This window comes from Pseudomonas syringae group sp. J254-4 (genome assembly GCF_032586855.1).
Classification (GTDB): domain Bacteria; phylum Pseudomonadota; class Gammaproteobacteria; order Pseudomonadales; family Pseudomonadaceae; genus Aquipseudomonas; species Aquipseudomonas amygdali.
In genome coordinates this window covers 1-57,671 of the sequence record NZ_JAWHOO010000001.1, presented here as the reverse complement: position 1 = coordinate 57,671, position 57,671 = coordinate 1, and the positions used below count along the sequence as shown (strand labels likewise).

Annotated in this window: 52 protein-coding genes and 1 pseudogene (1 of these 53 running past the window's edge); 24 read left to right on the top strand and 29 right to left on the bottom strand. The window is 58.1% G+C overall.

Annotated features, from left to right (window positions below; genetic code table 11):
• The 5 genes in view from RYB09_RS00265 to RYB09_RS00245 are tightly spaced (at most 54 nt apart) and all read right to left on the bottom strand, a layout consistent with a single transcriptional unit that may run on beyond the window.
• Positions 1-1,233: the 5' portion of a DUF2723 domain-containing protein gene (locus tag RYB09_RS00265; protein ID WP_316887100.1), read on the bottom strand. 195 nt of this gene lie to the left of the window's left edge; only the first 1,233 of its 1,428 coding nucleotides appear in the window; its start codon is at positions 1,231-1,233; the stop codon falls past the left edge of the window.
• A 54-nt stretch (positions 1,234-1,287) separates the two neighbouring features.
• Positions 1,288-2,256, bottom strand: coding sequence for a YbhN family protein (locus tag RYB09_RS00260; protein ID WP_122258191.1), 969 nt, complete (start codon positions 2,254-2,256; stop codon positions 1,288-1,290).
• Positions 2,253-2,993: an SDR family oxidoreductase gene (locus tag RYB09_RS00255; protein WP_122258192.1), complete on the bottom strand. Its 741-nt coding sequence runs from the start codon at positions 2,991-2,993 to the stop codon at positions 2,253-2,255. Before RYB09_RS00255 ends, RYB09_RS00260 begins: the two co-directional genes overlap by 4 nt.
• Positions 2,990-4,306, bottom strand: coding sequence for an FAD-binding oxidoreductase (locus tag RYB09_RS00250; protein ID WP_316887099.1), 1,317 nt, complete (start codon positions 4,304-4,306; stop codon positions 2,990-2,992). Before RYB09_RS00250 ends, RYB09_RS00255 begins: the two co-directional genes overlap by 4 nt.
• Complete coding sequence (locus RYB09_RS00245) at positions 4,303-5,754, bottom strand: UbiA family prenyltransferase (protein ID WP_316887098.1); 1,452 nt, start codon at positions 5,752-5,754, stop codon at positions 4,303-4,305. Before RYB09_RS00245 ends, RYB09_RS00250 begins: the two co-directional genes overlap by 4 nt.
• Positions 5,755-6,124: 370 nt before the next feature.
• Here RYB09_RS00245 and norR point away from each other — a divergent pair, with 370 nt between their 5' ends.
• Together norR and RYB09_RS00235 are read left to right on the top strand one after the other, a co-directional pair.
• Positions 6,125-7,675, top strand: coding sequence for a nitric oxide reductase transcriptional regulator NorR (gene norR / locus RYB09_RS00240; protein WP_316887097.1), 1,551 nt, complete (start codon positions 6,125-6,127; stop codon positions 7,673-7,675).
• Positions 7,676-7,791: 116 nt separating this feature from the next.
• Positions 7,792-8,016 (top strand): DUF6555 family protein, encoded by a 225-nt coding sequence (locus RYB09_RS00235; protein ID WP_004658504.1) that lies wholly within the window; start codon positions 7,792-7,794, stop codon positions 8,014-8,016.
• A 22-nt stretch (positions 8,017-8,038) separates the two neighbouring features.
• Here RYB09_RS00235 and RYB09_RS00230 read toward each other — a convergent pair whose 3' ends face one another.
• Entirely contained in the window at positions 8,039-9,457 is a 1,419-nt protein-coding gene (locus tag RYB09_RS00230; RefSeq protein WP_316887096.1) for an MFS transporter, read from the bottom strand.
• A 316-nt stretch (positions 9,458-9,773) separates the two neighbouring features.
• Here RYB09_RS00230 and RYB09_RS00225 point away from each other — a divergent pair, with 316 nt between their 5' ends.
• Both RYB09_RS00225 and RYB09_RS00220 read left to right on the top strand, forming a co-directional pair.
• Positions 9,774-11,081: an Nramp family divalent metal transporter gene (locus RYB09_RS00225; RefSeq protein WP_161796148.1), complete on the top strand. Its 1,308-nt coding sequence runs from the start codon at positions 9,774-9,776 to the stop codon at positions 11,079-11,081.
• Between the two features lie 61 nt (positions 11,082-11,142).
• The gene (locus RYB09_RS00220) at positions 11,143-12,594 is read left to right on the top strand and encodes an MFS transporter (RefSeq protein WP_058401134.1); all 1,452 of its coding nucleotides are present in this window, start codon (positions 11,143-11,145) and stop codon (positions 12,592-12,594) included.
• An 8-nt stretch (positions 12,595-12,602) separates the two neighbouring features.
• Here RYB09_RS00220 and RYB09_RS00215 read toward each other — a convergent pair whose 3' ends face one another.
• The 3 genes from RYB09_RS00215 to RYB09_RS00205 form a co-directional block, all read right to left on the bottom strand.
• Complete coding sequence (locus RYB09_RS00215) at positions 12,603-12,800, bottom strand: hypothetical protein (RefSeq protein ID WP_058401135.1); 198 nt, start codon at positions 12,798-12,800, stop codon at positions 12,603-12,605.
• 159 nt (positions 12,801-12,959) lie between these two features.
• Positions 12,960-13,163 carry a hypothetical protein gene (locus RYB09_RS00210; protein WP_002553810.1) on the bottom strand — a complete coding sequence of 68 codons (204 nt, stop codon included), beginning with the start codon at positions 13,161-13,163 and terminating at the stop codon, positions 12,960-12,962.
• Positions 13,164-13,226: 63 nt separating this feature from the next.
• Positions 13,227-13,715 carry a DUF3828 domain-containing protein gene (locus RYB09_RS00205; RefSeq protein ID WP_005733540.1) on the bottom strand — a complete coding sequence of 163 codons (489 nt, stop codon included), beginning with the start codon at positions 13,713-13,715 and terminating at the stop codon, positions 13,227-13,229.
• 198 nt (positions 13,716-13,913) lie between these two features.
• On the opposite strand from RYB09_RS00205, the gene RYB09_RS00200 reads away from it, so the two are divergent.
• Positions 13,914-14,498 carry a LysE family translocator gene (locus RYB09_RS00200; RefSeq protein ID WP_316887095.1) on the top strand — a complete coding sequence of 195 codons (585 nt, stop codon included), beginning with the start codon at positions 13,914-13,916 and terminating at the stop codon, positions 14,496-14,498.
• 9 nt (positions 14,499-14,507) lie between these two features.
• Here RYB09_RS00200 and RYB09_RS00195 read toward each other — a convergent pair whose 3' ends face one another.
• From RYB09_RS00195 to RYB09_RS00185, 3 genes are all read right to left on the bottom strand, one after another.
• Entirely contained in the window at positions 14,508-15,341 is an 834-nt protein-coding gene (locus tag RYB09_RS00195; RefSeq protein WP_058401137.1) for an AraC family transcriptional regulator, read from the bottom strand.
• A gap of 183 nt (positions 15,342-15,524) precedes the next feature.
• Positions 15,525-15,833 carry an RcnB family protein gene (locus RYB09_RS00190; protein WP_057404684.1) on the bottom strand — a complete coding sequence of 103 codons (309 nt, stop codon included), beginning with the start codon at positions 15,831-15,833 and terminating at the stop codon, positions 15,525-15,527.
• Between the two features lie 97 nt (positions 15,834-15,930).
• Positions 15,931-16,788, bottom strand: coding sequence for an SDR family oxidoreductase (locus RYB09_RS00185; protein WP_058401138.1), 858 nt, complete (start codon positions 16,786-16,788; stop codon positions 15,931-15,933).
• 88 nt (positions 16,789-16,876) lie between these two features.
• Here RYB09_RS00185 and RYB09_RS00180 point away from each other — a divergent pair, with 88 nt between their 5' ends.
• The 15 genes from RYB09_RS00180 to RYB09_RS00110 all read left to right on the top strand — a co-directional run bounded on the left by RYB09_RS00180 (position 16,877) and on the right by RYB09_RS00110 (position 34,674).
• Positions 16,877-17,305, top strand: coding sequence for a helix-turn-helix domain-containing protein (locus RYB09_RS00180; protein ID WP_316887094.1), 429 nt, complete (start codon positions 16,877-16,879; stop codon positions 17,303-17,305).
• Positions 17,306-17,443: 138 nt separating this feature from the next.
• The gene (gene mrdA, locus RYB09_RS00175; RefSeq protein ID WP_044322311.1) at positions 17,444-19,333 is read left to right on the top strand and encodes a penicillin-binding protein 2; all 1,890 of its coding nucleotides are present in this window, start codon (positions 17,444-17,446) and stop codon (positions 19,331-19,333) included.
• A 151-nt stretch (positions 19,334-19,484) separates the two neighbouring features.
• Positions 19,485-21,203, top strand: a complete 1,719-nt coding sequence (poxB, locus tag RYB09_RS00170; protein ID WP_122258200.1) for a ubiquinone-dependent pyruvate dehydrogenase — start codon at positions 19,485-19,487, stop codon at positions 21,201-21,203.
• A 432-nt stretch (positions 21,204-21,635) separates the two neighbouring features.
• Complete coding sequence (locus RYB09_RS00165) at positions 21,636-23,552, top strand: methyl-accepting chemotaxis protein (RefSeq protein ID WP_316887460.1); 1,917 nt, start codon at positions 21,636-21,638, stop codon at positions 23,550-23,552.
• A 646-nt stretch (positions 23,553-24,198) separates the two neighbouring features.
• Entirely contained in the window at positions 24,199-25,338 is a 1,140-nt protein-coding gene (locus RYB09_RS00160; RefSeq protein WP_316887093.1) for a hypothetical protein, read from the top strand.
• Between the two features lie 181 nt (positions 25,339-25,519).
• Positions 25,520-26,728 (top strand): glycerophosphodiester phosphodiesterase, encoded by a 1,209-nt coding sequence (locus RYB09_RS00155; RefSeq protein ID WP_316887092.1) that lies wholly within the window; start codon positions 25,520-25,522, stop codon positions 26,726-26,728.
• Between the two features lie 291 nt (positions 26,729-27,019).
• Positions 27,020-27,847 (top strand): energy transducer TonB, encoded by an 828-nt coding sequence (locus RYB09_RS00150; protein ID WP_058408434.1) that lies wholly within the window; start codon positions 27,020-27,022, stop codon positions 27,845-27,847.
• Positions 27,848-27,858: 11 nt separating this feature from the next.
• The gene (locus RYB09_RS00145; protein ID WP_058401143.1) at positions 27,859-28,545 is read left to right on the top strand and encodes a MotA/TolQ/ExbB proton channel family protein; all 687 of its coding nucleotides are present in this window, start codon (positions 27,859-27,861) and stop codon (positions 28,543-28,545) included.
• A 1-nt stretch (position 28,546) separates the two neighbouring features.
• A complete protein-coding gene (locus tag RYB09_RS00140) occupies positions 28,547-28,951 on the top strand; it encodes an ExbD/TolR family protein (protein ID WP_058401144.1) in 405 nt (134 codons plus the stop codon).
• A gap of 71 nt (positions 28,952-29,022) precedes the next feature.
• Positions 29,023-31,323: a TonB-dependent receptor gene (locus RYB09_RS00135; RefSeq protein WP_058401145.1), complete on the top strand. Its 2,301-nt coding sequence runs from the start codon at positions 29,023-29,025 to the stop codon at positions 31,321-31,323.
• Positions 31,324-31,362: 39 nt separating this feature from the next.
• Entirely contained in the window at positions 31,363-31,758 is a 396-nt protein-coding gene (locus RYB09_RS00130; protein WP_057430691.1) for a prepilin-type N-terminal cleavage/methylation domain-containing protein, read from the top strand.
• Positions 31,759-31,781: 23 nt separating this feature from the next.
• Positions 31,782-32,504, top strand: coding sequence for a general secretion pathway protein GspK (locus RYB09_RS00125; protein WP_058408433.1), 723 nt, complete (start codon positions 31,782-31,784; stop codon positions 32,502-32,504).
• Between the two features lie 558 nt (positions 32,505-33,062).
• Positions 33,063-33,380, top strand: coding sequence for a hypothetical protein (locus tag RYB09_RS00120; RefSeq protein ID WP_122258206.1), 318 nt, complete (start codon positions 33,063-33,065; stop codon positions 33,378-33,380).
• 224 nt (positions 33,381-33,604) lie between these two features.
• Entirely contained in the window at positions 33,605-34,123 is a 519-nt protein-coding gene (locus RYB09_RS00115) for a chalcone isomerase family protein (RefSeq protein WP_058401149.1), read from the top strand.
• 17 nt (positions 34,124-34,140) lie between these two features.
• Positions 34,141-34,674, top strand: coding sequence for a DUF3833 domain-containing protein (locus RYB09_RS00110; RefSeq protein ID WP_005783065.1), 534 nt, complete (start codon positions 34,141-34,143; stop codon positions 34,672-34,674).
• A 42-nt stretch (positions 34,675-34,716) separates the two neighbouring features.
• On the opposite strand, the gene moaA is transcribed toward RYB09_RS00110, so the two are convergent.
• The 9 genes from moaA to RYB09_RS00065 form a co-directional block, all read right to left on the bottom strand.
• A complete protein-coding gene (gene moaA / locus RYB09_RS00105; protein WP_058401150.1) occupies positions 34,717-35,715 on the bottom strand; it encodes a GTP 3',8-cyclase MoaA in 999 nt (332 codons plus the stop codon).
• 279 nt (positions 35,716-35,994) lie between these two features.
• Positions 35,995-37,341: a cation:proton antiporter gene (locus tag RYB09_RS00100; RefSeq protein ID WP_058401151.1), complete on the bottom strand. Its 1,347-nt coding sequence runs from the start codon at positions 37,339-37,341 to the stop codon at positions 35,995-35,997.
• Positions 37,342-37,490: 149 nt separating this feature from the next.
• Positions 37,491-38,543 (bottom strand): ABC transporter substrate-binding protein, encoded by a 1,053-nt coding sequence (locus RYB09_RS00095; RefSeq protein WP_316887091.1) that lies wholly within the window; start codon positions 38,541-38,543, stop codon positions 37,491-37,493.
• On the bottom strand, positions 38,540-39,724 hold the full coding sequence (locus RYB09_RS00090) for an FAD-dependent oxidoreductase (RefSeq protein ID WP_316887090.1): 1,185 nt from the start codon (positions 39,722-39,724) through the stop codon (positions 38,540-38,542). The genes RYB09_RS00095 and RYB09_RS00090 overlap by 4 nt, the downstream gene beginning before the upstream one ends.
• A complete protein-coding gene (locus tag RYB09_RS00085; protein WP_316887089.1) occupies positions 39,721-41,112 on the bottom strand; it encodes an FAD/NAD(P)-binding oxidoreductase in 1,392 nt (463 codons plus the stop codon). Before RYB09_RS00085 ends, RYB09_RS00090 begins: the two co-directional genes overlap by 4 nt.
• The gene (locus RYB09_RS00080) at positions 41,109-41,399 is read right to left on the bottom strand and encodes a (2Fe-2S)-binding protein (protein WP_002553787.1); all 291 of its coding nucleotides are present in this window, start codon (positions 41,397-41,399) and stop codon (positions 41,109-41,111) included. Before RYB09_RS00080 ends, RYB09_RS00085 begins: the two co-directional genes overlap by 4 nt.
• 17 nt (positions 41,400-41,416) lie before the next feature.
• Positions 41,417-42,211 carry an ABC transporter permease gene (locus tag RYB09_RS00075; protein ID WP_058408428.1) on the bottom strand — a complete coding sequence of 265 codons (795 nt, stop codon included), beginning with the start codon at positions 42,209-42,211 and terminating at the stop codon, positions 41,417-41,419.
• A gap of 3 nt (positions 42,212-42,214) precedes the next feature.
• Complete coding sequence (locus RYB09_RS00070; protein WP_122281167.1) at positions 42,215-43,087, bottom strand: ABC transporter permease; 873 nt, start codon at positions 43,085-43,087, stop codon at positions 42,215-42,217.
• Entirely contained in the window at positions 43,084-44,112 is a 1,029-nt protein-coding gene (locus tag RYB09_RS00065) for an ABC transporter ATP-binding protein (RefSeq protein WP_058408426.1), read from the bottom strand. The genes RYB09_RS00070 and RYB09_RS00065 overlap by 4 nt, the downstream gene beginning before the upstream one ends.
• Before the next feature lie 241 nt (positions 44,113-44,353).
• Here RYB09_RS00065 and RYB09_RS00060 point away from each other — a divergent pair, with 241 nt between their 5' ends.
• From RYB09_RS00060 to RYB09_RS00050, 3 genes are all read left to right on the top strand, one after another.
• Complete coding sequence (locus RYB09_RS00060; RefSeq protein WP_122281168.1) at positions 44,354-45,193, top strand: IclR family transcriptional regulator; 840 nt, start codon at positions 44,354-44,356, stop codon at positions 45,191-45,193.
• 202 nt (positions 45,194-45,395) lie between these two features.
• Positions 45,396-47,015, top strand: a complete 1,620-nt coding sequence (locus RYB09_RS00055) for a methyl-accepting chemotaxis protein (protein ID WP_316887458.1) — start codon at positions 45,396-45,398, stop codon at positions 47,013-47,015.
• Positions 47,016-47,325: 310 nt separating this feature from the next.
• Positions 47,326-48,948, top strand: a complete 1,623-nt coding sequence (locus tag RYB09_RS00050; RefSeq protein WP_316887088.1) for a methyl-accepting chemotaxis protein — start codon at positions 47,326-47,328, stop codon at positions 48,946-48,948.
• A 62-nt stretch (positions 48,949-49,010) separates the two neighbouring features.
• On the opposite strand, the gene RYB09_RS00045 is transcribed toward RYB09_RS00050, so the two are convergent.
• The 5 genes from RYB09_RS00045 to RYB09_RS00025 form a co-directional block, all read right to left on the bottom strand.
• A complete protein-coding gene (locus RYB09_RS00045) occupies positions 49,011-49,973 on the bottom strand; it encodes a class I SAM-dependent methyltransferase (RefSeq protein ID WP_005783041.1) in 963 nt (320 codons plus the stop codon).
• A 65-nt stretch (positions 49,974-50,038) separates the two neighbouring features.
• The gene (locus RYB09_RS00040) at positions 50,039-50,743 is read right to left on the bottom strand and encodes a YoaK family protein (RefSeq protein ID WP_058408423.1); all 705 of its coding nucleotides are present in this window, start codon (positions 50,741-50,743) and stop codon (positions 50,039-50,041) included.
• A 50-nt stretch (positions 50,744-50,793) separates the two neighbouring features.
• On the bottom strand, positions 50,794-51,021 hold the full coding sequence (locus RYB09_RS00035) for a hypothetical protein (protein WP_002553778.1): 228 nt from the start codon (positions 51,019-51,021) through the stop codon (positions 50,794-50,796).
• 130 nt (positions 51,022-51,151) lie between these two features.
• On the bottom strand, positions 51,152-51,493 hold the full coding sequence (locus RYB09_RS00030; protein WP_002553777.1) for an FKBP-type peptidyl-prolyl cis-trans isomerase: 342 nt from the start codon (positions 51,491-51,493) through the stop codon (positions 51,152-51,154).
• Positions 51,494-51,643: 150 nt separating this feature from the next.
• Positions 51,644-51,925, bottom strand: a complete 282-nt coding sequence (locus RYB09_RS00025; RefSeq protein WP_002553776.1) for a hypothetical protein — start codon at positions 51,923-51,925, stop codon at positions 51,644-51,646.
• A gap of 651 nt (positions 51,926-52,576) precedes the next feature.
• Here RYB09_RS00025 and RYB09_RS00020 point away from each other — a divergent pair.
• Positions 52,577-54,145: a TerC family protein gene (locus RYB09_RS00020; RefSeq protein ID WP_057403377.1), complete on the top strand. Its 1,569-nt coding sequence runs from the start codon at positions 52,577-52,579 to the stop codon at positions 54,143-54,145.
• 71 nt (positions 54,146-54,216) lie between these two features.
• Here RYB09_RS00020 and RYB09_RS00015 read toward each other — a convergent pair whose 3' ends face one another.
• From RYB09_RS00015 to RYB09_RS00005, 3 genes and pseudogenes are all read right to left on the bottom strand, one after another.
• A complete protein-coding gene (locus RYB09_RS00015) occupies positions 54,217-54,792 on the bottom strand; it encodes a GNAT family N-acetyltransferase (RefSeq protein WP_058401163.1) in 576 nt (191 codons plus the stop codon).
• A 56-nt stretch (positions 54,793-54,848) separates the two neighbouring features.
• Positions 54,849-55,592, bottom strand: a complete 744-nt coding sequence (locus RYB09_RS00010) for a permease (RefSeq protein WP_316887087.1) — start codon at positions 55,590-55,592, stop codon at positions 54,849-54,851.
• Positions 55,593-55,595: 3 nt separating this feature from the next.
• A pseudogene (locus RYB09_RS00005) lies at positions 55,596-57,671 on the bottom strand (hypothetical protein); the annotation flags it as partial.

The following is a 57,671-nucleotide window of genomic DNA, read 5'->3' as shown; positions in this document are numbered from 1 at the left end:
CATCGGTGTCCAGTCGGCGATGATCAACGCACCGTTGGGCACGACCTGTTCATAGGCGCGCACGAACTGCTCGGCAGAGCGGTCGCGCAGGTAAGGCACCATGAAATAACGGATATCGTCGCGGTAGGGCAGCTTCTCCTTATGCTCAGGAAAATGTATGACCCCGTTTGCGTAAAGTGAATACGCCAACAGAACCACTGTCGGCGAGGACAATACCGAGAGATTGAGCAAGGTGCTGCGTGTCACATTGTGTGGCAAAACCCGCCGCAGCTGAATCATGCCGATGATGCTCAGCATCGCCACGCCGGGTAGAAAAAAGGTGAAACGGTCGGTCACGTTATAGGAAATGGCAAAAACCAGATTCAACAGCGCCGCACTCCACAACAACCGCAGCCGACTCTCCTTGGGAAACAGCAGCAGCCCCGCCAACTGCGGCCCTATCAGTGACAGCAGCACCAGTATGGCTGCGTTCCTTTCCTCCAGGAGTTCGTCGAAACGCAACAGGCTGCCTTGCCACTCCGGCCCCGCAATGGTCGCGGACGCACCGGTCAGGTAACGTCGAGCAATATCCAGCAGGCCCAATCCGGTGTTCAGGTCATTGAACACCGCGACAGCCGCCGCTGCGAAGCCGAGCATGAAGCCGGGCAGGGTGATCAAAACGCGCGCTTTATACAGGTACAGCAGATACAGGTACAGCGGCAGCAGGACCACGAAGGTCAGTTGATGAGTCGAGGCCGCCATTCCAGTCAGCACGCCAATCATGAACAGCTTTTTCAGCGGCGTCAGACGGTTACTGTCATTGAACTGCAGCGTATAAGCCAGCAGTACGACCAGCGTGTGCAGCAGGTAAACCTCGGCTTTGGTCGACACCCAGAACACTCCGTGCGCCAATACCGTCGCTGCGCCAGCGAGTATGGCCTGACGTTGCCCGGCGCCGAGGCTTTGCGCCAGTCGATAGACGATCCATGCCAACGGCACGAGGAGTAACGAATTCAGCAGGCTGAGCGCGCGTGAGCCGAACAGTGTGAAGAATACCGAGTTGAGCAGTTGATAAAGCGGATGCTCCAGCGGTCCGAGCGACTGACTGAAATAATGGCCTTCGCGGGCGTTGGCCAGAAACATGCCATTGTCCATCCATTGCACCGGCCCGCTGGAGGCCAGAAAACTTGCGGCGATGGCGGCACCCAGCAGAAACAGGGGCATGGCAATCGAGGTGCGCGAATCGGGTGGCATTGAACAGCTCCTCCGTGAGGTGAACATAAGATGGCGGGTGCCTGTTTTACTGCCTCAAGGCTGACGCCCCGTTGGTGTTGCAGCGTTGAACCGGGAAAGCATCACGGCACCGATCGCCACCGCGAACCACAGGGTCGCCAGACGTATCAGCAGCGTGGCGGCAATCGCGTCAGCACCGGGCATGCCTTTGAACATCAGCAGCCCGACCATCACTGCTTCGGCACTGCCCAGGCCACCCGGCATGAAGCTCAACGCTCCGGCGAGCATTGCCAGTGCATAGGTGAACACGGCAAACGTCAGTGGGATCTGCGCGCCCATCCAGCCAAGCATCCAGTAAAACGCTAGTGCCTCGGCGCTCCAGGCAAGCAGACTGAGCAGGCTGGCGGTCAGCAACACTCTTCCGTGCAGGCATTGACAGGCGGCGAGCAGGATGTCGAACAGCTGCCGCCGCAGCCTGTGCAGTCGTGTGCTCTTCTCCGTCGGCAGCGCACCTCGCATGCGCTTCAGCAAATGACCCTGAGACAGCACCAGCAGCCCCGCCAGAACCAGCGCCAGGCCGATAAAAATCATGGGTTGCGCCTGCGGGTACCACGACAAACCGAACAGCGTCAGCAGCACGATGGCCAGCAGATCGGACAGGCGTTCGCTGAAAAATGCAGCAAAACTTTGTGGGTACGGTACGCCCAGCGGCCTCAGCAATACGCCACGCAGTGCTTCGCCGGCCTTGCCGGGCGTGGTTGTCAGGGCGAAGCCGGCCAGGTAGATCCGCAGGCTTTGCCGCCAGGAAAGCGGATGCCCCAGCACCTCAAGGTAAAGCTGCCAGCGTCCGAAGCGCAGCGCGTAGTTGATTGCCGACATCAGCAAGACCAAGCCAATGCCCTGCACCCCGACCTTGCCGGTTGCTGCGCTGACTGCCTGCCAGCCGCCCCACAGGGAAAATCCCAGATAGCCCAGTGCCGAGAAGACGACCGACAGCAGCACCGCCCGATAGCGCCAGCCTGACAGCAGCGGCATGTCGCTCAAAGGTCGAGCCTTTTGAATAATGGCTGTGGAATCGCGCGAATCACCCACATGATCCATGCCCAGAAGCCCGGCGCATAAAGGCTTGTAGACCGGCGTGCGATGCCCTTGACGATGCGCTCGGCAACAGCTGCCGGTTGCGCCACCAGCAAGGCAGGCAACGGCAGACCGTGGGTCATGGGCGTGTCGACAAAGCCTGGCTTGATGGTCACTACGTGTACGCCGAGCTTGAACATCCGCGCCTGCAACCCGTCGCAGAACGTCGAGACGGCAGCCTTGGCCGAGCCGTACAGGTAATTGGAAGGGCGTCCTCGATCACCTGCGACGGAGGAAAGCACCGCCAGCGTGCCGCAGCGCTGCACTTCGAAATGCCTGGCCAGCAGGGTCAGCAAGGCAATAACCGCTGCACCGTTGGTGATGAATTCCTGTATGGCCAGGCCTGCGTATTGTTCGCAGGCCTTCTGGTCGGGCAGGGTGCCGTGAGCCACCAGGACGATATCGATCTGCCCCAATGCAGCCAGACAGCCGGCCAGCATCGCCGGGTGCTCCGAAAAGTGCGTAACGTCCAGACGGTGTGTGTCGATACGTCCGGCACCGCGCGCCTTGAGATCGGCTGCATTGCTGTCGAGCTTCTCCATGTCGCGCGCCACCAGAAAAAAATCACAGCCCTGCGCGGCCCAGAGTCGGGCACAGGCGTGGGCGATGGCTGATGTCGCGCCGATGATCAGAATTTTTTTCATGGCATCACTCGTTTCCAGAAGCGGGACATCAAGGAGGGGTCACGCAGGGCTTCAAGTTGCTCCCAGGCTGGATAGGCCTGGCGGAAATCGCTCCCGGTCATGTGTGCATCTTTTGCCGGATATAGACGTCCACCCGCTTCACGGACAATGGCATCCAGGCGTGGGAACAGTGTTTCGGCCAGCTCGCGCGTCTGCGAAAAATCCAGTGCCAGCGAAGTACCCGGCATCGGGAAGGACAGCAGCCCCGGCGAAGCGATATCGCCGCAGCGCTTGAGTACCGCAAGGAATGAACCCCGGCCCGATGCAGCAATAGCATCGAGCAGCAGTTGCATGGCCTTGGGCGCGCAATGCTCGGGGATCACGCACTGGTATTGCTGAAACCCTTTGCGACCATAAAGACGATTCCAGTGCTGGATGCGATCCAGCGGGTAGAAGAACGCTTCGCACGCGCTGCGGTGGGCCTTGGCCTGTTGTGGATGGGCGTGCCAGTAGATCGAATTGAATGCACGCAAGGACAGATGGTTGACCAGTGAAAGCGGGGCAATGAACGGTATGCTCAGACGCTTGGGCGCATCGACCGTTAGCGACCCGTAACGAGCGTGGTCGCCGACGACGTACACGCCACGGCCGCTATTACTGCCTCGCGCCAGGCAATCAATCCAGGCCACGCTGTACTCGTGCTGCGCGTCCAGCTCGTGCGACAGGGTAAAAAATTCTGCCAGATTGGCGAAGCGCACCACCGTGCTGTTGATCTGACTGGTACGGATCGGCATCAATTGCAGCTCGACCCGACTGATAACGCCGGTCAAGCCCAGGCCGCCGATGCTGGCAGCGAAAAACAAAGGGTTTTCCACGGCCGAACAAACCATCGGCGGCTCGCCATGACGGATCAATTCGAAACGTATGACATGACAGCCGAAGGTGCCGCGCAGATGATGATTCTTGCCGTGCACATCGTTGGCAAGCGCGCCGCCTATCGTCACAAACTGCGTGCCCGGTGTGACCGGTAGAAACCAGCCGCGCGGGATTGCTGCCGCCAGCAGTTGTGACAGGGTCATGCCTGCTTCCAGTTGCACCACGCCGTTCTGCCAGTCTGCGGCAATGAAGCGATCCAGCTTGCGCATGTCCAGTACGTGACCACTGCTTGCCAGACAACTGTCGCCGTAGCTACGGCCGTTGCCGAACGGCAGGCTGGTGTGATGGTGCGCAAGTGTTTCTGAGATGTGCGCCGGCAAGCGATTTACCGCCTCACAGTCATGACCTTGCTGGGCAACCTGCGGGTAGCGCCCCCAGGAGTAGAGAGGCGCGCTCATGCGGCGATCCAGAACACCAGCAGGAACAGAAAACCGATCCCCTGGCTGATCCGGTCGCGGATTGCGAAAACTACCGGGTCCTCGTTCATCTGGCCGCGATGGGTGAGCATCCAGATCCGCGTGATCCAGAACAACAGCAACGGGCAGGCCAGCCAGATCACATGCGGATGCTGATACAGGGCAACCGTCGCGCCCTCATGGATGTAAAGCGCCAGGACCATTACCGCCAGATTGCCCGACGATGCACCCAGGGAGGCGATCATGTCCAGATCGCCCGGGTAGTAGCCGCGGCCGCGTGCCTTGACGGTCACATCGCACAGCCTCGCGTCGCGCAGTTCGGCATAGCGCTTGACCAGCGCGAGGCTGAGAAACAGAAACATTGAAAATGCCAGAATCCAGAACGTCAGCGGCAACTGAAACGCCGCTGCACCGGCCAGGATGCGCGTGGTGTAGAGCATCGCCAGAACAATGACGTCCACTGCCATGTGGCGCTTGAGGTAAAGCGAGTAGACCAGCGTCAGCAAGTAATAGGCAGCCAGCACCGCCGCAAATTGCCATGGCAACATGATTGCGGCCAGGGCGAAGGCTGCTGCGAGCAACAGCGGGATCACCAGCAGGCCGGACTCGATCGGCAACTGACCGCTGGCGAACGGGCGCTCGCGTTTGCTGCGATGGTGGCGGTCATCTGCCAGATCAAGCAGGTCATTGAGCAGGTAGACGCTTGATGCGCACAGCCCGAAACACAAAAATGCGAGCAATCCGTCGAGCAGCAATTGCATGCTCTGGACTTGGTGAGCGGCGAGCAGAGGCACAAAAAGCAGTGTGTTTTTCAGCCATTGGTGGAGGCGTAACGCCTTGCGCCACGCACTGCGTCGGGACGATGTGGATTTGATCACCTGTTCGACGTTTCCTTGTGCCCGCGCCGCGCGTTCCACACCTGCGAGCGGGCTGGCGACGATGGCCTTGCGTGAGACTTTCCAGATGCACAGGTCGTCCCGGGAATTACCGATGTAATCAAAACCGCCCTCACCATAATGGCTGACCAGCAAATCGCGTTTGCGATGGGCAGAAAGATTGGTTTTACCGTCCGAGGCCCAGACCTGATCAAACATTTGCAGGTGAGCTGCGATCTGGTTGGCAAGGGTTTCGTGAGAGGCCGTTGCCAGAATCACCCTGCGCCCGTGCTGCCGCTTGGCCTGGATATAAGCAATGACCGCAGCGTCGTAGGGCAGTAACGCAACGTCGATGTTGGTGCCCAGAGCCAGCCCTTGCTTTAGGAGCGCCTTGCCTTGTAACAGCCAGGTAAAAAGCCTGAATACCTGCAGTGGTCGGCCGCGGATAAAGGCCACCGCGGTTTCAAACAGCAAATCTGAACGCAGCAGCGTTCCATCGAGGTCGACAACCAGAGGTGTATCAACCTCAAGAGCTCTTCCTTGAGTGCCGGGCATGGACAGTTGCTCCTGTAAAAGTGAGCGCACTATGGAACAAAGCCGGACAATCGCCACATCAATAAAATTAAACGATATCCATCATTCAGCCGTGCCTGTGGCGTCAGAAAAATTAAGGGGCGGGCAACTATGACTGCATGAACGCTATTGATTCATTGATTGATCAACTCACGGAGTCTGGTGCGGAAACTGTAAAGTTAATGAGTCATTTCAAATAGCTGATTAACCCGGAGGACTCTATTCGCGCGTTGATACAAGGCGTTCGGCATAAGGTGGCAGAACGGGCGAGCCTGGACAAACATCGCGGTGACCACTTGTTCGGCATGGCGAGTCATAATGACGCCTTTGTTGACCGTCTGCCGGAGTCGTAATGACCCATCCCCTGTTGCGTGAGCTGATACCGTTGGTGTCCGACCTGTCCAGAGAACTGCCGGACGAAGAGCGTTATCGGCGTCTGCTGTGCTCGCTGCGCCACTGGTTGCCTTGCGACGCTACTGCACTGCTCAGGCTAGAGGGTGATGTGCTGATTCCGCTGGCGGTCGACGGCCTCAGTCCGGACACGCTCGGCCGTCGCTTCCGGGTCAGCGAGCATCCGCGCTTCGAGGCGTTGCTTGCGAGTGACGGGCCGCTGCGCTTTGCTGCCGATTGCGATTTACCGGACCCTTATGACGGGCTGGTCGACGGTCATGGTGCGCTGGAAGTGCATGATTGCCTGGGCTGCGTGCTGTCTGTTCAAGGGCGGCCCTGGGGGCTTATTACCCTGGATTCGCTGGACCCTTCCAGCTTTGGCAGCGTCGATCTGGATAACCTGCAGGCCTTTGCCAGTCTCGCAGCGGCAACGGTCATGGCGGGCGAGCGTATCAACCAGTTGGCGCGGGGCTTTGAAGATCAGCGTCAGTTGGCCGAGGTCTACAAGCGCGCTGCCGGTGGGCGAGCACCTCGCGAGCTGATTGGCCAGAGTGCGGTTCACCAGCGTATGCAGCAGGAGATTGAACTGGTCGGCAACAGCCCGCTGACGGTACTGGTCATGGGTGAAACCGGTGTCGGCAAGGAGTTGGTGGCCGAGTCCATCCATCTGCACTCGCCGCGGGCACACAAGCCGCTGATCAGCCTCAACTGCGCCGCGCTGCCTGAAATGCTGGTCGAGAGCGAATTGTTCGGGCATGTCAAAGGCGCTTTTTCCGGAGCGGTCAACGGGCGTAGCGGCAGGTTCGAGCTGGCGGATGGCGGCACGCTGTTCCTTGATGAGGTGGGTGAGCTGCCATTGTCGGTGCAGTCCAAGCTGTTGCGTGTGCTGCAAAGCGGTCAGTTGCAACGGGTCGGTTCTGATCAGGAACACCATGTGGATGTGCGCATCATCGCTGCCACCAATCGTGATCTGGCCGAGGAAGTGCGCTCCGGCCGGTTTCGGGCGGATCTCTATCATCGACTGAGCGTCTACCCGCTGCTCGTGCCAGCACTGCGCGAGCGCGGACGGGATGTGTTGCTGCTGGCCGGCTATTTTCTCGAGGAAAACCGTGTGCGCATGGGGCTGCGTGGGTTGCGCCTGAGCGCCGAGGCACAGCGGCTGCTACTCGCGCACCACTGGCCGGGTAACGTTCGTGAGCTGGAGCACCTGATCAGCCGGGCGGTGCTCAAGGCATTGTCTGCCCATCCGCAAAAGCCGCGCATCCTGACGGTCGAAGGGCCAGCGCTGGGTCTCGACGGCTCGGCGTCTGCCACGCCGCTACCCACGGCTGAAAAAGCCCTTTCAGCGGCTGTGCAGGGAGCAGGGCTGAAGGCGTCGGTGGATGCTTTTCAGCGTTCCTTGATTGTTGATTGTCTTGAACGACATCAAGGCCGTTGGGCAGAAGTGGCGCGCGATTTAGCGGTGGACAGAGCCAATCTCAATCGACTTGCCAGGCGCCTGGGTATTCGTTGATATATCCGAATGCGGATGTTCGTTGGTCGCCGACATTGAAAAAATAATGAATTTCTTTGCAGTGAATGCAGTCACCTATACTTCAAGCCACTGCTGAAAAAAGGATCAGGCTTTCAATGGCACTTCCAAAGCATTACCGCATTGATTATCTGCTAAACGGTTCGTTCAAGAGTTTTTATATACGCACCGAGAATATGGACAACGCTGAAGCATGGCACTGTGCAAGTGTCGACGCGGGCCTTGCGCGCATACCGAAATACCGTTTGGAGAAAGTCGCCAAAGTGTCCAAACCTTATGCTGAACACTTTGGTGTGACCAATGTGGAGTGGGCTCAGGCCTGAACCCCCTCCACGGTCAGGTCACTCAACGGTGGGCTATCTGCTCCAGCGCCAGATTGCGTGTACGTGGTCCGAACCGGCCAATGGTGATGATCACGATCAGCATGCTGCCAACAATGAACGCCAGTACGCCCGGTGTGCCGAAATGGTCGAGGAAAATCCCGATCAGCAGGCTGCTGAACACCGTTGACAGGCGGCTGAACGAGTAGCAAAAACCCACGGCACGTGCGCGGATGTTGGTCGGAAACAACTCACCCTGGTATGAGTGATAACTGAAGCTCAGCCATGCGTTGCAGAATGTGATCATGATTCCGCAGAAAATAAGGCCTGCTGCGCTGGTCTGGAAGGCAAACAGGCTGCCGAAGATCATTGCTCCCAACGCTGAGCCGACGATTTGCCATTTATTCTCGAAGCGGTTGGCAAATTTCACGAACAGTAAAGGGCCGAGCGGGTAGGCCAGCGTGATCACGAACGCATACCCCAGGCTGTGTGTAACACTCAGGCCCTGGCCAGAAAGCAGGGCGGGCAGCCAGTTGCCGAAGCCGAAGAAGCCAATCGCCTGGAAGATGTGAAATACGATCAGCATCAGTGCACGACGACGGTAAGGCGGTTGCCACATATCGGCGAAGCGGCCGTTGCCTGACAGCGCGACTTTCTCCGGTTCAGGTTCATCCAGCGGCTTGCCCTGGTCTTTGATACAACGTGCTTCAATTCCGTCCATGATCAGCTCGGCTTCGTCGAAACGCCCTTGCTGCGCCAGCCAGCGTGGTGATTCCGGCAGGGCTGAACGCAGCCACCAGACAAACAGCGCAAATACCGCGCCGCCAATCACCACCCAGCGCCATCCGGAAAAGCCGAAGGGTGCCTGAGGCACCAGCCACCACGACATCAGCGCCACGCTGGGAACTGACAGGAACTGGATGAAAAATGCGAAGGCGAACGCTGAGCTGCGTATACGTTTGGGCACCAGTTCCGATAGGTAGGTGTCGATGGTCACCAGCTCGACGCCCAGGCCGATGCCGACCACAAAGCGCATGCCTATCACGCCCAGGGCGGAGGTCTGCAGACCCATGATCACCGTGGCAATGGTGTACCAGATCAGCGCGAAGGTAAAAATTGCGCGGCGACCGTAACGGTCGGCAATCGGGCTGACCAGACTTGCACCGAAAAACAGGCCCAGAAAGGTCGCCGAGGCAAAGGCTGCCTGATCGGAAAAGCCGAACAGGCCCTGGCTTCCCGTGGCAAAGATCCCGTCGCGAATCAGACCGGGGCTGATGTAGGCCGTCTGAAACAGGTCGTAAAGCTCGAAAAAACCGGCGATAGACAGCAGGGCAACCAGTTTCCAGATAGTAGCAACCGCAGGCAGTCGATCAATGCGCGCCGAGATATACGCTGCCCGCAGCTGTTCGCTCTTGGGTGCACCTGTGCGAGGTGATGAGTTCATCGATGGCGATCCTGAGTTCTTGTAGAGGCCTGAATAGTACTCTTTACAATTTGTAATGAATGGTCTTTTAATGCGGTTAATGGACTCTAAAAGATTAATAATTGTTTAGTTGGTATGGTTTTTGAGTGTTTATACCGGTTTAGACAGGCTGTACGCCGTTGAGATAGCGTGTGATTAACCATGCAGCGCCAGCCTTGAAGACCAGCAAGCGTCAAAACAACAGGCATGAAGCCACCAAGCATGTATCAACATGTGTCGCAAAACCTTAGGATGAAGGTCTTGATTTTCTGCCTGTCGGGTTCCCGTGACGTACAAACTGCCCACCACTGCAACAGCCCCTTTCTGCCCCTCGGCGACCACTGACAGCGTGACCATCCCGCCGAATGCGTCCTTGCTGCGCAAGATGATGCTGTTCGTGGGACCCGGCCTGCTGGTTTCCATCGGTTACATGGACCCCGGCAACTGGGCGACGGCTATCGAGGCCGGGTCGCGCTTTGGCTATTCATTGTTGTTTGTGGTGGTGCTGGCCAGTCTGTCGGGAATGGTCTTGCAAAACCTCTGTTCCCGCCTTGGCATCGCCACCGGGCGTGATCTGGCGCAGCTGTCTGCTGCCCGCTACAGCCGTAATGTCGCCAAAGGCCAGTGGCTGCTGGCAGAGCTGTCGATTATCGCCACCGATCTGGCAGAGGTGCTGGGGGCGGCGTTGGCGTTTCATCTGTTGTTGGGCGTGTCGATCACCACCGGTGTAGCGCTGACCGCTTTCGATACCCTGATCGTGCTGGCCTTGCAGGGCGCCAATTTCCGGCGTCTGGAAGCTATCGTGCTGGGGTTGATTGCAACCATTGCCAGTTGTTTTGCCGTCGAGCTGTTTCTGATCAAGCCATTCTGGCCGGATGTGGTGGCGGGCCTGAAACCGAGCTGGGATGTACTGAGCAGCCAGGAGCCGCTGTATATCGCCATCGGTATTCTGGGTGCCACAGTCATGCCGCATAACCTTTATCTGCATTCGTCGGTGGTGCAGACCCGCGTCAATGGTGCTGATCTGGCCAGCAAAGCCACTGCCATTCGCTACGCCCGACTGGACACCATTGGTTCGCTGAGTCTCGCGTTGCTGATCAATGCGGCGATACTGATCCTCGCGGCTGCGGCGTTTCACAAGACCGGGCATACCGAAGTGGTCGAGATTCAGGACGCTTATCACTTGCTTGATCCATTGGTCGGCGGTGCCATTGCCAGTGTGCTGTTCGGCGTCGCCTTGCTGGCGGCAGGGCAGAGTTCGACGTTCACCGGGACCATCGCCGGGCAAGTGGTGCTCGAAGGCTTTCTGCAGGCCAAAATTCCCTGCTGGCAGCGCCGCTTGATTACTCGCGCACTGGCACTGATTCCGGCGCTGATCGGGGTGATCTGGCTGGGTGACAGTTCGGTCGGCAAGATGTTGGTGCTCAGCCAGGTGGTGCTGAGCCTGCAACTGCCGTTTGCGCTCTGGCCGCTGATTCGCTTTACCAGTGATCCGCAGCTGATGGGGCCGTTCGTCAACAGTCGACTGGTCAAGATTGCCGCCTGGGGCCTGTTCGGTCTGATCTCTGCCGCCAATCTGACGTTGCTGTGGTTCTGGGTGAGCTGAACTTGATCGCCGCAAGTCACTCTCAAACCTGACACCAATGTTCGCTGTCAGGGAGGCGGAAATGACCACAACCGATGAAAAGGGTGCAGTGTTCGAAACCGATTTGCCGGCCCGTCTGGACCGCTTGCCCTGGGGGCGGTTTCACACCTTGCTGGTTGTGGCGCTGGGTATCACCTGGTTGCTCGATGGCCTGGAAGTGACCCTTGCAGGCTCGGTGGCTGGTGCTCTGAAAGCCAGTCCTTCGCTCAACCTGACCAACAGTGACGTAGGCCTGGCGGGTGCCGCGTATATCGCCGGTGCCGTAATCGGCGCATTATTTTTTGGCTGGCTGGCGGACCGTCTCGGGCGTCGCAAACTGTTCTTCATCACCTTGCTGCTGTACGTCGGTGCCACGGCCGCCACGGCTTTTTCATTCAGTGTCTGGAGCTTCATGCTGTTTCGCTTTCTGACCGGTATGGGTATCGGTGGCGAGTACACCGCAATTAATTCGACCATTCAGGAATTTACCCCGGCGCGTTACCGGGGCTGGGTCGACCTGACCATCAATGGCACGTTCTGGCTGGGTGCTGCGCTGGGCGCGATTGGCTCGATTGTGTTGCTCGACCCGCAATGGGTAGGTGCCGAACTGGGCTGGCGCCTGTGTTTCGGGATTGGTGCGGTATTGGGCCTGCTGGTGCTGCTGATGCGTCTGTGGCTGCCGGAGAGCCCACGCTGGCTGTTGATTCACGGCCAGGCCGCGCAGGCGAAAAAGATCGTTGAGCAGATAGAGGCCGATCTTCAGCGCCAGGGCCATGTGCTGCCCGCGGTGCAGGGCAAACCCTTGCGCCTGCACGTGCGCGACCACACGCCATTGGGGGAGGTTGCCAGAACCTTGCTGGTGACGTTTCGCCAGCGTTCGCTGGTTGGCCTGACGCTGCTGACGGCCCAGGCTTTTTTCTACAATGCGATTTTCTTCACTTACGCGTTGGTCTTGACCGACTTCTATGGCGTGCCGTCCGAGCGCGTCGGTTGGTATGTGTTGCCGCTGGCGCTGGGTAATTTCTGCGGTCCGCTGCTGCTGGGCAGGTTGTTTGACGTGGTGGGGCGGCGGGTCATGATCAGCCTGACCTACGGTGTATCAGGCGTGCTGTTGGCGATCAGCGGCTATATGTTCGAGCAAGGTCTGCTGGACGTAACCCAGCAGGCCATTGCCTGGATGGTGATTTTCTTCTTTGCTTCGGCGGCGGCCAGCTCGGCCTACCTGACAGTGGCCGAAACCTTTCCGCTGGAAATCCGCGCATTGGCGATTGCGGTGTTCTACGCCTTCGGTACGGGGCTGGGCGGGATGATAGGCCCGACGTTGTTTGGTGAGTTGATAGAAACCGGCGAACGCAGCAATGTGCTGATCGGCTATCTGATCGGGGCAGGGTTGATGCTGTTCGCGGCGCTGGTGCAGTCGATATGGGGCGCAGCTGCCGAACGCAAGTCTCTGGAGGAAGTAGCGAGGCCGCTGTCGCAGGCTGGGGAAAGGTAGACGGTCAGTTACCGGAACACGCCACGAAGACCATCGACGGATGCGCGCAAGCCGAGGATCCGCTCATTGACCTCCTGCGCTTCGTGCGGGCGAGAAGTACGTTCCAGGTACAAAAGATGTCCGGCAAGATTGGCCGAGACGCGTTCAAGGTCGTCAGCGGTGCGCCTGACGTAGGCCTGGATGTCTTTCAGTTGTTCGACTTGCACGGATGGTTCCCCTATAGGTCGCATCCGAGCGCACTAAATGACTAAATGAATGGGGGCTGTGATGAACCCCCTCAATCGAATTATCGACCGCTACAGTAGCTTTCTTTAGCGTCGCAGGTAAATAAACAGCTAATAAATTTTTGCCCGCTGCCGCCCAGCCTAATCGTCTTCCTGATCGTCATGTTCCGAGTAGGAATCCAGCAACTCGGCCAATGCCAGGGTACGGTCCAGCCCGCTGCGGCTGGACATGATTTCGGCCACTGCCTGCGTGGCGGCAATTCTGGCAGCTTCGCGTTCGGCATCGGTGTTATTGGGCGTGGCGGCCTGCGCAGCCTCAATAATCGATTGCTCAAAGGTATTCATGGTGCTCGCTCGTGAAATTCAAGTGCCTGTGATACCGAGAATGACGGATTGTTTCAAGGCCGATCAATCACCTTCGTAAGGAAATTCTTCCAGGGTCTGCATCAGTGCGACACCCTGCGGCCCTTGAAGATTGTCCAGCACCCAGCAACTGCTGGCATTTTTAGTCAACAACAGACGAGTGGTCTGGCTGGTGACCGGCTGCTGCGGGGCGTCTTTGTAGCCCAGGTTGTAGGTCATCTCGACCACCGCCTGCTTGTCGGAGTTGGACACCAGCTTCCAGTCGATGGGCTTCTGCACATCGCCGTCCTGCGCGTCGGTCCAGGGGTTGGCGCTGACTGCGCACTGGTCACCGTTCTGGCAGGCCCAGTCCTTTTTCAGCAAGCCCAGCAAAGGCTTGGACAGGTAATCAGCCGAGCCTTTGCCACTGAGGTAGAAGTCCTGATGCTTTTCGTAGACCCAGCGCGCGGTATCGACCGGGGTCGCAGCAGGGCAGGCGGCCTGGGCCGTTGATGAAAGCAGGCAGGCGAAGGCAATGGCAACGGTTCTGGACATGGAGCAGGCTCGCAGAGAAGGTGGCAGTGATGTTACAGGCTGGCAACACTGCATTTGTAAGGCATGCGGGCAAAAAAGCAATGGTTTTAGGTGAAGCGGATGGCTGGAATAATATTTTGAGCAATTTCCTTCAATACGCTGTTCATTGCAGTCATTACCTTGAGCGGGTCATTTCTGATCATGTTCAAGGGGGTTTCCATGACTATGCTGATTTCCATGGCTGCGTTTGCACTGGCTTCGTCCATCACGCCGGGACCGGTCAACATTGTGGCGTTTAGTGCCGGTGCGCGCTATGGGGTCTGGCCGGGCATGCGCCACGTGCTGGGTGCAACGCTGGGCTTTACCCTATTGCTGCTGCTCATCGGTTTTGGCCTGTACGAAACCTTGCAGCAATGGCCATTTCTGACCCGAATCATTCAATGGTCCGGCGTGGCATTTCTGCTGTATATGGCGTTCCGGCTTGCAACCGGCAACGGTCAACTGAGCCTGGGCGATAAGGCAGTCGGTCCTTCGATGATACAAGGGGCGGTCATGCAATGGCTCAACCCCAAGGCATGGCTGGCATCGATAGCAGGCATGGGTGTTTTTGTTGTCAATGGCGAGGCCACGTTGATCTGGCAATTCGCAACCATCTATTGTGTGGTGTGTTACCTGTCACTGGGTTGCTGGGTCTTTGCCGGGAGTTTTCTGAGCAACTATTTGTGCAGCGCGGCAAGCGTACGTGTTTTCAACCGGATCATGGCGCTGTTATTGGCTGGCTGTGCGTTGTATCTGTTGATCTGACCCGTGCAATCACAACCGATACTGCCCCGGTGTCGCTGCCAGGTGTTTTTTAAACTCACGCTGAAAATGCGCTTGATCGGCAAAGCCGGTTTCCTGTGCAACGTCGGCAATCATCTTGCCGCTTTTCAACTGTGTTTGGGCGTGCTGAATACGGCGATTGAGCAAGTAGGCATGCGGCGTCAGGTGATATCGCTGCTCAAACGAGCGAATCAGGTATGACGCTGAGAGGTTGGCTGCAGCACAGATGTCGGCGAGTTTGATGGGCCGGGCAAAGTTGTCGTTGATGTACTCAGCGGCGCGCGTGACTCGGGGGGAGAGTTGGAGGAGCGGCGCTGGCGCAGCATCAAATGTCTCCAGCATCAGGGTGAAGAACGCTACCGCCGTGCAATGTTTTTGCAGCGTATCGGCTTTTGCGTCGGTCAGTGTCTGGTACAGCGCCGTCAATTTACCGAACAGTAGCGGATCGCTAGTGTGCGTATAGGGCAGGGGTTGAAAGCCGGATTCAGCGTTCAGCCCTATATCCTGCTGTATGTCGCCTAGCCAATGGCTGTCCACATAAAGCATCAGGTACGACCACGGCTGATTGTTGATCGGGTTGCAGGCATGCACATCTCCGGGGTTCATCAGGACCGCGGTGCCTGCCGTTACGCGCTGTGAGCTCTTTTCGTGCAAATAGGTGCTTTGCCCAGCGGTAATCGCGCCGATGGAAAAAGTCTCATGCGAATGCGGGGCATAGCAGACCAGCCGGCCATCTTCTACCGAGCGCGCCTCAATGAAAGGCAGACACTCATCGCGCCAGAAAAAGGGGGTTGCGGTCGAGTCGCTGGAGTGGATGGTGCTCATGCTGATATCCCGTCGGCAGAGCACCGAGGGTAGCTGAACTTATGTGCCAGCGCGATGCCGATGTGTCGCAGTGCGTTAAAAAGCACCGGCTAGTGCAAATGCTCTGCGTCGGCATGCGTATCGTGACGAGCTGCGTCACTCAGGCATGCTCACGCAGAGCGTAAAAAGCGAAGCGCGTAAGCCTTACTTCTTCACCGGCACGATATCCATGATGTTGCCGTTGACCTTCTGAAAGCGTACGTATTTATCATTGATCTTCACCCATTCGCTTTCCTTGGCTGGTGCTTCCAGGCCTTTGCTTTTCCAGTCTTTTACTTCCAGATCGCTGCGGCGATATTTTTCCGGTACGCGGGAACCGATTTCCAGTTCGTGCATATTGTCTTTGGATTCGGCTACTTTCGGGTCCGCCGTCTCTGCTGCGTGAGCGGGCAGGGTGACGGCGGAGAAGCAGCCGAGCAAGGTCATGCAGGCGATCAACGATTTGCTATTCATGTAAAGACTCCCAGTCTTTGGTATCAGGCGATGGCTTAATGCCTCGTAATAACTGGGACCCTCACGGTTGCAAATCATTCGATCGGGTTTGCCGCGCTTAGCCTTGCAGGGTCTTGGCGATGGTTGCAGAGAGCCTGGTGGTGGGGCGGCCGATCAGCGCACTCAACTGGTGACTGTCATCGAACAGCGCGCCTTTGGCTGCTGCCGCGTCGGAATCGGCCAGTAACTGCGCAACGAAGTCTGGCAAGCCTGCCTGGATCAGCGCGGCTTCGAATTCGGCTTGCGGCAGGTTGACGTAAGGCAGAGGCTGGCCGGCCTGCTTTGAAAGCTCGGCAGCGAACTCGGCAAGGGTGTAGGAATCGTCACCAGCCAGCTCGTACACGCGACCGCTCTGATCCTCGCCGGAGGTCAGCAGCACCGCCGCAGCTTCAGCGTAATCGAGGCGCGAAGCCGAACTGATGCGGCCCTCTTCGGCACAGCCCATGACCGCGCCATGGGCCAGTGCGCCTGGAATACCTGCGGTGTAGTTTTCGGTGTACCAGCCATTGCGCAGCAGGACATAAGGCAGCCCGCTGGCGCGCAGGTAGTCTTCGGTTTCGCGGTGCTCTCTGGCCAGGCCCAGTGCCGAGGCGTCTGCATGCAGAACACTGGTGTAAGCCAGCAGTTTGACCCCGACGCGTTTCGCCGCATCAATCACGGCCTTGTGCTGCGGCAGGCGCTGGCCCACTTCGCTGGAAGAAATCAGCAGCACCTTGTCTGCACCGGCAAACGCACTGTCCAGCGTCGACGGCTGCGAATAGTCGGCATGACGCACTTGAACGCCCTTTGCCGAGAGGTCACTGGCCTTTTCCGGGCTGCGGACTGCGGCAATGATCTGCCCGGCAGGTACACGAGTGAGCAGCTGTTCAATGACGATACGGCCAAGCTGGCCAGTGGCACCGGTGACAACGATCATGGAAGGATTCCTTGAATCAGGTTGAAAGGAAGCGCCAGCATAGTCATGATGCTTACCTTTCGTAAGTACGTACAAAAAGGTAAGTGTCATGAGTGAATCTGCCTCGCATCCACAGTCTGAAACGGTCGAGTCCATGCTGGCCTTCGTTCGTCAGGGGCAGGTACTGGCCACTGACTGTCCTTCAAGGATTGTTCTCAACCATGTTTGCAGCCGTTGGGGCGTGCTGGTGCTGGTGGTTTTGCGCGGCGGCATGCATCGTTTCAGCGAGGTGCGGCGCAAAATTGGCGGGGTCAGCGAGAAAATGCTCGCGCAAACCTTGCAGCATCTGGAACAGGACGGCTTCGTCAGCCGCAAGTCACTGCCGGTGGTGCCGCCGCATGTTCAATACCGGCTGACCCCAATGGGCGAAGAAGTCGCCTTGCAGGTTGAAACACTCGCCACCTGGATCGAGACCAATCTGCCGCGCATCATGCAGGCCCGCGAGGCCGCGAACACGGTGCAGACCACGCTTGAATGAGCCGTTTCTGACAGATTTTTCATCCTGCGATTGTCGGCTCAATCGCCTGCAATCAGCCGCTTCTTGGTATGGTGCGCGCCGAAATCTTTATATACACGTTCAGTTGCGCCGTTTGTCCTTCACCGAGAAGCTGTAGAAATGCCCAATCCAATTCCCCTGAAAGACCACGAAAAAGAGACGCGGCTGGTCAATCAGCGCCTGATTGCCTGCGCGGTGCTGGTCGGCCTGCTGGCTGCCTGTCTGGTCGCGCGCATGTATTTCCTGCAAGTCACCGAGTTCGATTACCACTCGACCATTTCCGAAAACAACCGCGTGCATGTGTTGCCGATCCCGCCCGAGCGCGGTTTGATCTTTGACCGCAATGGCGAAGTGCTCGCTGACAATCGCCCCAGTTTCAACCTGACCCTGACCCGTGAGCGCGCCGGTGACTGGCACAAGGTGATCGATGAACTGATGACCCTGCTGGAGTTGCCCGACGAAGACCGGATTCTGTTCGACAAGGAACTGAAACAGGTTCGTCACCCGTTTGAGCCTGCGACCCTGCTGTATGAGCTGACCGAAGAGCAGATCGCCACACTCGCGGTCAATCAGTACCTGCTGCCGGGCGTGGATGTGGCAGCGCAGTTCGTTCGTCACTACCCGCTGGGCGCGCACTTTGCCCATTCGATTGGCTATGTCGGGCGTATCAACGAAAAAGAAGCGTCGCATCTCGACAATGAATATCGCGGCACTCAATCCATCGGCAAGACCGGTATCGAGCGCTTCTACGAATCCGAGCTGCACGGCCACGTAGGCTACGAAGAGGTCGAAACCAACGCCCAGGGCCGCGTGCTGCGGGTGCTCAAACACACTGACCCGGTGCCGGGCAAGAACATCACCCTCACGCTGGACGCGCATTTGCAGGCCGCAGCGGAAAACGCTCTGGGTGATCGACGTGGTTCGGTGGTTGCGCTGGACCCGGAAACCGGCGAAGTGCTGGCGATGGTCAGCAAACCAAGCTTCGACCCCAACCTGTTCGTCACCGGCATCAGCTTCAAGCAGTACGCTGCGCTGCGCGATTCCATTGACCGGCCGCTGTTCAACCGGGTGCTGCGTGGCCTTTACGCGCCGGGCTCGACGGTCAAGCCGGAAGTAGCGATTGCCGGTCTCGACAGCGGTGTTGTCACGGCCTCGACCAAGGTCTTCGACCCCGGTTACTTCCAGCTGCCGGACTTTGACCACAAATACCGCAACTGGAACCACAGCGGCGATGGCTGGGTGGACATGGACACGGCGATCATGCGGTCTAATGACACCTACTTCTACACCGTCGCGCACAAGCTCGGCATCGACCGCCTGCACGACTACATGACCATGTTCGGCATCGGCCAAAAGGTCTCGCTGGACATGTTCGAGGAATCGGCCGGGCTGATGCCGTCCCGCGAATGGAAACGCGCTACACGCCGCCAGGCTTGGTTCCCGGGCGAAACGGTGATTCTCGGCATTGGCCAGGGCTACATGCAGGTCACGCCATTGCAACTGGCTCAGGCAACGTCACTGATTGCCAGCAAAGGCGTCTGGCATCGACCGCACCTGGCGATGGAAGTAGGCCACGACGTGCCGCTTGATGAGCACCCGATGCCAAACATCGTGCTGCGCGATCCCAACGAATGGAATCAGGTCAACACCGGCATGCAGATGGTCATGCACGATCCGCGCGGCATTGCGCGCGATGCCGCCAAGGGCGCGCAGTACCGCATCGCTGGCAAAAGCGGTACGGCGCAGGTGGTGGCGATCAAGCAGGGTGAGCGTTACAACCGTCTGAAGACGCTGGAGCGTAACCGTGACAACGCCTTGTTCGTGGGCTTCGCACCGGCCGATCATCCGAAGATCGTGGTGTCGGTGACCATCGAGAACGGCGAGGCGGGCGGTCGAGTCGCGGGCCCTGTGGTCCGGGAAATTCTCGATGCCTGGCTGCTCGACAGCGAGGGCAAGCTCAAACCGCAATACGCAGTTCCTGCCAAGGCGCCGGGCAACCCGCACGCCTGAATTGTTTGCCAATGCAAACTGTCTGACCGAGCCCTGAACAGGGCTCAGGTTTTCTGAACTGTCGAGAATTCATCGGGTCGACCACAACAGGCGTGGCAGAGCGCTGCGCGCGTTTTACCGAATTCATTATTGCCTCGACAAGGAACCCCTAATGTCCAAGACCATCGCCGACCATCTTGCGCAAACCCTCGCAGCGGCAGGTGTTTCCCACATCTGGGGGGTGTCCGGTGACAGCCTCAACGGCCTGACCGACAGCCTGGAACGCACCGATTCGATTCGCTGGATGCACACCCGCCATGAAGAAGTCGCAGCCTTCGCCGCCGGTGCCCAGGCGGCATCCAGCGGCAAGCTGGCGGTTTGCGCAGGCAGCTGCGGACCGGGCAACCTGCACCTGATCAACGGCCTGTACGACTGCCATCGCAACCGCGTGCCGGTGCTGGCGATTGCTGCGCACATTCCTTCCTCGGAAATCGGCCTGGATTACTTTCAGGAAACTCACCCGCAGGAGCTGTTCAAGGAATGCAGCCACTTCGTCGAACTGGTCAGCAACCCCGAGCAATTCCCGCGTGTGCTGGAGCGTGCCATGCGCGCGGCGATCAGCCAGAAAGGTGTGGCCGTTATCGTCTTGCCCGGCGATGTGGCGCTCAGCGAATCCCCTGATGTAGCTGCGAAATGGATCGAGGCCACGCCGCCCACTGTCGTTCCAGCGGACAACGACTTGCAGTCGATGGCCGACATGCTCAACGACTCGAAAGCCGTGACCTTGCTGTGCGGTGCAGGCTGTGCGGGTGCTCACGAGCAGATCCTCGCACTGGCCGACACGCTGGGCGCTCCCATTGTTCATGCCTTGCGCGGCAAGCAGCACGTTGAGTACGACAACCCGTTCGACGTCGGCATGACCGGTCTGATTGGTTTCAGCTCCGGCTACCACGCCATGCTCTCCTGCGACACGCTGGTGATTCTCGGCAGCAGCTTCCCATATCGGAATTTCTACCCCGAAAAAGCCAACATCATCCAGATCGACCTCGACCCTACGCAGTTGGGTCGCCGTACGCCTGTGGCGCTCGGTCTGGTCGGCGGGGTACGGGAAACCCTCGACGCATTGCAGCCAAAACTCAAGCCGCACGCCGACCGCCGCTTCCTCGACAAGGCCCTCAAGCACTACGCCAAGGCCCGCGAAGAGCTTGACGAACTGGCCACGCCTACGCCAGACGGTACGCCTATTCACCCGCAGTACCTCACTCGGTTGGTCGACGAGCAAGCGGACGCTGATGCGATCTTTACCGTCGATGTAGGCACGCCAACGCTGTGGGCTGCGCGCTACCTGCACATGAACGGCAAACGCAGCCTGCTGGGCTCGTTCAACCACGGTTCGATGGCCAACGCCTTGCCTCAGGCTCTGGGCGCGAAGGCCGAGCACCCTGATCGTCAGGTGGTGGCGTTGTGTGGCGATGGCGGCCTGTCGATGCTGCTGGGCGACCTGCTGAGCATCCGTCAACTGAACCTGCCGATCAAAATGGTGGTGTTCAACAACAGCTCGCTGGGCTTTGTCGACATGGAAATGAAAGCCAGTGGCTACGTGCCGCACGGCACCGACCTGCATGAAACCAACTTCGCCGGTATCGCCTTGGGCGCAGGCATTCTCGGCCTGCGCGTGGAGAACGCCGAAGAGCTGCCTGCAGCGTTGCGCAAGGCGTTCGATCATCCCGGTCCGGTGCTGATCGACGTGGTCACTGCCAAGCAGGAGCTGGGCATCCCGCCGAAAATCAAATTGGCACAGGCCAAAGGCTTCAGCCTGTACATGATGCGCGCGATCATGAACGGGCGCGGCAGTGAGGTGCTGGAACTGGCCAAGACCAACCTGCGCTAATAATCCGGGCAACGTGACAGGCGGAATCAGAAAAACCGCCTTCCTCTCGCCAGACATTGTGGTCATCTCATTTATAGGTGACCACGTTGTCTGGCGTTATGTTTTGCATCTTGGTTTATTGCCGTTAATGTTAATTGCACTTCTTGTGGATCCAAACTTCCCGCGCATTTTCGAATACTCGTCTTCATTAATCTTGTGGTGTGAATTGTCAAGATAAATAGTTTGGTAAAGCTCGGCTGCCCTCAGCCGAAACAATGGGACGGAAGCAAGACCGGCTAAGGCAGGCTAATTACCGAATCATCTCTGGCTATTAAAAAACGTCGAAAAATACAGAACGTTAGGCCTCGGATCGTCTTTATAGAACGTCTGCACGTCATGAGGTCTGCAATGCTTAGAAATGCTCCTTTGAGTATGAAACTGCTGCTTATTTTAATGTTTCCCCTGCTGGGCTTTCTTGCCTTCGCAGGTATTTTCGTCGCTGATAAAAGCGAGAACCTCAGCGATATGAGGCGCGCAGTGACGGCCACCAGTGCCGCACAGAAGCTCAGCAACGTCGTCACCACCATCCAGCGCGAGCGCGGTGCCAGTGGCGTGTTCCTGGGCAGTGGCGGCAAGTCCATGCAAGACAAATTGAAATCATTTCGTCAGGAAACCGACCAGGCGATGGGCGAGATGCGTGCGCAATCGACGGAGGGAATTCCCGGGCCGGAAAAAGTAAACCGCGCGCTGGATGACCTGATCGCGTTACGCCTCAAAGTCGATGCGCTGGCAATCAACAATACTGAATCCGGCACGCGTTTCACTGACATCATCAAAACGCTCATCGGGTTTACTTATTCGATGGAAGCGAGCATTGAAGACCCGCAAATACTGCGCGCCTTGAGTTCGCTCAATCAGTTCGTGGATATGAAAGAGCGCGCGGGTCGCGAACGGGTGTTGTTGGGCCTGGCTTTCAACCAGAATCGCTTCGACGCAGCGCTGTTATCACGCTTCAGTCGTAACCTTGGAGAGTTCTCCGGTTACTTCGAAGCCTTCCAGCGCTGGTCCCCGGAAGCATTCAAAACCAGGCTGAATGATGTTTTGCAACAACCAGGATCACTTGAAGTTGCCCGCTTGCAACGTCTGGGTTTCGATACACCCTTGGGCGACCCGCTCAACATCAAGCCTGAAGACTGGTTCAACCTTTCCACCAACCGCATAGACCTGATGGCCAGGGTTGAAGCGGAATTGGGTCAGACTGTCGTAGGCCTGGCCACCGATGCACGCAGCGCCGCTCAAAGCAGCCTTTACGTAGCGGTTGCCACTGTCATCGTGATGCTGATCGTAGTGTTGTGGCTGGCGTCGGTGATCATCCGCAACATCAAGGTTGCAGTGGTCGACGTGAACCGCACGCTGGTTGCGCTATCCACCCGCGACCTGACCGCCAGAACCCGTTACACCGGTAAAGACGAGTTCGGCGAGATATCACGCAATCTGGACAACATGGCGCAACAGATCAGCGAGGTCATCCGCGAAATCGGCAGCGCTACCTCACAGGTCGCCACCGCCGCCGAGCAGTCTTCTGCGGTGGCGTTGCAGACCAGCCAGAACGTCGCGCAGCAGCGCCTGGGCACCGATCAGGTCGCCACAGCCATCAGCGAGATGAGCGCCACCGTCAAGGACGTTGCGCGCAGCACCACCGACGCGGCCGAGATGTCGCAGCGCGTCAATAACAGTACCGTGCAGGGCAAGACCGAGATCGACAACACCATCGGCCTGATTCAAGGGCTCTCGGTCCAGGCTGAAGAGACTTCACGAATCATTGACGAGCTCAAGGGCGAGAGCAACGCCATTTCCTCGGTGCTCGATGTCATCCGAGGCGTCGCCGACCAGACCAACCTGCTGGCCCTCAACGCAGCCATCGAAGCAGCGCGTGCGGGCGAACAAGGTCGCGGCTTTGCCGTGGTGGCCGACGAAGTGCGCAACCTGGCCAAAAAGACTCAGGACTCCACGGTCAGCATCCAGAACATGATCGCCAACCTGCAGTCCGGCTCCGAACGTGCTGCCGCGTCCATGCAGGAAACCCTGGGCAAGGCGCAAGAGGGCGCCAGCAACGTCGTACGCGCTGGCGAACTGCTGGAAGAAATCGCCGAAGGCATCGCGACCATCAGTGACCGCAACATCCAGGTTGCATCTGCTGCCGAAGAGCAAAGCCTGGTGGCCGAAGAAATCCACCGCAACGTGAATGACATCAACGCGCTGGTCATTCAGGTGAGTGCAGGTGCCGAGCAGACAGCAGTCACGAGTCGTGAACTGGCCAGGCTTGCTGAGCAGCAGCAGGGGCTGGTGGGACGCTTTAAAGTGAGCTGACGATAAGGGGTTTGTTGGGTGTTCAGAGGCCTGGGAGCGTTAGCTCTCGGGCTTTTTTGTAGTGGTCGTCGGGCGGCAGGAATTCGCGTGGCAGTTCTTGTGCGACGGCTTGGCTCGGCATGCTTTCGGGACTCAAAGAATATAAAGTGGACGGTCATCTTTTCGACATAAGTGGGTAATCGACACGCACGCCTACAATTTTAAAAAAAAGTTTATGTTCGACGCTGTTCACTACATGCTGCGCGTCATATTGTTAGTTGCCTGATCATATTAACCATGCCGGTGTTTCGTGCGTTAATGTCCTCAATCTGTCACATCGCTTCCCTACAGTAATATCAAATGTAAGGGAGTATTTTCGACGCGTTAGTTCACTGGCACATTGCCGTGTTCGCGCTGGTGAGTACGTCGGCGTGAGAATGCCCTGACCCTGTTTAGGTCAGAAGCTTTATTGATGCGTTACTTTCCGAGTCCACCCGTTTCGTCTTGATAGTGTGCGGATCCAATGCCCACTGCGAGACTTGGTTTATCCGTCCCACCTGAATAGTGGCTTGCCTATGAACGCGCAGTTTTTGAAGGTTGTTCAGTTGATTGCAAGTGTAGGCATGCCGCAACGGATGTCTGACGCATGACGACGTATGGAACAACAATGGCACTGGCGGCGAGCGCCATGCTGAGCGCGAGTCTCGCGTTAGCTGCTTCTGCACCGGCCAGCGACGAGTCTGTCATTGCCGTCATCAAATTCGTGAAGCGTGAAGAAGGTCCTGGCTTGCGCTTTGACCCGGCAAGTTGTGCCACGTGCAGGCTGGTGGCAGACCCTTACTGGAACGCCGACAACCCGCGCGAGACGGTCATAGCACTGAAAGTACCGCGTTCAAGGACGCTTGAACTGGGTTTCGACGGAGCGGTGGCGAACACCTCGCGCGTGATTCTGGAAAGCGCTGATATACCGTTCAGGCTCGATGACGGACGTTTGTATGTGGTATTGCCGCCTCTGGCAGTGGATGCGATAACAGCATCCGAAGTGTCTACGCACATCGTTGAGCCGGGCATGGTACTGCGCTTTGAACATGCCGACCAGGCACGCCGCGCGGGCCTTTACGTGCGGGACCCGTTTCCCTCTGTTCAGCGCGCTGCGGCCAACGTGCTGGAGTTCGCGCAGCGCGAGGCGGTACGTGATCTTGGGCTTGGCCAATACGTGCAAAGCCAGGGGCTGGGCAAAATCCAGATCATGGGCTTCGACACCAATGCCCCACACGGCCATGAAGATGCACCGCCCCATATGCACATGCACCTGCGCTGGCCCGCGAACACCGGCACGCAAATCGCTCACTACTACATCGGCACGGACGGTTTGCTGCTGCATAACATCGTGGGCGTGAAAGGTATCGATACCCCGGAAAGGCGCTTTGAGCGCGGCGAGTCATTTACCACGGTCGGCCCTGATGGTCGTCCGGTCTACACCCATCGCATCACGCCACAAGGCGCGCTGCAGATCGCTCGTCCGGATGGTGCAATGTGCCTGATCGAACCCGCCGGGGCAGGGGGGCAAGGCTTTGCGGGTGGCGCCAGCGTGACCTGTTCCACTGGGACCAAACGCATCGTCAACGTCGATGACGACCTGCACAGAGGTCGATTGAAAGTCAGCATCGACAGCATCGAGGAGATCTTCTACTACGACCCTGATACCGGCGCTCTGCGGTCCCCCACGCAAGCACCTCCCGCACCACCTTCGGTGTATGTGCAAGGGGGGGCAGCAAAGGACTGGTCATCGGAGCCATCTGACTAGGCTCCGGTAAACAAAGTGGCTGAGCGCGTGAAGTTGTATTAACGAAATGTCACGCGGTAGCCCGAGCAAAATGACCATTTAAAGTCTGTTAAAGCCAGAAGAGTCGAGCACGACTCCGCCCGTTCCTTGCCTTTTTTTGTCTTGCCTTCGCCCGTACAGCAGTTAATTCCATTCTGACCTTATGGGAGTCAACGTTATGTTTTGCTTACCGAAAATAGTTCTACTGTGCACGGCGGTATTAATAGTAGCGCCCTCTATTGCATTGGCAGAGTACAACACCGACAAGATCGGCGGGATACTCAAAGATGCCCATAATGACCTTACGATTGTCTGCGCGCACCGGGGGCTGCACGGCACCGCCATCGGTACCAACTCTCACCCCGACTGGTTGCGCGATGTGCCGGAAAACTCGATTGCCTCCATTGAGCAGGCTGCCTCCAATGGAATCGAGTGTTCGGAAATCGATCTTCAGCTGGACCGGGCCGGGAATGTAATCGTCCTGCATGATACCAACCTCGGTCGGACCACCAATGCTTACACGACCGCGAATTCGACTGAATATGACCCTTACGGTCATGGCGGCTATAACCCGAACCTGTCGAATTACTTTGGAAACACCCTGAATCTTTCGCTTCGGCATCCCTCCTTGAATGGCTACAGCAACCAGAAACTGCCGTCTTTCGATGCCATTCTGGACGCGATCAAGCGCGACAAGATCGCGATGATCCTGTTGCTTGACGTCAAGAACATCGACGCGGCGAAAAAAGCCTGGCAGAGCGTGAAGACTCACAGTAACTGGTGGGGAACACCGGCCGAGCGTTGGGTGTACTTCAAAATGCCTGTCAACTCGATTGGCATGAACGCTGCCAGCTTCGAATCCAAAGGGATCATGAATGCCCAGAGCGAAGCTGGCCGTTTTCGCCTGATTCCGGTGTTCGGTGCAGACTTTATCGACACCAGCGGCGGGGCGGCCAATTCGCTGTTGAACTGGCAAAGCTATTACAACAAGGATTATGTCTATGCGACCGAGGTGCGCCTCAAGGAATATGACAGCACGCTCAGATTCCCGCTCAACAACATCATGAACAGCTACTATGCGATGAGAACCCAGCACGATGTAAAAACCATGGGTGCCTATCAGCCTGTGGCGGAAACCAAATACTATAGCTTCTTTGCCGCGGATGGCCATTGCTGTACGGAACCCAAGTACTGGCTCTGGAAGTCCCAGAAGGGCTATGGGCAGGAGACAGGCGACAACCGGACAAGCCTCAACTGGATCATGAACACCGCAGGCAAGAGTTTCAGCTACATCATTACCGACGATCCTGTTACCGCCCTGTCGGCGCTCAGAAATGATGGCCGTCGAAATACCAGCCTGATTTCAAACTGATTATTTAATGACGGTCTTGTTAACGAACATTTTTATCGCGCCGGCCGGACGCGCATGCCGTGTCCGGCCGACAGCGAGGGCGACACTCGTTTCGAAACATGCTCACACTAGATAGTGTGCTATCTAACGATTTTCCTGAAACGCAACATAAAATAATCTTACTGTTGTTTCGTCAACTAACTTCCCTCTCGTCACAATAAGTACATATAGAAAAGCGTAGCATCGGCACGCTTTTTAAAACCTTTTGAAAGCGGCGCGCCGTTATTTATTTCGTCCCGGATTGGTGATGTCATGCCCGCGTTACTTCTATCTCGTCGTCCGCCACAACCCTGTCGCGACGATCTGCTGCCCATGTTGCCAGCAGGCAGGTTCGATGCCCCGGCGGTGCCGTTACCGGCAATCGCTGTGCCGCGCATTGGCGTGGGTCATGTTGCCTTGGCATGCGTTATTGCACTGGCTGTCCATGCTGCGGGTTTTCTCTGGTTTCGCAACAGTGCGCCCGCGCAACCGTTACCGCCGATAACCCGGCCCATGCCAATCGCGATGCAAATGGTCGCCAGGCCCACGCCGCCTGCTCCAGCAACGCCCGCCGCAGCGGCTCCTGCGGTTGAGCAACCCACGGCACCGCCACCCGTTATACCGGCAGAGCCAGCCAAACCCCTGGCCGCCGCACCCAAGCCTGAGACACCACGTCCGCAGCCTGCCAAGCCACAGGCCAAGCCACAACAAAAAGCACAGCAACAGGTAGCCGAGAGGCAAGTGCCTGCTGCTGCGCCCCAATCGATACCGGCACAGCAGCCCATGCCTGCACCGCCAGCCAGCAGCGAACCGCCTGCCACGGCACCCATCGGCCGCGCCGGTTATCTGAACAATCCGCCACCCGTGTATCCGCCTGCGGCCGCCAAACGCCATCAGCAAGGCACCACACTGCTGCGCGTGCATGTGCTGGCCAGCGGTCGTCCGGACCAGATTGAGGTGGCTCAGTCCAGTGGTTTTTCGGCGCTGGACGATGCGGCCAAGGCGGCCGTTCGACAGTGGTCATTCACTCCTGCCAAGCGCGGCAACAGCCCGGTCGATGGCTGGGTCAACGTTCCGCTTGCCTTCACGCTCGCTCCTTGAGGCGCCTTACCATGACAATCGATTATTCAACACTGATTCAGCAAAGCTCCATGGGCATCCTGCTGTTGTTCTCATTGGCAACCTGGGCTGTGCTGCTGCTCAAAGCCTGGCAGCAGGGGAGGCTGAAAAACCAGAACAAGCGCTACACGCAGGCCTTCTGGGCAGCTCAGGATTTCGACGCAGCGCTGCACAGCGGTCCGCAGAAAAGCCAGTTGGCACGTCTTGCGCAAGTGACCACGCAAGCGCTTTCCGGCGGTCAGGACGGTCACGAACCGGCTGACAGCTGGAGCCGCCAGGAGCTGCTGGAGCGTAGCCTGCATCAACAGATTCACTCTGAGCGACGCAACCTTGAAAGCGGCATGATCGTGCTCGCCTCAATCGGCAGCACGGCTCCTTTTATCGGCCTGTTCGGTACGGTGTTCGGCATCATCCATGCCCTTCAGGCCATCAGTACCGCCAAGTCAGCGAGCATTGCCGTGGTCGCCGGGCCAATCGGCGAGGCCTTGATCGCCACAGGTATCGGCATTGCCGTGGCAGTACCGGCGGTACTTGCCTACAACTTTTTCAACCGCCGTCTGAAGCTCATGGTGGCCGATCTGGACGCCTTTGCAATCGATCTGCTGAACCGCGCCCAGCGCCATGCCTTCAGATTGAAAGGCGAGCGCGACGGTACTCGCAGCCTCAGCGGGGTTGCTTGAAATGGCCTTCTCCTCAAGCCAGGGCGACGACGCGATCAGCGATATCAACATTACGCCTCTGGTCGACGTGATGCTGGTGCTGCTGGTGGTGTTTATCGTGACCGCACCGTTATTGACCAATGCCATACCGCTTGATTTGCCGCAGACAGCGGCCACCGCGCCGCTGGACGACGCCAAACCAGTGGCCATCAGCATTGACGCCAAAGGCGGTTTGTTTGTCGACGACCAGCCTGTAGCCGAAGAGCAATTACCGGACGCCCTGCAGAATCTGCATACCAATGACCCCGACGTGGCGCTGACCCTGCGTGCCGACACGGCAACTGACTACGGACGCGTTGCCAGGGTTCTCGCCGATGTGCAGCGATCCGGCATAACGCGCCTGGCGGTAATCACCGAAAGCCCTTGATTCCGGCAATTCCGATTAATAGGCGCAGGGCCAGAGCCTGCCGACTTCTTACGCCTTCAGGAAACGTTTTCATGATCATGCTATCGACTACGCGTGCGTCACGTTTTCCCCTTCAACGACTGGTGTTACTGATCGGACTGCATGCACTTAGCCTGACGAGCTATGCGCAGGACAGCGCGACGCCGACAGACCCGGCGCAGGAGCCTGCCACCGGCGCAGCCGATACCACGCTCGGTACCGTTTCAGTGATTGGCCAAGGGGAAACGCGCCAGGTACAGCGTGTCGATGAAAAGGACATCAAGGCCTATTCAGCGGGCACCAACCCGATGAAGGTGCTCCAGCGTCTTGCCGGGGTAAGCTTTCAAGCCGGCGACCCGCTCGGGCGTGAAGAAAGCAGTCAGCGCATCAGTCTGCGTGGCTTCGACATGCATCATCTGGGCTACACACTGGATGGTGTGACGCTGGGCAACATGAGTTTCGCCAATTTCAACGGCCTGAGTATCACCCGCGCAATCATCGCGGAAAATATCGCCAAGAGTGAAGTCGCGGCCGGTATCGGTGCGCTGGGCACTGCCTCCAACAGCAACCTGGGCGGCACAATCGCGTTCACCAGTTCAAACCCCGAAAAGGAGTTTGGCGCGCGCCTTTCGCAAACCCTCGGCAGCTATGACACCACGCGCACGTATGTGCGCGTTGATACCGGCGAATACAACGGGCTGGCGGCTTATGTGTCAGGCGAAAAATACGATGCCGATGCCTGGAAAGGTCATGACAATCCGCAGGAATCCGACGCGCTCAACGCCAAGGTCACCTACGATTTCGACGCTAATCACCTGAGCTTCTATCACAGTACCTCAACGCACAACGAGGCCAACCTGCCTGCCATGTCGAGCAGCATGATCAGGCGTCTGGGGTACAACTGGAGTTACTACACGCCGGACTGGACCCGGGCTGTGAACGCCGCCAACGGTATTTTCACCGGCGGTGTCACCCGTGCAGCAGACGCGACCTATAACGGCAGCAGTTTGCGTGATGATGAACTGGACATCCTCAGTGGCAACTTTTCCCTCAGCGATGATCTGCTGCTGGATGCCACGGTTTATCACCACCACGACTCGGGGCGGGGCAACTCTTACTATCCATTCGTGTACACCAGTGGCAGCACGACCGTACCTACCAACTCCATTCGCAGCACGGTCTACGGTATCAACCGCTCGGGCTTCCAGACCTCGCTGACTTACTTTCTGGGTCAGCACGAAATTCAGGGTGGGTTCTGGATTCAGTCGAACAAGAATGACGTCTCCCGCTACCTGTTCGACCCGACCGGCACGGCACCGCAGAATCACATCGTGAGAACCAAGGGTTTGCCGCAGGTCGCGACCATTCTTTCTCAGGATTACAACGACCTGACTCGGCAATTCTATCTGCGCGACAGCTACACCTTGCTCGACGACCGCCTGAAACTCGAGTTCGGTGCCAAGAACACAGTCACTACCTCGACGGTGGAAGGCAAGGGTGGCGGTTACGCCAGTGGTTCGCTGGAGGCGCGAGACCGTTTCCTGCCGCAACTGGGGGCGACCTACAAGCTTGATGATCAGGATGAGGTGTTTACCTCCTACTCGGAAAACGTCGCCGCCTTCCCCAGTGGCGGCTACGGCCCGTTTTTCACCACTCAGACGGCAGTCGACGCGGCAGGCGGGTTCAAGAACCTCAAACCGGAAACCTCAAAGACGGTTGAAGTGGGTGTGCGTCGCAGCAACGCGCTTTATTCAACCTCGGCCGCGGTCTACAACACCCGGTTCGACAACCGCCTGGTGGCTATTACCAATTGCACCGGGATCGTGATCTGCCAGAACAGCGTAGCCAACGTCGGCTCGGTGACCAGCCGAGGCCTGGAACTGACCTTCGCACTGACCCCGGACGAGAACTGGAGCTGGTCCAACACGGCGTCCTATAACCACAGCACCTACGACGATGATTATCAGAGCGGTACCAGCGAGGTGCATGTCAAAGGCAAGACGGTCGTCGACACGCCCAGGCTGATGTATTCAAGCAGTCTGGACTGGCATTGGCAGCAATGGAACGCGGGCCTGCAGGGCAGCTACATGAGCAAGCGTTATTACACCTACACCAACGACTCGAGCGTTGCAGGCTATTGGCTGGCCAACACCACGCTGGGCTACGACTTCGGCAAGTTGGGCGCGGTCAAGGACACCACCTTGTCGCTGAACGTAGTGAACCTGTTCGACAAGCGCTACATCTCGACTATCAACACGGACGCCAGTGCTGCGAGTGATCCCACTGGCGACTTGCAGATACTTCAGATAGGCAACCCGCGCAGTGCGTTCGTGACCATGGCGGTTCGCCTTTAACGCATCGTCCTGGAGGGCCCGCCCCCGAGGCTGAACCGCATGTGTGAGAGCCGAGCCGACCCCGCACGCTACCAGCGTGGGTTCACCTTGCTGGAGATGCTTGCCGCATTGACCCTTATGGCCATTTGCAGCACGGTCCTGCTGGTCGCCTTCGGCCAAAGCGTGCATTCCCTGTCGCAGGCCGAGCAGAGCGACCGCCTGACCGAGGCGGCCATGAGCGTGATGGATCAGGAAGCAGCAGGGCCGTTGGCTGACGGTATCCGCCAGGGCAGTCTGGGTGGCGGTATCGACTGGCAACTGAGCGTCGCCCGGCAACCGACACGTCAAGGCCAACTGCGCCTGTTTCGCCTGGACCTGACGGTAAGCGACGCCCGGCATCAGGCGCGTTTCAGTACCTTGAGACTGCGTCCGGCGACTGATCAGGTGCACCTGTGAATCCCCAACTATGGCGTGTGTGCATGATGCAGCAGCGTGGCATTGCATTGCTGGTGGTGCTTTGGGTCATGGCCTTGCTCAGCCTGCTGCTGGGGTCACTGGCCGGCTGGGTGCAACTGGAGAATCGCCAGGCGCTGCATCTTCGCCAGCACAGCCAGGCACTGCTGGCCGCAGAGGCTGGCGTCGAGCTGGCGGTGCAGGCCCTGGCTGACCCTGTGCAGCGCAAAAAGTGGGTCGCCGACGGACGTGAAATAGCCCTGACATTCGACGACACGCAGCTCTACATCAGCCTGCACAGCGAGAACGGCAAGCTCTACCTGAACAACGCTCAAGCGGAAGACTTTTCCCGTCTGGCAATGGCGTGCGGCGCGAGTCAGGCACAAGCCAGTCAAATAGCCAGTGAACTCGAAGTTCGGCGAAATAACGGCCAGCCGCCATTTCGCTTGCTTGAAGAAGTTCGGCAACTGCCGAGCATGACGCAAGCGCTGTACAGCAGGCTGTTGCCTGAAATCACGCTGTGGAGCGGCTTCGACCGACCTGATCCGGCCTTCGCAAGCCCGCTGATGCGCATGGCACTCAATCTGCCAACAGGAAACGCGGTGGGCGTCGATCCTGGGGAGGTGCTGGTGATCGAGAGCCGGGCGCAGAGGGCAGAGGGGTCTATGGCGCGGCTGCAGGTGACGGTGTTGTTGAATTCGATGGAGGGGCGAGGCAAGGCCTATACGGTGTTGCGGTGGGAGGAGTGAGGCGGGATTGCAGGCTGAGCAAGAGCCTTGAACATCCGTAATATCTGCCTGGAGCAGTGACTATTCAGTCAGGTTTTAACGTAACTACAAGCCCCTTATACAATTATGTAGTGCTATAAAATATTCACTACATAATCGTTGACGTACCCGTTTTCCTTTTGCATTATGCAGCTGTCTCCCCGATCGGGAGCGCTGCAAAAGGTGTACTGAACAGGCTCGGCAAGCCGTCGAGATGTTCCCGGATGTAGGCTGCCCACAAGGCAGATTGATGGAGCTGAACTGGCATTTGTCGTCGATATGGGCGAGAAGCTGGCGAAACGTCCTCATGATGCTTGTAATGGATCGATTGCTGATCCTGGGTCAGGTCTTTGGGTTTCGTGACTTCTTCTCTCTACGCTGATGCCGCTGTGTAGCGGCTCTTCATCAAGGCTACCTGCATGTCCTTGAGGGGCTGGAGCGGTATTCGACCAACACTTACGTGTGTTGCATTGATGACGCTCTGGCGCATGAACTTGATGTATCAATTATTGAACAGTCTACGAGCGAAGGAGCATCAACATGAATATCAACAAGCAACCGACTATTGATGAACTGGCTCGTCTGTTTGCAGCATGCAAAGACACGCTGGACAACCACATTGTATGGATTGCCGATTCGGGTGAGGTCCATGTCGACGCCATGTCGCCATTCACCCAGGAAGACGAATTCCGTGACGCTCATCCACAGATGCGCACTGCGCTGAAGATGTTTCGTCGCGGTCAGGGTTATGTCGGCAAAAAAGCGGCGGCCGACCGCACGTATGTGGAAAATACGTTGCAGACGCTGAAAGGCGAATGGCAGAAGAGCCGTCGGCAGGCGCACTCTCAGGTCGCCTGAATTCAAGGTGCGATGAGTATTGAGCCCTGAAGCCTGTTCCCGAACCTGATCGGGAACAGGCTTTTTTATTTTCAGCGCCCGAAAGGGTAATTGCCTTATTGGTTGTACAAAGTGTTTTTGCTGGTATAGATTCCGGCCATGAGTCAGTTATCTGGCTTCTCTCATTCCCGGCCTGCCGATGCTTTCATGGCAGCGCCTGCACCTGACATACACAGAGGTTGCCGATGCGTGCGCCACGATGGCTATGGTTGGTGATGTTGCTCAGCGCTGGCGCTTCGGCGGATTGGCGGGAGGCATTGCCCAATGCCCAGGTTGTCGGTGGCGGTGATCTCAGCCTGTTCGGCTTTCGTGTCTACACGGCCAGGTTGCTTAGTCCCGCCAAGCCCTTTGTAGCGGATGCGCCGCTGGCCCTTGAGCTGACTTACCATCGCGATATTGACCGCGAAGATCTGGTCGATGCCAGTATCGATGAGATCAAGCGTATTTCCGGGTCGAAGGTGAACGAACAGCAACTGGCGCAATGGCGTCAGCAAATGAACCAGTCATTTGTCGATGTTAAGCCGGGCATGAAGATTACCGGTGTGTACCTGCCTGGCCGCGAAGCGCGGTTTTATGTTGGCGACAAGCTCCAGCATGTGGTGCCCGACGAGCAGTTTGCCAAGGCTTTCTTTTCTATCTGGCTTGACCCGAAAACCCGTAACCCCGAACTTCGCGAGCAGTTGCTCGGCAGTACAGGCTCATGACCCATCAAGGAGGGCGCATGCTGAGAAAGTGGATGTTGATGTTGTTTGCGGGGCTTGTACTGAGCGGCTGCGGCGGTGTCCCGGTAACCCGTTACAGTCAGGAAGAGCCCAAGCTCGATCTGCGCCAGTACTTCACCGGGCGTGTCGAGGCCTGGGGAATGTTTCAAAAGCGCTCCGGTGAAGTCACCAAGCGCTTTACCGTGGTGATCGACGGGCACAGCGAAGGCGAAGTGCTGGTCATGCACGAGGCCTTCAGCTACAGCGATGGCACCAAACAGGTCCGGGAGTGGCGCTTGCGTCCCGATGGTCCGGGGCGCTGGAAGGGCACGGCAGGTGACGTGGTTGGCGAGGCCTATGGCGAAGTGTCAGGCAACAGCTTCCACTGGAACTATGTGCTCAGGTTGCCGGTGGATGGCACCGAGTATGACGTGAGCCTGGATGACTGGATGTACCTGATCGACAAGCAGACCATGGCCAATCGTTCTTCCATGACCAAACTGGGCGTGGAAGTCGGGCAGATCACTTTGTTCTTTCGCAAGTCGGGCAAATAAACCGCGCCTCATGAGCTGAGGCGTTATCCACCAGGGCGGCTGTCAGCCGCCCGTCATGTTCATGAAGCGCACCACCTGCACGCCATCGTCGTGGGTGAAGTTGTGGCTCCACGGCTTGAGCTGCATGGCGTCGATGATGGCTTTTTCGAGTTTTTCCGGCTGGCCTGGATTGGCGCGCAATACCGCCTTCAAATCCACGGAATGCTCGTTGCCCAGGCACAGCAGCAAGCGACCTTCGACCGTCAGACGCACGCGATTGCAGGTGCCGCAGAAGTTATGGCTGTGCGGTGAGATGAAGCCAATGCGAATGCCCGGCGCTTCGGCCAGACGCCAGTAGCGCGACGGCCCCTGGGTCGAGTCGGTGGAAGGCACCAGCGTGTAACGTTCGGCAATGCGCTCGCGAACCTGATCGCTGGAGTAAAAGGACTCGGCACGGCTGTGCTCGCTGATGATGCCCAGCGGCATTTCTTCGATGAACGAGACATCCAGATTGCGATCGATGGCGAACGCCAGCAGGTCGTTTATCTCGTGATCGTTGCGACCATGCATTACCACGCAGTTGAGCTTGGTATGCACAAAACCTGCGGCATTGGCGGCGTCGATACCGGCAATGACCTTGTGCAGATCACCCGTGCGGGTCAGCTCGCGAAAACGTTGCGGGTCGAGGCTGTCCAGGCTGATGTTCAAACGGGTGACGCCCGCCTTGAACAGCGGGGCGGCCAGTTTGTCCAGTTGTGAACCGTTTGTGGTCATGCACAGTTCGCGCAGGCCGGGCAGGGCGGCGATCTTTTCGCACAAACCCACGACGCCCGAGCGTACCAGTGGCTCACCGCCGGTAAGACGAATTTTACGCGTACCCAGCGCCACGAAGCGCTCGGCTACCTGCAGAATTTCCTCCAGCGACAGAATCTGTTGCCGAGGCAAAAACGTCATCTCTTCGGCCATGCAGTACACGCAGCGGAAATCGCACCGGTCGGTAACCGACATGCGCAAATAATCGACTTTACGTGCAAAGCGGTCCATCAGGACGGGTTCTGACATTTCACCTTCTAAATGATCGAGAGAGCTGTATTCCAGGTTTGGAGGCCAGCGTGCTACAGTGGTTCAGCTCTTTTTGCAGGGTGCAGTATCCGGGCCTCAGGGTAGGCTGGCAAAGTGCCCAGGCCTGCTCACATATTAGCTGCACGCCTCAAGCTTTGCACTGGCGGCCATGCACCTGCTACGTGGCCGCCACGCTACCGAGTCGAAATGCCGCAGTCCAATTGCTTCTTCCAATGCCCTCATCGATCCCCTCTATGGCCCTTTGCCGTAATGAGCCTGTCAATCAGGATTGGCAGCGGCACTGCGCTCGTAGCGTTCCAGTAAAGGCTGGATGCTGATGCCGTGTACCAGAATGCTCAGCGCTACGACCGAAAGGGTCATACCAATCACGACATGGCCGACATCGTGTGCCAGACCGTGTGACAAGGCGAAGCACAGGTAATAAAGGCTGCCGATGCCGCGGATGCCGAACCAGCCGACCAGCGCTTTTTGCCTGCCGTTGAGCAGGCGACGGCTGACCAGCAGCCAGACGCTCGCAGGACGAATCACGCAAAACAATGCCAGCCCCAGACCAATCGCGCGCCAGTCCCAGTACATCGCTAGCGCCGCGCCCAGCAGGGTGATCAGCAACACCTCCATGGCGCGTTCCACCAGGCTGCCGAATGCGAGCATATCGCCCATCATTACCCCGGCAGCCAGTTGCGAGTCGCTCATGTCTTCGCCCTGCGCTACTGTGCCCTGTTCAAGAGATGCAGTCATATGCCCCAGTACCGGTTGCGCGACATGCTCCGACGGCAGCTCTGAGCGCGTGACACGTACTTCAGCCTGACGCAGCCCGAATCCGGCGGCAAATACCGAAAGAAAACCGAAGGCTCCCACACCTTGCGCGACCACGTAGGCCAGGGCGATCAATGCCAGCGCCAGAAAGTCATTGGGTGATGTGGTGCTGTCGGCGTTCTTGATGCGCAGAAAGATCATCAGATGGCCAACGCCGCGGCCCATGCCGTAACCAATCAACAAACCGGCCGGAACCGCCCAGATCAGGTCCTTGATCAGCCATCCCTGGACCCAGTCGCTCATTGCGCCCCCGGAACTCAGGTACAGCAAGGCAAAGATCACGAACGGAAACGCCGTCCCGTCGTTGAGGCCCGCTTCGCCGGACAGACCAAACCGCAGGCGATCCTGGTCCTGGGCGTTGTTCACCTGGACCATCCCGGCCAGTACCGGGTCGGTCGGCGACAGCATGGCACCGAGCAACAACGACACGCCCCAGTCCAGGCCGATAATGTAGTGCCCCGCGACCGTCACGCCAGCAATGGTCGCCAGCATCACTGGCCCGGCCAGCCAGTAGGCAGAGTGCCAGGCTTTGCCGCGCAGGGGCAGGCGCAACTTGATGCCCGTCCCGAACAGGGAAAACAGCACCGCCACCTCGGTCAGGCGCTCCAGCCATTCGTAGGATTTTTCGAAATCCAGATTGACGATATCCAGGCCCATCGGCCCGATGCCAAAGCCAAATCCCAGGCACACCGCTGACGTGGTGACCGGCATCCAGCGCAGGTACGAGGACGTGAGCGCCAATAGCATCAAGAGCACGCCAAGCACGCCCATGCAGACAATAAAACTCATAAAGAAAGAACCACCGTTAAATGCGCCCGAAGAAGAGGGCGTAACGGTGGGACTCTCTTGTGCGGTAATAAGTTGAAATAATTTGCCGGGCGGTGATCAGCCTGTGCTTGCCTGTAAACGGCACGGCCTTTCGACCTTGCCGCTTGCAGCTAGCGCTCGATACTGCGGCTCCAGCGTGCGTTCCACTCGGGGCGGATCTGGTTGACTTGATCCCAGTCGATGGTCACCGCTGTTTCCAGGTACTTCTCCATGGCCTCGACCTGCGCGCGCGTCTTCTCGGAGGTCGGGGTTTTCGGGTTTGACGGTATCTGATCGCCGAACTCCAGCGCAGGTGCCTGTGCTTCCGGTGTCAGCAGGTAGGCCGCCAGCTTCTGGGCCAGCTTTGGCTGGTTGTTATTGGCGATTGCACATTCAGCCACGTTCAACACCACGCCGCCTTCCTTGGGCGAGGCGTATTCCACAGGCACGCCCTTGATCTTCAAGGCGGTCACTTGCGTCGGCGTCAGCGGGAACAGCGCGGCTTCGTCGGTCTGTACCATTTCCGAGATCTTCGCCGAACTGGCGATGTATTCCAGCACGTTCGGTCCAATGGTCTTCGGCCAGGCCTTGAAGCCTGGCTCGACGTCTTTCTCGCTGCCGCCCTGGATACGGTTGAACATCAGAAAGCCATGCAGGCCGAAGGTCGAGGAGGCCAGTGACTGGAACACCACTTTGTCCTTGAAGCGTTTGTCGGCCAGGTCCATCCATGAGGTGGGCGCGCTCCAGCCCTTTTCCTTGAACATCCGCGTGTTGTAGGCCAGGCCGGTCACACCCAGGCTGACGGCTGCTGCCTGCTCCTTGATTTTCGCCTTGGCAGGCAGGTCAGCCAGGCTGGCGCTGGGCTGCAGGGTGTCGCACAGGCCCATGGAAATGGCTCGGTACATGATGCCGTCATCGAGAAAGATGACGTGCATCTGCGGGTTGTCTTTACTCGCCTGCACCTTGGCGAGGATGTCGGCCGAGGTGCCGGGCACGATCACCACCTTGACGTTGTTGGCCTTCTCGAAAGCGGGCAGCACCTGATCGGCATACAGGCGCTCCATGGTTCCGCCGTTCATGCCCAGGTACAGCGTGGTTTCGGCCTGGGCAGGCAACGACACGAGTGCGGCAGCCAAGGGCAGGCATGACAGGCCGGTGAGGGCGAGACGTTTGGTGCTTTTCATAGGGACGACCTTCCTCTGTGCAATGGGATGACGTTCGTAGCGGGTTCTATCGCAGTGGGTTGGGTAGCTGCCTGGCGGAAGCGGCCGATGGAAAAGGCCTCGAGCGAGATCGTTGAGGCACCGCCGCAGACCCATTCGGCCAGCGCTTCGCCCGCGGCCGGGCCGATCTGAAAGCCTGCCCCGGCAAAGCCGAAGCCGTGCAGCAGGCCTGGTCTTGTCAGGCTCGGGCCCAGCACCGGTTCGCGATCAGGCAGGTAGCCTTCAGTGCCGCTCCAGGTGCGAATGGCCTGGGCCCCGGCCAGTGGCGGGTAGAGTTCGACGGCGTTGCGCAGGATGTCGAGCACTGCCGCCTGTCCTGGTCTGGCGTGTGCCGGGCCGAGGGCAAAGCCTTGTCCGCCGCCCAGCACGCAATTGCCGCGTGCCACCTGCCGGGCATAGATGCCGCCGCCTTCGACACCGGTGCTGACGTCCATGAACATCGGCAGTGGTTCTGTCACCAGCATCGCCGGATGCCCTGAATACATCGGCACCGGTTCGTTGAATTGTGCCGCCAGCGCTCCGGCCCAGGCGCCCGCGCAATTAAGCAGCCAGGGGGCTCGCAGTGTCAGGCCGCTGTCGGTCGTGACGATGAAGGCGTTGCCGTCGTGACTGACTTCGCTGACCGGCGCCTGCTCGAATACCTGAGCGTTCGCTCGGCGAGCTGCGCTGGCAAAGGCGGGCGATACCAGACGCGGATTGGCGTGCCCGTCGTCGGCGCACAGCGATGCACCGACGGCGACATCGCCCGCCCAAGGGTAACGGGCGCGCAGTTGCTCTCGATCCAGCAGTTGCAAATCCAGCCCGAACCCCTGGCTGGCTTCGGCGTAGCTGCGCAGCGCATCCATGTCCAGCTCGCTGCGCGCCAGTTTGAGGTGGCCGGAGCGTTGGTATTCGCCGTCGATACCGATCAGCTCACGCAGGCCGCTCCAGATCTGATGCGCCCGTTGCGACAAGGGCAGTTGCGACAAGGGCCGGCCTTGACGGCGCACACCGCCATAATTGACGCCGCTGGAGTGTGAGCCGCAAAAGTCGCGCTCCAGCAGAGCCACACGCTTGCCCTTCAGTGCGAGCGCCAAGGCTGCCGACGAGCCGACAATGCCGCCGCCGATGACAATCGCATCGCTTTCAATCAGCGTGCTCATGGTTGTGTCTCCGCTGATTGCTTGTCCACGGGCAGCATCTCCAGGCCGAACGGCAGTGGCTTGATCGGAGCCTGGCCGCGTAAGCGGCCGACCTGCTCAAGGGGTCGGCCGCTCTCGCGGGCGATGATCTCGGCGGCTGCCAGGCCGCACATCCGGCCCTGACAGCGGCCCATGCCAACCCGGCACATGGCCTTGACCCGGTTGATCTCCCAATGACCGTCCTGCACGGTGGTGCGAATATCGCCCGCAGAGACTTCTTCACAGCGGCAGACAACAGTGTCATCCGCTACATTGGCGGCCCAGTCTTCGGGGAACGGGAAAGCGGTTTCCAGCCCGTGGCGGAAGCGTTCGATGCGTTGCAGTGCGGTTTGCAGGTCACTGATACGCACGGCGTCGACGGTGACACCGCTGTCGTGCAGCAGCCCGAGCGCGGCCAGTTCCCCGGCCATTTCCGCCGCATCTGCGCCCATGATTCCAGCACCGTCGCCTGCCAGATACACGCCTGGCACGCTGCTGCGCCCACAGTCATCGCGAGTGGGCAGCCACGCTCGGTTAAGCGGGCTCCAAGCGAACTCACAGCCGAGCAGGTCGGCCAGTTGTGTCTCGCTGCGCAGCGCATGGGCAAAGGCTACTGCGTCGCAGGCCAGGTGGCCCGGTTGGCCGTTGCGTTGCCAGTGAATGCCGTCTACGCGCTTGTCACCGTTGATGCGTGTGAGGTGTGCGCCCTGATGCACGGGAATGCCATGCGCACTCAGCCATGCGCGGTAATACAGGCCCTTGGCAAGGGTTGCCGGTTGGCCAAGCAGCGCAGGCAGCGCTTTGCATTGGGCTGAAAACGGCGCGCTGTCGAGCACCGCCAGCACGTTCGCGCCAGCCTTGGCATATTGATAGGCAACCAGATACAGCAAGGGGCCGCTGCCGCAAAACACCACGCGTTCGCCAATCGCACAACCCTGATATTTAAGTGCGATCTGCGCTGCACCCAGGCTATACACGCCGGGCAGTGTCCAGCCGGGCACTGGCAGAATGCGGTCGGTGGCACCTGTGGCGACAATCAGTCTGGTGAAGTCCAGGGTTGCGACGGTTCCGTTTTGCAGTGTATCGAGTTGATTGCCTTCGACGTTCCACACCAGCGTCTGCGGCCGGTAGTCGATCTGTGTTGTCAGTGCATCGAGTGTCTGATGCAGCGCAACGGCCTTGCCGCTTTCAAAGCCGTAAAGCGCCTTGGCCGAACGCTGGAAATTCTCTGGCTGGCGACGATAGATCTGCCCGCCGCCGCGCAGACCTTCGTCGATCAGGCAGGCTTTGACACCGTGCTCCAGCAGCGTCTGGGCGGCGCGAATCCCGGCTGGTCCGGCGCCGATAATGGCAACACGGTCATTGCTCATGGCCGTCGCCCCGGTTCACGAATAATCGCCTGGCCAGCTTCCAGCAGCGTCGAACAGGCACGCACCCGCTGGCCGTTGCCCAGTCTTACCCAGCAGTCCTGGCAGGCGCCCATCATGCAGAACCCGGCGCGCGGTTCGGCACTGAAGTCACTGCCGCGCAGGTGCTCGCTGGCGGTCAATACCGCGGTCAGCACGGTGTCGCCCAACAGACCATTGGCCGGTTGCCCATCGAGGGTGAAGGGCAGGACGGGGCGGTCATGTTCAGCCAGTCGTTTCAACAATGCCATAACGTGAAAGCTCCGGATCAGTGTTTGCCGACCAGCACCCGGTCCAGCCCATAGACCCGGTCGAGCAGGATCATGGTGGCGGCGGTGAGGGCGATGACCAGTGCCGATACGGCGGCCATCATCGGGTCGATGGATTCGGTGGCGTAAACGTACATGCGCACCGGCAGAGTCTGGGTAGCAGGCGAGGTGACGAAGATCGACAGCGTGACTTCATCGAAGCTGTTGATGAACGCCAGCAACCAGCCGCCTGCCACGCCGGGCAGGATCATCGGCAGGGTGATCTGCCGAAACAGGGTGAAACGGTTTGCGCCCAATGACTCGGCGGCGTGTTCGGCGCTGCGGTCGATACCGATCGCCGCCGCCAGCACCAGGCGCAGTACGTAAGGCGTGATGACCAGCACATGGGCGAAGATCAGCCAGGTGAAGCTGCCGTTTACGCCCATCAGCGCAAACAGGCGCAGCATCGCCACCCCCAGCACCAGGTGCGGAATGATGATCGGCGAAAGAAACAGCGCATTGAAAAAGTTGCGGCCCGGAAATGTATGGCGGGTGATCGCCAGCGCAGCAGGCACCGCGATCAACGTCGCCAGCGTTGCGGATACAAACGCCAGAATCAGACTGTTGTAGAACGAGTCGATAAAGTCGGCGCGTTCGAACACCGCCCTGAACCAGCGCAGCGAGAAGTCGGTAGTGGGCAGGCTCAGGGTGTTTTCCGGGGTAAACGCCACCAGGCACACCACCACCAGCGGGGCCATCATGAAGATCACTACCAGCGCATGAAACGACAGGGCCAAAGGACCGTTCTTGGACATGGATCATTCCCCCAGAGTTTTTTTGTAGCGGCCTTCGATCATGCGGTTCCAGGACAGCATGACCAGCAGGTTGACCAGCAGCAGCGCCACCGCCAGGGTCGCGCCCATCGGCCAGTTGAGCTCCGAGAGGTACTGGTCGTAGATCACCGTGGCGACCATCTTCAAACGTCGACCACCGAGCAGGCCGGGAATGGCAAACGAACTGGCGGCCAGACCAAAGACAATCAGCGAGCCGGACAGCACGCCCGGCATGACCTGCGGCAGGACGATCAGGCGCATGACTTTCGCCTGACTGGCACCCAGCGACAGCGCGGCCTGTTCTGCGGTGGGGTCGAGCTTTTGCAACGATGTCCAGACCGGAATGATCATGAACGGCAACATCACGTGGACCAGCGCGATGATCACGGCGAACGGGGTGTACAGCAGTTTCACCGGTCGACCGCCCATGAACTGGATGGCCTGATTGATCAGGCCATCCGCCCCCAGCAGCAGGCTCCAGCCGAAGGCCCGGACCACTACCGAGATCAGCAGCGGCGTGAGGATCAAAATCAGGAAGATCGAGCGCCACGGTGTGCCCATGCGGCTCAGAATGTAGGCCTCCGGCACGCCGATCAGCACGCAGAGCAACGTCACCAGCGCGCTGATCCAGAAGGTGCGCAGGAAGATTTCATAGAAATACGAGTCGGTGACCACGGCCGTGTAATTGGCCAGCGTATAGCTGTCGCTTTTCACCCCGACCTGATAGTCGAACACGTTGAACGACAGCAGCAGCGTCAGGCCCAGAGGCAGCACCAGCAAGCCGATATACAACGCCAGTGCCGGGGCTGACAGCCAATAGCCGCGGCTACCCTGGCGCATTTCGCTCATCAGACTCATGCGCGCACCTCGTCGGCGTCCAGCACGCGCAGCAATTCGGCTGGCCAATCCATGCCGACCGCAGCACCTTGTTCCAGCGGTGCCTGGCCGTCGTTGCGACGCACTACGGTTATTTCGCCGATGCCGGTCTGAATGCGATACAGCCACTGGCTGCCGAGAAAGTAACGCGTGACGATACGTCCCGACAGCCGTCCGCAGCCGGGTTCGACCAGATCAATTTTTTCTGGACGCAGGCTGAGGGTCAGCGTGCCATCGCCGGGTAGCAGGCGGATCTGCGGGTTGCCGCTGCTGTCCGGGTCACCCTGCAGCATATTGGCTTTGCCGACAAACCCCGAGATAAAGCGCGTGCGCGGGTGTTCGTAGAGTGTGTAGGGCTCGTCGATCTGCGTGATATGCCCGGCCTGCATGACCACTACCCGATCACTGATCGACAGGGCTTCGGCCTGATCGTGGGTAACCATCAGCGTGGTGATGCCCACTTCATTCTGAATACGGCGAATTTCGAACTGCATCTCTTCGCGCAGGTTGGCGTCCAGGTTGGACAGCGGTTCATCCAGAAGCAGCACCGGCGGCTCGATCACCAAGGCTCTGGCCAGCGCGACCCGCTGCCGTTGCCCACCAGACAGCTCGCGCGGGTAGCGCTCGGCATGCTGAGCGAGACGAACCAGCTCCAGCACCCGGGTGACACGCTGTTGCAGCTCGGCAGCAGGCACCTTGCGCATGCGCAGGCCAAACGCAACGTTGTTGGCCACGGTCATGTGCGGAAACAATGCATAGCTCTGAAATACAACGCCCAGACCCCGGCTGCTGGGCTTGGCATGGGTAATGTCGCGGCCGTCGAGCACTATGCGCCCGTCACTGACTTCAACGAAGCCGGCGATCATTTGCAGAGTGGTGGTCTTGCCACAGCCGGAAGGGCCGAGCAGTGAAACGAATTCGCCCTTGTCGACGGCCAGGTTGGTGGCAACGACCGCGTCTATGGAGCCGTAACGTTTGGAGAGACCTTCGAGCTGCAGAAATGCCATGCCTGCTTCCACCTTTGTGCATGCGCGCCGAGGCACGCGTTTGTCATGGGCAGATGCGAAATGAAGTCATGCAGTTCTGTGGACGTTGGTGCTCGCTCTGAGTCGGCTACCGATGATTGTTCAAATCGCCCCTGTGGACTGAGAGTAGGGCGAAGGCTAGGATGGGCTCAACTAGGAATTTCACTGAATAACATCTTTCTTTGAATTAATTCTTTTAGTGGAAAAATAGCGAGATATATTCATGAATAATTCCACTGATCGGAATACTGCTTCTGCAGAAGTGGGCGTCGGCGCTGTGTCGCGTCTGTTCGCCGTATTGCGTTGCCTGGGCGATTGCGACGAAGGCGGCGAGCGGGTCACGCAACTCGCCCAGCGTGTCGGGCTCTCGCAACCCACCACGCACCGCTTGCTGCGCAGCCTGATGGATGAAGGCATGGTCGAGCAGGACCTGCTCAGCAAGCGCTATCGGTTGAGCATCGAATTCTTTGCGCTGGCTGCCAAGGCGGGTAACACCGGCAATCTGCGCGACGTCGTGCGCCCCAGTCTGTTACGCCTGTCTGCATCGCTGGGCGACTCGCTGTTTCTGCTGGCACGCAGTGGTTTTGATGCGATCTGTCTGGACCGCAGCGAAGGCCCGTACCCGATCCGCACGTTCACCGGCGACATTGGCGGCCGCGTTGCGTTGGGTGTGGGGCAGGGCAGCCTGGCGATTCTCGCGTTTCTCCCCGAGGACGAGCGGGAAACGGTGATTGCCTACAACCTGCCACGGCTCAAGGATTTTCACCTGTATGACGAAGTGTTTCTGCGTTCAGAGGTCGAAAACGTGCGCCGCCTCGGCTACGCCGGCCGCAACACCGGCGCGTTACCGGGCATGGCCGGGCTGGCCGTGCCGATCCTGGACCGCAATGGTCGTGCAGTGGCTGCGCTCAGCGTGGCGACCATTTCCGACCGGCTGGGATCAGATCGCCTGATGACCGTGGTCGAACTGCTCAAGCGCGAAGCCACGGCCATCAGTGCCAGAATCAATCCCTTCGACCCTTCGCTACGACGGCCCAGTCAGGTATTCGGGCAGGCGGATTAGATCTTTTACTCTCTTTTTGGCGTTTTTTTGACGTATTTCTGACATTTATACCGACTGTCGCTGTTTTTAAAGAAAAATTGGCGCAAGCCGATGATGATCTCATAGAGCACACGTGCCGGGCTGTCTGGCTCGGTCGTAAGGGATGAGGCTCGTCATATTCTGCGTGCTGACGCAGACCCGCTTTTCTCCAGAGATCATCATGATGTCGAAATCCCTGAGGCTCCAAATCCTTGGCTTGCTTGGCGGCAGTCTTGTACTGGTGCTGATCATTGCGCTGGCCTGTTTCAACTTCCTGTCCGGTAACGTGCAGTCCTATCGCAGTCTTCTTGAAGGTCCGGTCCGTGCCTCGCAGTTGGTTGATGAGGCCAACCTGCAATTCAAGGTTCAGGTCCAGGAGTGGAAAAACGTTCTGTTGCGCGGCAAGGCATCGGCAGACCGCGACAAATTCTGGGGGCAATTCGAAGAGCAGGAACGCAAGGTACAAAGTACGTTGGGCCTGCTGGCAGAAATGGAAGGCACCGATCAATCGTTGAAAAGCCAGGTGCAGGCACTGCAGCAGGCGCACCGCACATTGGGCACTGCCTATCGCACTGGCCGTGATGCATTCATTGCGGCGGGCAACGATGCTTCTGCTGGCGACGCCGCAGTCAAAGGCGTAGACCGTCCGACGAGCGAGCAGATGGCCATCCTGGTTGATCAACTGCACAAGTCCAGCGATGCCCAGTCGGTTGCAATCAGTCAGCAAGCCGACCGCACGATCCTGACTGGTGCCGTTGTAATGCTCGTTTCTGCGCTGCTTGTAGGCCTGCTTGCCCTGTGGATTGTCAATCGCAATCTGGTTGCGCCGATTCGCATGCTTATCGAATACGTCGCCCAGTTGAGTGAAGGCAAGTTTGCTGCACGCGTTGACGTGACGCGCCAGGACGAACTCGGCCGTCTGGCCGTCGCAGCGAACACGCTGCGTGATTTTCTGGCAGATACTTTCAGCCGCCTCAAGCGCAGTACCACCGACCTCGATACAGCTGGCGGCGAGCTGAATGCCATTGCTGAGTTAATGGCTCAGGGCACTCACGAGCAATTTGAGCGTACCGATCAGGTCGCTACCGCGATGACCGAAATGTCCGCTACTGCCCAGGAAGTTGCCCGCCATGCGGCACATGCTGCACGGGCTGCGGATGAGGCTGACCAAAGCGCGCAGGACGGTGAGAAAGTCATGCAGTCGACCATCGCCACCATCACCCGGATGCGCAGTGAGATTTCCTCGACGGCCAATGTCATTCAGCGCCTTGAAACAGACAGTGGTCGTATCGGCAAGGTGCTTGAGGTGATTCGCGGGATCGCTGATCAGACCAATCTACTGGCGCTCAATGCCGCCATCGAGGCTGCGCGGGCAGGTGAAGCCGGGCGCGGTTTTGCCGTGGTGGCTGACGAAGTCCGGACATTGGCACAACGTACCGCCGTGTCCACGGCCGAGATCAATCAGATCATTAATTCGGTGCAGACCGGCGCAAGCGACGCGGTGCAGGCTATTCAGGGCGGTCAGGCGCGCAGCGAAGAGAGTGTCGAGCAGGTTACGCATGCCGGCGCGACACTGCAGCGCATTACCGTGGCAGTCGAGAATATTCGCGACATGAATCGCCAGATAGCGACTGCTGCCGAAGAGCAGACTTCTGTAGCAGAGGACATCTCGCGCAACCTGACTGAAATCACCGCAATCGCGGTGACCAATCAGGACAACGTCAAACGTACCCAGAACGCCAGCCATGAACTGAAAGGCCTTTCAACTGGCCTTAACGATGTGATCTCGCGCTTGAGCGCGTGATCCGCTTAACAGTGTTACCGCTCTCCGGTCATGGAGAGAGGTAACACTGCAGGTGTTATTTGTCAGTATAAACAGAGCATCAAGCGTTACGGGATTTACCCTGATGAGGTAGTAATACTAAAAGTATAGTCTCAACTGAAAAGTCTGACTATTGGTGGGTTTAAAGCACTATTAAAGGCGTTATGTGGCGTCAGGAGTTTTTGCACTAAACAGTAGTTTTTTATTTTTAAAATCATTAAAGTGATGTCGGGTCGCCATCATTTTTGCATGGTTCCCGCCCTACCGTTGTGACAGCAAGGGGATCTATAAAATGCCAATAAGAAATATAGGTTTGAACTTGAGGGCGCTTCTCAGCTTCGGCATTATTTGCCTGCTGCTTGCCGGGGTTGGCACGAACGCAGTCTTTAAAATGAACGGGTTACACCAGTCCGCCGACCAGTTGCAGACAGACTGGCTGCCCAGCGTCAGACAGGCTGGACGCATAGAGACGGCGGGCCTGTTGTATCGCCTCGACGCGCGACGTTTTGTGATGGATGACCAGCGGCAGTCGCCGGAGTCTGTCAATAAGCTGAACGGATTGAAGAACGCCTTACTGCAAACAGCCGACACTTACGGCTCGCTGGTGTCGAGCCCACAGGAAGAACAGGTCTGGAAACAAGTCAAAGCCGATGCACTGGCCTACAGCGACAAGATCGACCAGCTGGTTGAACTTAGCAAAAGCAAATCCGACAGCGAACTATTCGTATTTATCCGTGATGTTACCAGCCCGCAGGCGAAGGCCTTGCAATCATCTATAGAACAATTGATCGAAGTCAACGTCAAGGGTGCAGAACAATCAGGGGCCATAGCAGACAAAAACTATGAAAGTGGACTAACCGTCACCCTTACACTTGTTGTTCTGGCCGTGATTATTACCTTGATTGTTGCCACTTTATTCACCCGCAGCATCGCCAGACCCGTTCAGGCATTGCTCGACTCGACACGCAAAATCGCCGAGGGCGACTTGCGTACCACGGTGGAAGTCAACGGGGCCGATGAGCTGACCGAACTGCAAAAAGCCACCGCAACCATGCTCTCTAGCCTCAAGGGCACCATTCAGCACATTTCCGATGCTTCGGGCCTGCTGGCGTCGGCTGCTGAAGAAATGAGCTCCATCACTCAGGACTCCACACAAGGTATCCAACGCCAGACAATGGAAACCGAGCAGGCCGCCACGGCGGTCAACCAGATGACCGCAGCCATTGAAGAAGTTGCACGCAATGCGGTCGCTGCTTCGACCTCCACGCAAGCCTGCGAAAAGTCTGCGCAGACCGGCCAGGATTGCGTCGGCCAGACCATCGCTGCGCTGGAAAAACTCAGTACCACAGTGGACAAGACTGGAGTTGAAGTAGAAGGACTGGCCCATCAGGCGCAGGATATCGCCAAGGTGGTCGATGTCATCCGCGCGATTGCCGAGCAGACCAATCTGCTGGCGCTCAACGCCGCTATCGAAGCCGCCCGCGCGGGTGAGCAGGGTCGTGGATTTGCCGTGGTCGCCGATGAGGTCAGGGCGCTGGCCCATCGTACTCAGACGTCTACCCAGGAAATAGAACAGATGATCCAGGGTATACAGAAAAACTCCAGCGGTGCCGTCCAGTCGATGAAGCAGAGCAATGCGGAAACCGACGCGACGTTGCTGATCGCTCAGCAGGCTGGTGTTGCAATCAAGGAGATCACCACATCGATCAGCCACATCAATGAGCGCAACCTGATGATTGCAACGGCTTCGGAGCAGCAAGCGCATGTTGCCCGCTCTGTCGATGAGAACCTGGTGAGCATTCGCGATTTGTCAGTCCAGAGCTCTTCTGCCTCCAGCCAGACCTCCACAGCCAGTCAGGAGCTGTCCCGCCTGGCTGTGGATCTTAGTCGCCTGGTATCGAGGTTTTCAGTCTGATCCAAACCCGGTCCGAGCACGGGCCACTGTTTTGAAGGCTTGATTGAAAGTCGTTACGGTGTTCACGCCCACCCTGTGCGACTCAAGCCTTCAGCCTTGAACACCAAAGCCTTCAGGCCGCCATCGACCCGCGCATCCGGGAATTCCGGCGGGTTCTCCAGGCGTTGCTCGAAGCGCAGGCACGGTGCCTCGATTGCCGTGTGCTGAATCAGAAAGTCCGGCCCCAGTGCCGGATCGTTCATGCATGCCAGCACCGAACCGTCTTCATCCAGCAACTCTGGCAGACGGCGCAGGACTCGCTGGTAGTCCTTGTCGAGCATGAAGCTGCCTTTCTGGAAAGACGGCGGGTCAATGATGATCAGGTCGTAAGGGCCGGAGCGGGTGACTTTGGCCCATGACTTGAACAGGTCATGCCCGAGAAAGGTCACCCGGCCCAGATCCTGATCATTGAGCCGGTGATTCTCACGACCGCGATTCAATGCCGCGCGGGCCATGTCCAGGTTCACTACATGGTCTGCACCACCGGCAAGGGCGGCGACCGAGAAGCCGCAGGTGTAGGCGAACAGGTTCAGGATGCGCTTGCCCTTTGCTTGCGCCTGCACCCATTCGCGGCCATAGCGCATGTCCAGAAACAGACCGCTGTTCTGCTTCTTGCCGAAATCGACTTTATAACGCAGGCCATTTTCGGTGATCACCCATTCATCGACGACCTCGCCGGTCAGCCATTGCGTAGTGCTTTGCGGCAAATAGCGGTGTTGCAACAACAGGGTATGGGCCTGACTTTGTTGCCACTGCGGCGTTTCGATCAACTCGTTCAACAGCTGCGTCAGAGCTGCCAGTTCGGGCTCAAGAGGCTCTTTGAACAGCGAGACCAGCACCACGCCCTGCATCCAGTCGACGGTAATGTGCTCCAGCCCCGGCCATACGCGACCACGGCCATGAAACAGGCGGCGGGTTTCAGTCGGAACGTTGTTCAGGGCGGCGAGTAGATGCTGTTGCAGGATGGCGAGTGCTTCAGGGGTCATGACGAAGGTCGGTTATGAAAGGCGGCGTATGGTAAACGTATTTCAGCAGATGGGAATCGCAGGGTTCAGCGTGGCATGTATTGGCGTTGCCAGCGATGCGGGATTTTCAATGAAACCAGCCCCAGCAATGCCGACAGGCTGCCGCTGACCAACAGGGCATTGAGCCCCAGGCGTTGTTCAAGCATTGCGCCGATGACCGCCCCGATGAACATGCCAACCCACGGCACCAGTTGCACGCGCCAGCCCTCCCGGCGCTCGCCCAGTATCCAGCGGCCAAGGCCACGCCCGAAACGCGACAGCGCGCCGGTTACGTAGGTCAGGCCGACCGGCAGCCCGTTGACCTGTTCCACGGCGGCGTTAAGCATGCCCATCGCCAGAATGGCCCAGATCAGTGCGAGCATATTGCTTTCCAGCGGCCATGCGGCTGCGGCACACAGCAGCGTGGCGATCCCCAGCAGCAGGGGCAGGGCGCGCCGACCGCCAAGCCGCGCAACGACGACACCCAGCGCATTGCCGGCAATAAAGGCGAAGATGGCCAGCGCCAGGCGAAGGGTCACGCTCAGGTCGCCGGCACTGATCGCGACGGCAAGCCGGGTGGTGTTGCCACTCATGAACGAAACGAAGTCGCCGGTCGCCATGAAACCGATGGCATCGGTCATGCCGGCCAGTACCGACAGGCTTGCGACCAGACACATTCCAACCCGGCCCCGCCATTTCTGCATGTGCAGGTGCCTGGGGCTGGCGCTGATTCTGGCGGGCTGTGGCAGCATCGAAGGCCCTCTGGACCGATGGAAGTGCGTCTGATCGTTGGTTCAGCAGTTCATAGTGGCTTGGCGCGTACGATTCGCTTGGCCCTGACCTCATCGGCATAGGCCTTGAGCTGATCGGCATCGCTGTAAAGGCGGTTGACCATCTGCAGCACTGCCGTAACGTCGACATCTTTCATTTGTGAGGCGAGTTTGAGAATTTCTTCCGCCGTGTTTTCCAGATTGGTTGCTGTCCCTTTCAAGTGCCGCTTCAGCTCCTGAGTCGACTTATTGAGCGCCATACGTGTTCCTGTGCCAAGACCTTGAATTCCATACCCGGAGCATGGCTTTTTCCGCGATAACAAGCAATCAGGCTTATGCCTGTCAGCCAGGGTTATCGGCCGATTCAAGGCGATCTGCAAGGCGGCTCGCTCAATCGTCGCGGGTCAGCACTTCCAGCAGCTCTATTTCAAACGTCAGGTCGGCACCCGGCTTGATGTGCGCGCCCATCGTTCTGTCGCCATAGGCCAGATGGGCAGGCACGAACAGTTTGCGTTTACCGCCCACCTTCATGCCCATAAGGCCCTGATCCCAGCCCTTGATAACGCGTCCGGTGCCGATCACGCACTGAAACGGCTTGCCACGCTGGTGAGAGGAATCAAAGACAGTGCCGTCTTCGAGGGTTCCGGTGTAATGCGTGGTGATCAGCGCACCTTTGACCGCTTCCTTGCCTTCGCCGGGATGCAGGTCGGTAATCTGTAATTCTTTGCTCATTACAAGGCTTCCGTTTAAAGCGCGCTCAATGAATGGCGCGAGCGGGCATTTTCGCAGCGCTTTCTCGCAGAAAAGCATGCCTGTGACAAGCGGGCGAAACGAAAACGGGGAAGCTTTCGCTTCCCCGTCGTATTCCGATTGTGTCGTTCGTCAGAGATTCTGCGAACTGACCACCATCGCCTGGGCGATATTCTCTTTCTGCTCCTGGGTGAAACCGTCCCAGATATTGGTCTTGGCGTAGTAACCCAGGCCAGCCAGGCAGTAAAGGCTGAGGGTCAGAACGATGACGATTGAAACAAAGGTCCAGCGGCCTTCGTCATCGTTTTCCCGAGTGAAGCTGCGGGAATAGTTGTCCTCGGCGCTGCGGAAGAACAGCGCGGACGACAGGCGCTTGAGCCATTGGAACAAATGAACGACGACGATACGCAGCATGGGAATCACCTCAAAGGTTAAAAGAAACGGGTCGTCCGCGATACCGTTCACCGGCATCGGGGTACAAAAGCTGAAAACGAAAAAAGCCCGTCTATGACGGGCTTTCTTTTTATGATTCTGGTCAGGGGGCAGGGGATCGTGCATTCACACAAGTCGCGTTGGACACTGCGCAGGCCTGACGTTATTGCAACATTTTAAAACAAATGATTTGGGTGATCTACCCGGACACTGCCGTTGTCAGACAACTGGTCGTACCTGGAGGTGCGGCAAAACGTCGCTCCGGGTTGAGCGAGGCTTAGGAATACGCCGTGCTTTTGGTCAAGTCTTGTAATACTTATACAAAATACGAAACAGTTGTGTGTATTGTACGATCAACGCCCGTATTGATTTTCAGGACCGTATGAATACCCTCCAGGAGCCTCCGAGTTGCCTTCCCTTCACCGCTGATGGCTGGCCAGTGATATCCCATTCACCAGGCAGGCCGTTTGATTCGAACGCCGGTTTACCCTCTCTCTCGTATTGTAATGGCCCCGACATGCCTGTGCATGGTCGCAAGGTACCTTTGCGCATGGCAATTCATTGCAGTGCGTGGCCAGCTGTGGCCAACGATGAGTTTTCCCGCCATTTTTCTCGTGAGGCTGCATAACTACCATGGAATGGATCGCTGACCCCACGGCATGGCTTGGCCTGCTGACCCTCATCGTGCTGGAACTGGTGCTGGGTATCGATAACCTGGTGTTTATTGCCATTCTGGCGGACAAACTGCCCCCCGAACAACGCGACAAGGCGCGCGTCATCGGCCTGTCGCTGGCACTGATCATGCGCCTGGGCTTGCTGGCGAGCATCTCCTGGATGGTGACGCTGACCGAGCCGTTGTTCGAGATCTTCGACAAGACGTTCTCCGGTCGTGACCTGATCATGCTGTTTGGTGGTGTGTTCCTGTTGTTCAAGGCCACCATGGAACTGCACGAACGGCTGGAAGGCCATGTTGCCCAGCGCGCCGGTAACGCAGGCTATGCGTTGTTCTGGCCCATCGTTGCGCAGATTGTGGTACTCGACGCGGTGTTCTCGCTGGACGCCGTAATCACGGCCGTCGGCATGGTTGAGCACCTGTCGGTGATGATGATTGCTGTGATCTTCTCCATCGGCCTGATGATGATTGCCAGCAAGCCGCTGACCAAATTCGTCAACAGCCGCCCGACAGTGATCATGCTGTGTCTGGGCTTCCTGATGATGATTGGTTTCAGCCTGACCGCCGAGGGCCTTGGTTTCCACATTCCCAAGGGCTATCTGTACGCGGCCATCGGTTTCTCGATCCTCATCGAGGTGTTCAACCAGATCGCTCGCAAGCGCAGCAAGAAGTCTGCTCATGGCCACCTGCCGCGTCGCGAGCGGGCTGCCCATGCGGTGATGCGTCTGCTGGGCGGTCGCAAGCTGGAGTCTGGCGATGTCGATGAGGAAATCACCGACATGCTGGAAGGCGAAAGCAGCGAGCCGGTGTTTGACCGTCGTGAGCGGGTGATGATCAGCGGCGTACTGCAACTGGCTGAGCGTCCGATTCGCACGGTGATGACGCCAAGGGCCGAAATCGACTACATCGACCTGAAAGACGATGCCGAGAAAATCCGCCTGAAACTGATGCACTCGTCCTACTCGCGTCTGCCGTTGATTGGCGAGCGAGGCATCGATGAGCCGCTGGGCTTCGTGCACAAGAAAGAGCTGTTCAAGGAGTTGTTGTCCGGCAACGAGCCCGACCTGAAGCTGATGTCGCGCAAGGCAATCAACCTGCTGGAAAGCTTCAGCATCCTCAATGCCCTGGAACAGATGCGCAAGGAGTCGACGCACATCGCCTTTGTGGTCAACGAATTCGGTGATTTCATCGGCGTGTTGAGCATGACCGACATTCTGGAGTCCATCGCTGGCCAGCTGCCGGACGCCAGCGAAGTGGAAGGCCCGGACATCGTCAAGCAGGGCGAGGACTTCGTGGTATCGGGTGCCTTGAACCTGAGCCTGATTCGCGAACGCACCGGCTTCCAGGCCAAGGCCACTGAGGATTATCAGACCCTCGCCGGACTGGTCATGAGCCTGCTGGATCGCCTGCCGTCCACCGGCGATAGCCTGGACTGGCAGGGCTGGAACCTTCAGGTTGTCGGCGTGGAAGAGCGCCGGGTAACTCGGGTGTTGTTGCAGAAACAGCCTGAGGTCGGGGCTGGCAAATAAGCACGGAGCTGTAATAAAAAAACGGGGCCTTCTCATGGTGAGCAGGCCCCGTTTTCATGTGTGCGTCGCGCTTATTTGCGACGCGGACGCGACACCACAGATTCGATATTCTTGCGGCCGATCAGCTTGGGCTGCGCAGGCTCTTTGGCCATCGGCGCATCAGCCAGCCACTTGAACATCACCAGACAATCCACCAGCCCCAATCGGGCGTGACGATAAGCCTTGGGCAAACGCCCGACTGTCTCGAAACCCAGCTTGGCCCACAGCGCGACAGCTACGTCATTGCTGGCCACCACCGAATTGAACTGCATCGCCAAAAACCCGCTGTCGCGCGCCAGTTGCTGCGAATGCTCGCACATCAACCGCGCTACACCACGACCCCGCGCCGCATCCGTCACCATATAGCCGCAATTGCAGACATGATTCCCCGGACCTGCTGCATTGGCCTTCAAGTAGTAACTGCCCAGCAGCTGGCCGTCTTCCTCTGCAATCAGCGTGTGCAACGGCAGCTCCATCCACAGACTGCGGGCCTGCTCCTGAGTGACGGCAGGGTCGTAGGCGTAGGTTTCCTGAGCGGTGACGACAGCCTGAAAGGTGGGCCAGAAGCGCTCGAAGTCTTCCGGGGTCATGGGGCGGATCTGGATCATGGTGAGGCCTTGGTGGGTATGGCTTGAATTCCGGCGTGTACGTTAGCTTGGGTGTGCTACCACTTCCAGGCTTTTTCGGTGAACTCGGCGGTAGAGGGGAGCACTGTGTGGAGAAAATTCAGGTATTTGTTGAACAGTACTTCGTGCTGGAAACGGGCCTCAAAGCCTAGCGTGACGTCAGTGCGGTGCGTGATGATCATGAGGCGTTTACGGTCGACGGTTACAAACTTGTACTCGGCCCATGGGAGGCTTTGCTCATGGTGAATGGGGTTTTCCCAGCTCAGCAGCTTGAGGGCTGCGATACAGGCCATGGCTGCCGGGCCGATCAGGAAGAGTAGTGAGCCGGTGAGGGCGGCTATGAAGACGAATATCAGGATGATGGCTATGGCAATGCCCTTGAAGAAGGACGAGGCGAAGTCGGGGTAATGGAGGTAGTACTCCAGGTGGGCGCAGTTGGTTTTTATGGTGTAGTTGTAGATGGTTTTTTGGCGGACACCTAGGAGAATAAAGTAAACTGCTCCGCCGCTGGTACTCGCTACAATATAAATTGCTTGCAATGGATCTTTTGAATAAAATTCCCAACCTGCCCATAGGCCAAAGCTCAGTATCGTCGCATAGATGAAAACCATTGCCAACTCAGCAAGAAGTATTTCTTTTGGCGGTCTTGCGATGGTTTTTATTGACCACTTCAAGATTTCCTTATCGTTTTGATAATGTTTGAATATTCCACAAGCTTCTGATTGGCATGTGATGTTATTGGTTTTTTTTGGACTGATTGGGTGGGGTAGTTTCTTTGTCATACCTTATTCCGCTATTTCAAGTGTCAAGGCGCGGCTTCGGTCGAGCAATGTTATTCCCGGTTCAGCACTGACCAAGCCGTCGACCTTGGTATCGCCCTCGCTATTTAGCTCGAGTTGATACAGGTAGCCGATGTCCTGCTGGCTAAATTTAATCAGGCTGTCGGAATACCATATTTGTAGTTCCAGATAGGTAGCTTCTTCCTCAAGAGGAATCCAGGTTTCCCAGATCAAGTCTTCACCTTCCGGGGGCATAAGCGGAAAGGTAAAATCCTCGTAAGCGTTTCGGGCCGCTTGATTGTCAAGTTTTCCAAAATGGCCAGATTGCTTGAACTGCCCTCGCTCCAGGAATGGCTGCTGCACCGGAGAATCTATTTTTTCCACGGGAAGCACACCCCATGGGCGTTTGCTACTGATGATATTGAAGTGCACTGATTGTCCGCGTACCGCGCTTGGCAAAAGAATCTGCACGCCAGCGCCGTCTTGCACGGGGGTGCTGTAGTAGTCACCTTTGCCAAGATAACGACTTTCAATGCGCGTGGTGGTTTTTACGTGAACCTGAGGGCTTAACTGGATTGTGAGGAGGGCAAGCCTTTCTTCGTGCTGGCCTCCTGCGTCCGTTGAGTATCGGGAGTCAATCGATTTGGACCAGCAGCATCTTCGCAACCACCAACCTATACTATCCTGCTTGAAGTAGTTTAAGGCCGTTGTAGCGAATAGGTACACTGCACCTATAAGCAGTAAAGTCAGACTAAACCACGGACTCATCGCCACAGCAGTGATGGTGATTGATGGAAAAAGCCCCGCAATTAATTGAATGGCACTGCCTGCTCCCATCATGAGCACTGATGCAAATTTTACCTGCATCGCTATCCTCTCTTCGGAAGTCTTGGCTTGCGTTAGGTCATTTTGGATATCCAAGACTTCTAAAGCAGCAGCCGCTACCCCAAACCCACCCATTGCCACCATCGAAACCCTGAACCCTCGTATTGCATCAGCCCAGGTTACATTTCCCTTGGCTTTCCAATACGCACTGGACCTGTCCAGAACCCCTACATTCTTGCCGTCAATCAGCACCGGCGTCGCATCCCTGATGACGCTCCATGGTGCTTCAACAAACACCGCCATCAACAGATTGAAGCTGTACCCCAGTCCATACGTAACCTTGCCAATATCCTTGGCACTGAAGTCTCCATCACGAGTAACGTCCCGGTAAGTGAGCGCGGTATTGATGAAATTGAACATGATCACACCCCAAGTGATCGAGCCCGCAGTGCCGCCGAGTCGGTCGGTCCAGCGTTTGGCTTGGGCCAGCCAGTCCTTGGCCAGGGTTTTGCCGGACTGGAAGTACTGGCGAATCTCGTCCTGCAGTAATTTGGCGTATTCGTTGTTCTGGAAGTCGAGCAGAGCGGGGATGCTCAGTTCGTGGACGCGCAGTTTCTGTTTATGGGCGTGCAGGTTGCGAGCGGTGCTTTGGCGTGTGTTGTAGGCGTTCGGATATAGCCAACTGCGTCGGATATCGCTGATCTGCTTGTTGAGGACCTGCCACTCGCGTATCCACTGTTTGAGCTTGGTGAATACCTGTTGGTCGACTGCAATACGCGCCTTCGAATCAAGCAAAATCTGCCCGATCAACAGGGTGCGAAGCAATGCGACGATGTTCTGCTGTTTGCCCAGAGCCATGCGGCTGTCGATGGGTACCCATGCCAGCAGGATACTCTCGAGCGTTGCCTTGCCTGCGCCGCTGGCCAGTTCGCCGAGAGCCTTGAAGGTACCTTGAACAGGTTGCTTCAGCGCCTTCATCCACGGCTTGTCGGCAAAGCCCTGGTGATTGAGGGCGCCATTGAGTTCGCCAATGCGTGTGGCGAGGTTGGTGACGTCGCCGAGGCCGTTCAATAGCGCGTCGGCCTCTTGGTGCAACGCCTGTTTGAGCGCGGGTGAGAAGCCGTAGCGCAAGGTACCAAACAGCGTGCTGGCATTGGCTTCCTGCTCGGCCAGCCAGGTCGTGGCTGCGCTGTCCTGGGCGTAAATGATCTGCAGGTTGAGCATGATCGTTTGCAGGTACAGCAGCTGTGTCGGGCG

Coding starts and splice junctions, on each gene's coding strand:
- RYB09_RS00095 (WP_316887091.1), bottom strand. CDS start 38,543: ATGAAAAGCACCAAACGTCTCGCCCTCACCGGCCTGTCATGCCTGCCC.
- RYB09_RS00045 (WP_005783041.1), bottom strand. CDS start 49,973: ATGACCCCTGAAGCACTCGCCATCCTGCAACAGCATCTACTCGCCGCC.
- RYB09_RS00185 (WP_058401138.1), bottom strand. CDS start 16,788: ATGATCGTTGTCACCGGTGCCACTGGCCAGCTTGGCCGTATCGTCATT.
- RYB09_RS00040 (WP_058408423.1), bottom strand. CDS start 50,743: ATGCTGCCACAGCCCGCCAGAATCAGCGCCAGCCCCAGGCACCTGCAC.
- RYB09_RS00245 (WP_316887098.1), bottom strand. CDS start 5,754: ATGCCCGGCACTCAAGGAAGAGCTCTTGAGGTTGATACACCTCTGGTT.
- RYB09_RS00150 (WP_058408434.1), top strand. CDS start 27,020: ATGCCCGCGTTACTTCTATCTCGTCGTCCGCCACAACCCTGTCGCGAC.
- RYB09_RS00130 (WP_057430691.1), top strand. CDS start 31,363: ATGTGTGAGAGCCGAGCCGACCCCGCACGCTACCAGCGTGGGTTCACC.
- RYB09_RS00060 (WP_122281168.1), top strand. CDS start 44,354: ATGAATAATTCCACTGATCGGAATACTGCTTCTGCAGAAGTGGGCGTC.
- norR (WP_316887097.1), top strand. CDS start 6,125: ATGACCCATCCCCTGTTGCGTGAGCTGATACCGTTGGTGTCCGACCTG.
- RYB09_RS00210 (WP_002553810.1), bottom strand. CDS start 13,163: ATGAATACCTTTGAGCAATCGATTATTGAGGCTGCGCAGGCCGCCACG.
- RYB09_RS00080 (WP_002553787.1), bottom strand. CDS start 41,399: ATGGCATTGTTGAAACGACTGGCTGAACATGACCGCCCCGTCCTGCCC.
- RYB09_RS00010 (WP_316887087.1), bottom strand. CDS start 55,592: ATGACAAAGAAACTACCCCACCCAATCAGTCCAAAAAAAACCAATAAC.
- RYB09_RS00120 (WP_122258206.1), top strand. CDS start 33,063: ATGAATATCAACAAGCAACCGACTATTGATGAACTGGCTCGTCTGTTT.
- RYB09_RS00030 (WP_002553777.1), bottom strand. CDS start 51,493: ATGAGCAAAGAATTACAGATTACCGACCTGCATCCCGGCGAAGGCAAG.
- RYB09_RS00255 (WP_122258192.1), bottom strand. CDS start 2,993: ATGAAAAAAATTCTGATCATCGGCGCGACATCAGCCATCGCCCACGCC.
- RYB09_RS00065 (WP_058408426.1), bottom strand. CDS start 44,112: ATGGCATTTCTGCAGCTCGAAGGTCTCTCCAAACGTTACGGCTCCATA.
- mrdA (WP_044322311.1), top strand. CDS start 17,444: ATGCCCAATCCAATTCCCCTGAAAGACCACGAAAAAGAGACGCGGCTG.
- RYB09_RS00140 (WP_058401144.1), top strand. CDS start 28,547: ATGGCCTTCTCCTCAAGCCAGGGCGACGACGCGATCAGCGATATCAAC.
- RYB09_RS00125 (WP_058408433.1), top strand. CDS start 31,782: ATGATGCAGCAGCGTGGCATTGCATTGCTGGTGGTGCTTTGGGTCATG.
- RYB09_RS00165 (WP_316887460.1), top strand. CDS start 21,636: ATGTTTCCCCTGCTGGGCTTTCTTGCCTTCGCAGGTATTTTCGTCGCT.
- RYB09_RS00055 (WP_316887458.1), top strand. CDS start 45,396: ATGTCGAAATCCCTGAGGCTCCAAATCCTTGGCTTGCTTGGCGGCAGT.
- RYB09_RS00015 (WP_058401163.1), bottom strand. CDS start 54,792: ATGATCCAGATCCGCCCCATGACCCCGGAAGACTTCGAGCGCTTCTGG.
- RYB09_RS00135 (WP_058401145.1), top strand. CDS start 29,023: ATGATCATGCTATCGACTACGCGTGCGTCACGTTTTCCCCTTCAACGA.
- RYB09_RS00205 (WP_005733540.1), bottom strand. CDS start 13,715: ATGTCCAGAACCGTTGCCATTGCCTTCGCCTGCCTGCTTTCATCAACG.
- moaA (WP_058401150.1), bottom strand. CDS start 35,715: ATGTCAGAACCCGTCCTGATGGACCGCTTTGCACGTAAAGTCGATTAT.
- RYB09_RS00180 (WP_316887094.1), top strand. CDS start 16,877: ATGAGTGAATCTGCCTCGCATCCACAGTCTGAAACGGTCGAGTCCATG.
- RYB09_RS00145 (WP_058401143.1), top strand. CDS start 27,859: ATGACAATCGATTATTCAACACTGATTCAGCAAAGCTCCATGGGCATC.
- RYB09_RS00195 (WP_058401137.1), bottom strand. CDS start 15,341: ATGAGCACCATCCACTCCAGCGACTCGACCGCAACCCCCTTTTTCTGG.
- RYB09_RS00155 (WP_316887092.1), top strand. CDS start 25,520: ATGGGAGTCAACGTTATGTTTTGCTTACCGAAAATAGTTCTACTGTGC.
- RYB09_RS00050 (WP_316887088.1), top strand. CDS start 47,326: ATGCCAATAAGAAATATAGGTTTGAACTTGAGGGCGCTTCTCAGCTTC.
- RYB09_RS00090 (WP_316887090.1), bottom strand. CDS start 39,724: ATGAGCACGCTGATTGAAAGCGATGCGATTGTCATCGGCGGCGGCATT.
- RYB09_RS00230 (WP_316887096.1), bottom strand. CDS start 9,457: ATGAACTCATCACCTCGCACAGGTGCACCCAAGAGCGAACAGCTGCGG.
- RYB09_RS00200 (WP_316887095.1), top strand. CDS start 13,914: ATGACTATGCTGATTTCCATGGCTGCGTTTGCACTGGCTTCGTCCATC.
- RYB09_RS00250 (WP_316887099.1), bottom strand. CDS start 4,306: ATGAGCGCGCCTCTCTACTCCTGGGGGCGCTACCCGCAGGTTGCCCAG.
- RYB09_RS00115 (WP_058401149.1), top strand. CDS start 33,605: ATGCGTGCGCCACGATGGCTATGGTTGGTGATGTTGCTCAGCGCTGGC.
- RYB09_RS00020 (WP_057403377.1), top strand. CDS start 52,577: ATGGAATGGATCGCTGACCCCACGGCATGGCTTGGCCTGCTGACCCTC.
- RYB09_RS00160 (WP_316887093.1), top strand. CDS start 24,199: ATGGCACTGGCGGCGAGCGCCATGCTGAGCGCGAGTCTCGCGTTAGCT.
- RYB09_RS00035 (WP_002553778.1), bottom strand. CDS start 51,021: ATGGCGCTCAATAAGTCGACTCAGGAGCTGAAGCGGCACTTGAAAGGG.
- poxB (WP_122258200.1), top strand. CDS start 19,485: ATGTCCAAGACCATCGCCGACCATCTTGCGCAAACCCTCGCAGCGGCA.
- RYB09_RS00070 (WP_122281167.1), bottom strand. CDS start 43,087: ATGAGTCTGATGAGCGAAATGCGCCAGGGTAGCCGCGGCTATTGGCTG.
- RYB09_RS00025 (WP_002553776.1), bottom strand. CDS start 51,925: ATGCTGCGTATCGTCGTCGTTCATTTGTTCCAATGGCTCAAGCGCCTG.
- RYB09_RS00100 (WP_058401151.1), bottom strand. CDS start 37,341: ATGAGTTTTATTGTCTGCATGGGCGTGCTTGGCGTGCTCTTGATGCTA.
- RYB09_RS00085 (WP_316887089.1), bottom strand. CDS start 41,112: ATGAGCAATGACCGTGTTGCCATTATCGGCGCCGGACCAGCCGGGATT.
- RYB09_RS00190 (WP_057404684.1), bottom strand. CDS start 15,833: ATGAATAGCAAATCGTTGATCGCCTGCATGACCTTGCTCGGCTGCTTC.
- RYB09_RS00110 (WP_005783065.1), top strand. CDS start 34,141: ATGCTGAGAAAGTGGATGTTGATGTTGTTTGCGGGGCTTGTACTGAGC.
- RYB09_RS00220 (WP_058401134.1), top strand. CDS start 11,143: ATGACCACAACCGATGAAAAGGGTGCAGTGTTCGAAACCGATTTGCCG.
- RYB09_RS00235 (WP_004658504.1), top strand. CDS start 7,792: ATGGCACTTCCAAAGCATTACCGCATTGATTATCTGCTAAACGGTTCG.
- RYB09_RS00075 (WP_058408428.1), bottom strand. CDS start 42,211: ATGTCCAAGAACGGTCCTTTGGCCCTGTCGTTTCATGCGCTGGTAGTG.